The sequence below is a fragment of the Mycobacterium sp. UNC410CL29Cvi84 genome (assembly GCF_000686745.1).
GTDB lineage: Bacteria > Actinomycetota > Actinomycetes > Mycobacteriales > Mycobacteriaceae > Mycobacterium > Mycobacterium mucogenicum_B.
This window is the reverse complement of sequence record NZ_JMLM01000007.1, coordinates 169,610-224,342: the sequence shown is the minus strand read 5'-3', so window position 1 is coordinate 224,342 and position 54,733 is coordinate 169,610. Positions and strand designations below refer to the sequence as shown.

Annotated in this window: 64 protein-coding genes and 1 pseudogene (2 of these 65 cut by a window edge); 24 read left to right on the top strand and 41 right to left on the bottom strand. The window is 65.5% G+C overall.

The window, feature by feature from the left end; genetic code table 11:
• The 11 genes from BR47_RS0111720 to BR47_RS0111670 all read right to left on the bottom strand — a co-directional run.
• Window positions 1-596, bottom strand: the start of a protein-coding gene (locus tag BR47_RS0111720) for a cytochrome P450 (protein ID WP_029119634.1). The gene continues 694 nt to the left of window position 1, outside the view; only the first 596 of its 1,290 coding nucleotides appear in the window; it begins with the start codon at window positions 594-596; the stop codon falls past the left edge of the window.
• 93 nt (window positions 597-689) lie between these two features.
• Window positions 690-1,535, bottom strand: a complete 846-nt coding sequence (locus tag BR47_RS0111715; RefSeq protein WP_020102584.1) for a TauD/TfdA dioxygenase family protein — start codon at window positions 1,533-1,535, stop codon at window positions 690-692.
• Window positions 1,532-1,867: a hypothetical protein gene (locus BR47_RS0111710; protein WP_029105481.1), complete on the bottom strand. Its 336-nt coding sequence runs from the start codon at window positions 1,865-1,867 to the stop codon at window positions 1,532-1,534. The genes BR47_RS0111715 and BR47_RS0111710 overlap by 4 nt, the downstream gene beginning before the upstream one ends.
• 2 nt (window positions 1,868-1,869) lie before the next feature.
• Window positions 1,870-3,129 carry an aromatic ring-hydroxylating oxygenase subunit alpha gene (locus BR47_RS0111705; protein ID WP_020102586.1) on the bottom strand — a complete coding sequence of 420 codons (1,260 nt, stop codon included), beginning with the start codon at window positions 3,127-3,129 and terminating at the stop codon, window positions 1,870-1,872.
• 39 nt (window positions 3,130-3,168) lie between these two features.
• Entirely contained in the window at window positions 3,169-3,912 is a 744-nt protein-coding gene (locus BR47_RS0111700) for an SDR family NAD(P)-dependent oxidoreductase (RefSeq protein ID WP_029119633.1), read from the bottom strand.
• An 8-nt stretch (window positions 3,913-3,920) separates the two neighbouring features.
• Entirely contained in the window at window positions 3,921-4,937 is a 1,017-nt protein-coding gene (locus BR47_RS0111695; protein WP_029119632.1) for a ferredoxin--NADP reductase, read from the bottom strand.
• A 132-nt stretch (window positions 4,938-5,069) separates the two neighbouring features.
• Window positions 5,070-5,522: a MarR family winged helix-turn-helix transcriptional regulator gene (locus BR47_RS0111690; protein WP_029119631.1), complete on the bottom strand. Its 453-nt coding sequence runs from the start codon at window positions 5,520-5,522 to the stop codon at window positions 5,070-5,072.
• Entirely contained in the window at window positions 5,522-6,781 is a 1,260-nt protein-coding gene (locus BR47_RS0111685) for a metal-dependent hydrolase family protein (RefSeq protein WP_020102590.1), read from the bottom strand. Before BR47_RS0111685 ends, BR47_RS0111690 begins: the two co-directional genes overlap by 1 nt.
• Window positions 6,778-7,107, bottom strand: a complete 330-nt coding sequence (locus BR47_RS0111680; protein ID WP_036427166.1) for a hypothetical protein — start codon at window positions 7,105-7,107, stop codon at window positions 6,778-6,780. Before BR47_RS0111680 ends, BR47_RS0111685 begins: the two co-directional genes overlap by 4 nt.
• A 2-nt stretch (window positions 7,108-7,109) precedes the next feature.
• Window positions 7,110-8,375 (bottom strand): aromatic ring-hydroxylating oxygenase subunit alpha, encoded by a 1,266-nt coding sequence (locus BR47_RS0111675; RefSeq protein WP_029119629.1) that lies wholly within the window; start codon window positions 8,373-8,375, stop codon window positions 7,110-7,112.
• Between the two features lie 91 nt (window positions 8,376-8,466).
• Window positions 8,467-9,069 carry a TetR/AcrR family transcriptional regulator gene (locus BR47_RS0111670; RefSeq protein WP_029119628.1) on the bottom strand — a complete coding sequence of 201 codons (603 nt, stop codon included), beginning with the start codon at window positions 9,067-9,069 and terminating at the stop codon, window positions 8,467-8,469.
• 90 nt (window positions 9,070-9,159) lie between these two features.
• Between BR47_RS0111670 and BR47_RS0111665 the strand changes: the two genes are divergently transcribed.
• The 6 genes and pseudogenes from BR47_RS0111665 (at window position 9,160) to BR47_RS0111640 (ending at window position 16,070) form a co-directional block, all read left to right on the top strand.
• Window positions 9,160-10,314: a spirocyclase AveC family protein gene (locus BR47_RS0111665; RefSeq protein WP_029119627.1), complete on the top strand. Its 1,155-nt coding sequence runs from the start codon at window positions 9,160-9,162 to the stop codon at window positions 10,312-10,314.
• 6 nt (window positions 10,315-10,320) lie between these two features.
• Window positions 10,321-11,475, top strand: coding sequence for a spirocyclase AveC family protein (locus BR47_RS0111660; RefSeq protein ID WP_029119626.1), 1,155 nt, complete (start codon window positions 10,321-10,323; stop codon window positions 11,473-11,475).
• Between the two features lies 1 nt (window position 11,476).
• Window positions 11,477-12,295: a CbbQ/NirQ/NorQ/GpvN family protein gene (locus tag BR47_RS0111655; protein WP_029119625.1), complete on the top strand. Its 819-nt coding sequence runs from the start codon at window positions 11,477-11,479 to the stop codon at window positions 12,293-12,295.
• 8 nt (window positions 12,296-12,303) lie between these two features.
• Window positions 12,304-13,977 (top strand): annotated as a pseudogene (locus tag BR47_RS0111650) (nitric oxide reductase activation protein NorD); the annotation flags it as partial.
• Window positions 13,978-14,055: 78 nt separating this feature from the next.
• Window positions 14,056-15,108, top strand: coding sequence for a phosphotransferase family protein (locus BR47_RS0111645; protein ID WP_029119623.1), 1,053 nt, complete (start codon window positions 14,056-14,058; stop codon window positions 15,106-15,108).
• Window positions 15,105-16,070: an NADPH:quinone oxidoreductase family protein gene (locus tag BR47_RS0111640; RefSeq protein WP_029119622.1), complete on the top strand. Its 966-nt coding sequence runs from the start codon at window positions 15,105-15,107 to the stop codon at window positions 16,068-16,070. Before BR47_RS0111645 ends, BR47_RS0111640 begins: the two co-directional genes overlap by 4 nt.
• On the opposite strand, the gene BR47_RS0111635 is transcribed toward BR47_RS0111640, so the two are convergent.
• From BR47_RS0111635 to BR47_RS0111600, 8 genes are all read right to left on the bottom strand, one after another.
• Window positions 16,067-16,567, bottom strand: coding sequence for a hypothetical protein (locus BR47_RS0111635; protein ID WP_029119621.1), 501 nt, complete (start codon window positions 16,565-16,567; stop codon window positions 16,067-16,069). The two genes, BR47_RS0111640 and BR47_RS0111635, sit on opposite strands and share 4 nt — an antisense overlap.
• Window positions 16,564-17,166, bottom strand: a complete 603-nt coding sequence (locus tag BR47_RS0111630) for a TetR/AcrR family transcriptional regulator (protein ID WP_029119620.1) — start codon at window positions 17,164-17,166, stop codon at window positions 16,564-16,566. Before BR47_RS0111630 ends, BR47_RS0111635 begins: the two co-directional genes overlap by 4 nt.
• A 96-nt stretch (window positions 17,167-17,262) precedes the next feature.
• The gene (locus BR47_RS0111625) at window positions 17,263-18,411 is read right to left on the bottom strand and encodes an acyl-CoA dehydrogenase family protein (protein ID WP_029119619.1); all 1,149 of its coding nucleotides are present in this window, start codon (window positions 18,409-18,411) and stop codon (window positions 17,263-17,265) included.
• Window positions 18,411-19,199, bottom strand: a complete 789-nt coding sequence (locus BR47_RS0111620) for an enoyl-CoA hydratase/isomerase family protein (protein WP_029119618.1) — start codon at window positions 19,197-19,199, stop codon at window positions 18,411-18,413. Before BR47_RS0111620 ends, BR47_RS0111625 begins: the two co-directional genes overlap by 1 nt.
• A complete protein-coding gene (locus tag BR47_RS0111615; protein ID WP_029119617.1) occupies window positions 19,199-20,383 on the bottom strand; it encodes a CaiB/BaiF CoA transferase family protein in 1,185 nt (394 codons plus the stop codon). Before BR47_RS0111615 ends, BR47_RS0111620 begins: the two co-directional genes overlap by 1 nt.
• A complete protein-coding gene (locus BR47_RS0111610; RefSeq protein ID WP_029119616.1) occupies window positions 20,380-21,138 on the bottom strand; it encodes an SDR family NAD(P)-dependent oxidoreductase in 759 nt (252 codons plus the stop codon). The genes BR47_RS0111615 and BR47_RS0111610 overlap by 4 nt, the downstream gene beginning before the upstream one ends.
• 15 nt (window positions 21,139-21,153) lie before the next feature.
• On the bottom strand, window positions 21,154-22,320 hold the full coding sequence (locus BR47_RS0111605; protein WP_020102606.1) for an acyl-CoA dehydrogenase family protein: 1,167 nt from the start codon (window positions 22,318-22,320) through the stop codon (window positions 21,154-21,156).
• 11 nt (window positions 22,321-22,331) lie between these two features.
• On the bottom strand, window positions 22,332-23,609 hold the full coding sequence (locus BR47_RS0111600) for an amidohydrolase family protein (protein ID WP_029119615.1): 1,278 nt from the start codon (window positions 23,607-23,609) through the stop codon (window positions 22,332-22,334).
• Window positions 23,610-23,813: 204 nt separating this feature from the next.
• On the opposite strand from BR47_RS0111600, the gene BR47_RS0111595 reads away from it, so the two are divergent.
• From BR47_RS0111595 to BR47_RS0111565, 7 genes are read left to right on the top strand one after another with little or no spacing between them, the layout of a single operon-like run.
• Window positions 23,814-24,344, top strand: a complete 531-nt coding sequence (locus BR47_RS0111595; protein WP_020102608.1) for a carboxymuconolactone decarboxylase family protein — start codon at window positions 23,814-23,816, stop codon at window positions 24,342-24,344.
• A 4-nt stretch (window positions 24,345-24,348) separates the two neighbouring features.
• The gene (locus tag BR47_RS0111590; protein ID WP_029119614.1) at window positions 24,349-25,656 is read left to right on the top strand and encodes an aromatic ring-hydroxylating oxygenase subunit alpha; all 1,308 of its coding nucleotides are present in this window, start codon (window positions 24,349-24,351) and stop codon (window positions 25,654-25,656) included.
• On the top strand, window positions 25,649-25,987 hold the full coding sequence (locus tag BR47_RS0111585; protein ID WP_020102610.1) for a hypothetical protein: 339 nt from the start codon (window positions 25,649-25,651) through the stop codon (window positions 25,985-25,987). The genes BR47_RS0111590 and BR47_RS0111585 overlap by 8 nt, the downstream gene beginning before the upstream one ends.
• Before the next feature lie 3 nt (window positions 25,988-25,990).
• Window positions 25,991-27,202 (top strand): metal-dependent hydrolase family protein, encoded by a 1,212-nt coding sequence (locus BR47_RS0111580; protein ID WP_029119613.1) that lies wholly within the window; start codon window positions 25,991-25,993, stop codon window positions 27,200-27,202.
• Window positions 27,189-27,605, top strand: a complete 417-nt coding sequence (locus tag BR47_RS0111575; RefSeq protein WP_020102612.1) for a nuclear transport factor 2 family protein — start codon at window positions 27,189-27,191, stop codon at window positions 27,603-27,605. The genes BR47_RS0111580 and BR47_RS0111575 overlap by 14 nt, the downstream gene beginning before the upstream one ends.
• Window positions 27,602-28,717, top strand: coding sequence for an acyl-CoA dehydrogenase family protein (locus BR47_RS0111570; protein ID WP_029119612.1), 1,116 nt, complete (start codon window positions 27,602-27,604; stop codon window positions 28,715-28,717). Before BR47_RS0111575 ends, BR47_RS0111570 begins: the two co-directional genes overlap by 4 nt.
• A 1-nt stretch (window position 28,718) precedes the next feature.
• Window positions 28,719-29,528: an acyl-CoA dehydrogenase family protein gene (locus tag BR47_RS0111565; RefSeq protein ID WP_029119611.1), complete on the top strand. Its 810-nt coding sequence runs from the start codon at window positions 28,719-28,721 to the stop codon at window positions 29,526-29,528.
• Between the two features lie 148 nt (window positions 29,529-29,676).
• Here the strand turns inward: BR47_RS0111565 and BR47_RS0111560 are convergent, their stop codons facing one another.
• Window positions 29,677-30,849 carry an acyl-CoA dehydrogenase family protein gene (locus BR47_RS0111560; RefSeq protein WP_029119610.1) on the bottom strand — a complete coding sequence of 391 codons (1,173 nt, stop codon included), beginning with the start codon at window positions 30,847-30,849 and terminating at the stop codon, window positions 29,677-29,679.
• A 161-nt stretch (window positions 30,850-31,010) separates the two neighbouring features.
• Between BR47_RS0111560 and BR47_RS0111555 the strand changes: the two genes are divergently transcribed.
• The 5 genes from BR47_RS0111555 to BR47_RS33095 are packed head-to-tail and all read left to right on the top strand — an operon-like array spanning window position 31,011 to window position 33,863.
• Entirely contained in the window at window positions 31,011-31,667 is a 657-nt protein-coding gene (locus BR47_RS0111555) for a TetR/AcrR family transcriptional regulator (protein WP_029119609.1), read from the top strand.
• A gap of 43 nt (window positions 31,668-31,710) precedes the next feature.
• Window positions 31,711-32,511, top strand: coding sequence for an acyl-CoA thioesterase (locus BR47_RS0111550; protein ID WP_029119608.1), 801 nt, complete (start codon window positions 31,711-31,713; stop codon window positions 32,509-32,511).
• Window positions 32,512-32,565: 54 nt separating this feature from the next.
• The gene (locus BR47_RS0111545) at window positions 32,566-33,411 is read left to right on the top strand and encodes a mycofactocin-coupled SDR family oxidoreductase (protein ID WP_029119607.1); all 846 of its coding nucleotides are present in this window, start codon (window positions 32,566-32,568) and stop codon (window positions 33,409-33,411) included.
• 25 nt (window positions 33,412-33,436) lie between these two features.
• Window positions 33,437-33,661 carry an SDR family NAD(P)-dependent oxidoreductase gene (locus BR47_RS0111540; protein ID WP_029119606.1) on the top strand — a complete coding sequence of 75 codons (225 nt, stop codon included), beginning with the start codon at window positions 33,437-33,439 and terminating at the stop codon, window positions 33,659-33,661.
• Window positions 33,662-33,716: 55 nt separating this feature from the next.
• Window positions 33,717-33,863: a hypothetical protein gene (locus tag BR47_RS33095; RefSeq protein WP_155987069.1), complete on the top strand. Its 147-nt coding sequence runs from the start codon at window positions 33,717-33,719 to the stop codon at window positions 33,861-33,863.
• On the opposite strand, the gene BR47_RS0111530 is transcribed toward BR47_RS33095, so the two are convergent.
• From BR47_RS0111530 to BR47_RS0111510, 5 genes are read right to left on the bottom strand one after another with little or no spacing between them, the layout of a single operon-like run.
• Window positions 33,860-34,351: a nuclear transport factor 2 family protein gene (locus tag BR47_RS0111530; protein WP_029119605.1), complete on the bottom strand. Its 492-nt coding sequence runs from the start codon at window positions 34,349-34,351 to the stop codon at window positions 33,860-33,862. The genes BR47_RS33095 and BR47_RS0111530 overlap by 4 nt on opposite strands.
• A 4-nt stretch (window positions 34,352-34,355) precedes the next feature.
• Entirely contained in the window at window positions 34,356-34,625 is a 270-nt protein-coding gene (locus BR47_RS0111525; protein ID WP_029119604.1) for a cytochrome C oxidase subunit IV family protein, read from the bottom strand.
• Window position 34,626: 1 nt separating this feature from the next.
• Window positions 34,627-35,214 carry a cytochrome c oxidase subunit 3 gene (locus BR47_RS0111520; protein WP_029119603.1) on the bottom strand — a complete coding sequence of 196 codons (588 nt, stop codon included), beginning with the start codon at window positions 35,212-35,214 and terminating at the stop codon, window positions 34,627-34,629.
• A gap of 3 nt (window positions 35,215-35,217) precedes the next feature.
• On the bottom strand, window positions 35,218-35,955 hold the full coding sequence (locus BR47_RS0111515) for a hypothetical protein (RefSeq protein WP_029119602.1): 738 nt from the start codon (window positions 35,953-35,955) through the stop codon (window positions 35,218-35,220).
• The gene (locus BR47_RS0111510) at window positions 35,952-36,587 is read right to left on the bottom strand and encodes a hypothetical protein (RefSeq protein WP_231506699.1); all 636 of its coding nucleotides are present in this window, start codon (window positions 36,585-36,587) and stop codon (window positions 35,952-35,954) included. The genes BR47_RS0111515 and BR47_RS0111510 overlap by 4 nt, the downstream gene beginning before the upstream one ends.
• Before the next feature lie 157 nt (window positions 36,588-36,744).
• Between BR47_RS0111510 and BR47_RS0111505 the strand changes: the two genes are divergently transcribed.
• Complete coding sequence (locus tag BR47_RS0111505; RefSeq protein WP_029119600.1) at window positions 36,745-37,305, top strand: TetR/AcrR family transcriptional regulator; 561 nt, start codon at window positions 36,745-36,747, stop codon at window positions 37,303-37,305.
• Here the strand turns inward: BR47_RS0111505 and meaB are convergent.
• Window positions 37,302-38,171: a methylmalonyl Co-A mutase-associated GTPase MeaB gene (meaB, locus tag BR47_RS0111500; protein ID WP_029119599.1), complete on the bottom strand. Its 870-nt coding sequence runs from the start codon at window positions 38,169-38,171 to the stop codon at window positions 37,302-37,304. The two genes, BR47_RS0111505 and meaB, sit on opposite strands and share 4 nt — an antisense overlap.
• Before the next feature lie 86 nt (window positions 38,172-38,257).
• Here meaB and BR47_RS0111495 point away from each other — a divergent pair, with 86 nt between their 5' ends.
• Entirely contained in the window at window positions 38,258-39,022 is a 765-nt protein-coding gene (locus tag BR47_RS0111495; protein ID WP_020102626.1) for an SDR family NAD(P)-dependent oxidoreductase, read from the top strand.
• Window positions 39,023-39,085: 63 nt separating this feature from the next.
• On the opposite strand, the gene BR47_RS0111490 is transcribed toward BR47_RS0111495, so the two are convergent.
• Genes BR47_RS0111490 through BR47_RS0111475 form a run of 4 tightly spaced genes read right to left on the bottom strand, consistent with a single transcriptional unit; the run spans window position 39,086 to window position 43,091 of the window.
• Window positions 39,086-39,850: an enoyl-CoA hydratase/isomerase family protein gene (locus tag BR47_RS0111490; RefSeq protein ID WP_029119598.1), complete on the bottom strand. Its 765-nt coding sequence runs from the start codon at window positions 39,848-39,850 to the stop codon at window positions 39,086-39,088.
• 1 nt (window position 39,851) lies between these two features.
• A complete protein-coding gene (locus BR47_RS0111485; RefSeq protein WP_029119597.1) occupies window positions 39,852-40,940 on the bottom strand; it encodes an acyl-CoA dehydrogenase family protein in 1,089 nt (362 codons plus the stop codon).
• Window positions 40,927-41,742, bottom strand: coding sequence for an acyl-CoA dehydrogenase family protein (locus BR47_RS0111480; RefSeq protein WP_029119596.1), 816 nt, complete (start codon window positions 41,740-41,742; stop codon window positions 40,927-40,929). The genes BR47_RS0111485 and BR47_RS0111480 overlap by 14 nt, the downstream gene beginning before the upstream one ends.
• Window positions 41,727-43,091 (bottom strand): class I adenylate-forming enzyme family protein, encoded by a 1,365-nt coding sequence (locus tag BR47_RS0111475; protein ID WP_029119595.1) that lies wholly within the window; start codon window positions 43,089-43,091, stop codon window positions 41,727-41,729. Before BR47_RS0111475 ends, BR47_RS0111480 begins: the two co-directional genes overlap by 16 nt.
• A gap of 101 nt (window positions 43,092-43,192) precedes the next feature.
• Here BR47_RS0111475 and BR47_RS0111470 point away from each other — a divergent pair, with 101 nt between their 5' ends.
• Window positions 43,193-43,525 carry a 2Fe-2S iron-sulfur cluster-binding protein gene (locus tag BR47_RS0111470; RefSeq protein ID WP_029119594.1) on the top strand — a complete coding sequence of 111 codons (333 nt, stop codon included), beginning with the start codon at window positions 43,193-43,195 and terminating at the stop codon, window positions 43,523-43,525.
• Here the strand turns inward: BR47_RS0111470 and BR47_RS0111465 are convergent.
• The 4 genes from BR47_RS0111465 to BR47_RS0111450 form a co-directional block, all read right to left on the bottom strand.
• On the bottom strand, window positions 43,513-44,553 hold the full coding sequence (locus BR47_RS0111465) for a CaiB/BaiF CoA transferase family protein (RefSeq protein ID WP_029119593.1): 1,041 nt from the start codon (window positions 44,551-44,553) through the stop codon (window positions 43,513-43,515). The genes BR47_RS0111470 and BR47_RS0111465 overlap by 13 nt on opposite strands.
• A 70-nt stretch (window positions 44,554-44,623) precedes the next feature.
• Window positions 44,624-45,580 carry an LLM class F420-dependent oxidoreductase gene (locus tag BR47_RS0111460; protein WP_020102633.1) on the bottom strand — a complete coding sequence of 319 codons (957 nt, stop codon included), beginning with the start codon at window positions 45,578-45,580 and terminating at the stop codon, window positions 44,624-44,626.
• 1 nt (window position 45,581) lies between these two features.
• Window positions 45,582-45,983 (bottom strand): cobalamin B12-binding domain-containing protein, encoded by a 402-nt coding sequence (locus BR47_RS0111455; RefSeq protein ID WP_020102634.1) that lies wholly within the window; start codon window positions 45,981-45,983, stop codon window positions 45,582-45,584.
• A gap of 25 nt (window positions 45,984-46,008) precedes the next feature.
• Entirely contained in the window at window positions 46,009-47,586 is a 1,578-nt protein-coding gene (locus tag BR47_RS0111450) for a methylmalonyl-CoA mutase family protein (RefSeq protein ID WP_020102635.1), read from the bottom strand.
• A gap of 70 nt (window positions 47,587-47,656) precedes the next feature.
• On the opposite strand from BR47_RS0111450, the gene BR47_RS0111445 reads away from it, so the two are divergent.
• Window positions 47,657-48,478 carry an SDR family oxidoreductase gene (locus tag BR47_RS0111445; protein ID WP_020102636.1) on the top strand — a complete coding sequence of 274 codons (822 nt, stop codon included), beginning with the start codon at window positions 47,657-47,659 and terminating at the stop codon, window positions 48,476-48,478.
• Window positions 48,441-48,677, top strand: coding sequence for a PaaI family thioesterase (locus tag BR47_RS34010; RefSeq protein WP_141772167.1), 237 nt, complete (start codon window positions 48,441-48,443; stop codon window positions 48,675-48,677). Before BR47_RS0111445 ends, BR47_RS34010 begins: the two co-directional genes overlap by 38 nt.
• On the opposite strand, the gene BR47_RS0111435 is transcribed toward BR47_RS34010, so the two are convergent.
• The 6 genes from BR47_RS0111435 to BR47_RS33085 all read right to left on the bottom strand — a co-directional run bounded on the left by BR47_RS0111435 (window position 48,678) and on the right by BR47_RS33085 (window position 52,878).
• A complete protein-coding gene (locus tag BR47_RS0111435; protein WP_029119592.1) occupies window positions 48,678-49,586 on the bottom strand; it encodes an enoyl-CoA hydratase in 909 nt (302 codons plus the stop codon).
• Window positions 49,587-49,600: 14 nt separating this feature from the next.
• Complete coding sequence (locus BR47_RS0111430) at window positions 49,601-50,746, bottom strand: thiolase family protein (RefSeq protein ID WP_020102639.1); 1,146 nt, start codon at window positions 50,744-50,746, stop codon at window positions 49,601-49,603.
• The gene (locus tag BR47_RS0111425; protein WP_036427164.1) at window positions 50,743-51,162 is read right to left on the bottom strand and encodes a Zn-ribbon domain-containing OB-fold protein; all 420 of its coding nucleotides are present in this window, start codon (window positions 51,160-51,162) and stop codon (window positions 50,743-50,745) included. The genes BR47_RS0111430 and BR47_RS0111425 overlap by 4 nt, the downstream gene beginning before the upstream one ends.
• An 8-nt stretch (window positions 51,163-51,170) precedes the next feature.
• On the bottom strand, window positions 51,171-51,473 hold the full coding sequence (locus tag BR47_RS0111420) for a hypothetical protein (protein ID WP_020102641.1): 303 nt from the start codon (window positions 51,471-51,473) through the stop codon (window positions 51,171-51,173).
• Between the two features lie 125 nt (window positions 51,474-51,598).
• Window positions 51,599-52,735 (bottom strand): NAD-dependent epimerase/dehydratase family protein, encoded by a 1,137-nt coding sequence (locus BR47_RS0111415; RefSeq protein WP_029119590.1) that lies wholly within the window; start codon window positions 52,733-52,735, stop codon window positions 51,599-51,601.
• Window positions 52,732-52,878, bottom strand: a complete 147-nt coding sequence (locus BR47_RS33085; RefSeq protein WP_155987068.1) for a hypothetical protein — start codon at window positions 52,876-52,878, stop codon at window positions 52,732-52,734. The genes BR47_RS0111415 and BR47_RS33085 overlap by 4 nt, the downstream gene beginning before the upstream one ends.
• A 128-nt stretch (window positions 52,879-53,006) precedes the next feature.
• Between BR47_RS33085 and BR47_RS0111405 the strand changes: the two genes are divergently transcribed.
• Window positions 53,007-53,747, top strand: coding sequence for a TetR/AcrR family transcriptional regulator (locus BR47_RS0111405; RefSeq protein WP_029119589.1), 741 nt, complete (start codon window positions 53,007-53,009; stop codon window positions 53,745-53,747).
• A 6-nt stretch (window positions 53,748-53,753) separates the two neighbouring features.
• Here the strand turns inward: BR47_RS0111405 and BR47_RS0111400 are convergent, their stop codons facing one another.
• On the bottom strand, window positions 53,754-54,733 hold the 3' portion of the coding sequence (locus BR47_RS0111400; protein WP_020102645.1) for a thiolase family protein. It continues 196 nt past the right edge of the window; 980 of the gene's 1,176 nt are visible here — the last part of the coding sequence; the start codon falls outside the window, past its right edge; the stop codon is at window positions 53,754-53,756.

The following is a 54,733-nucleotide window of genomic DNA, read 5'->3' as shown; positions in this document are numbered from 1 at the left end:
TTGGAGAGCGTCTTTTCGTCGGTACTACCGAGCCCGCCCCCATGGGTGCCCTTCGCGAGGCGCTCGAGCAGTTCGGGGCAATCCTCATCGGGAACCCCGAGGAGGTCCGCGATGACGCGCAGCGTGAACGGCCCGGCGAACCCCTTGATGAACTCGCCCGCGCCGGGCGCCAGGAACTCACCCAGCATGTCGTCGGCGATCCGCCACATCGCGTCCTCGTTCTCCTTGAGGCGCTTGGGGGTGATCAGCCGCATCAGCAGGGCGCGGTGATTGGTGTGCGTCGGCGGATCGAGCGTGGGCAGCTGGTCGCTGTAGGGAATCTCGTCACGGTGCTTCTCGATGAGCTCGCTGACATCGTCACCGTCGAGCGGTACCGGGAAGCCCGGGAACGGGCCCGTCACCGAGATGCACGACGAGAACGTGTCGGCGTCGTTGTAGACATCGACCGCTTCCTGCCAGCCGGTGACCATCGTGACGCCGTAGTGCTCTTCACGGGTCACCGGGCACTTGTTGCGCAGGGCCTCGTAAAACGGGTACGGGTCGTCGGTCAGCCGATCATCCCGGAAGAAATCGACCGCGGTGAGGTCTTCCGACACGCGTCCTCCATTCGAAGCAGGCTCAGATGAGAATGTGATTCTCATCTTTGATGATTACATTTCCACAGTGATCCGCCGACGTCAATCGGCCGATCACTGGATCGGCTCGTCCCCCAGAACGGTCGTCCGCAGCATCTCCCGCGGCGAATCCGGGTCGTAGGGGGCGGCACGGTGCAGCACCCCGCGGTTGTCCCAGATGACGGTGTCCCCCACCGACCACGTGTGGCTGTACACCTTGTCCGCGGCAGTGGCCCGCTCCAGCAGTTCGGCGAGCAGCGCGCGTCCCTCGTCCGGCTCCATGCCGACGATGTAGTCCGCCGACGCACCAAGAACGAGTGACTTGCGTCCGGAACGGTGCGTCCAGACCAGCGGATGCTCGTGCGTCCGCCGCGACCGCCACACGGCGAGCTGTTCAGGCGACGGATCGGGTGTGACGCGGCGTTGCGATGCCTCGAGCGAATGCACCACCCGCAGCTGCCCGTACCGCTCCCGTTCGTCGTCGGTCAGTCCGTCATATGCGCCATAGGAATTCGCAAACTCGGTCTCGCCGCCGGACGCCGCCACCGCGACTGCCGAAAGCACGGTCGCCTGCTGCGGGCAGGTGTCCTCGATGGGTGTGCAGCCGTCGATGTGCCAATCGAACGTCGCCCGCAGATACGCCGCCGAGGCGTTCTTGGACGTGTCGAGCGTGATCGGGTAGATGCCCGCAACGGAATGGTGTCCGTCCGACGAGTGATCGACATGCCCGAGCCGGCGGCAGAACGCGACCTGCTGCTGCGGCTCGAGCCACAGTCCCGGGAAGACCAGTACGCCGTTGTCCTCCAAGGCATCCAGCACTGCCGCGGCGAGCGCATCGTCGGCGGCCAGCCGTTCGGCATCGATGCCGGACACTTCCGCCCCGACCGATGACGTGAGCTTGTTGATGGTCAGGACACTCACGGCACCGGCGCCCCGATGCGATTCATGACGGCATCGGCGGAGTCGGCGGGCTTCTGGGTGCCGAAGATCTCGACGGCCATCGACACCATGATCATCGAGTAGATGAGGTGCAGCAGGTTGAGCGCGTCATCCGGCAGGTCGTCGAGGCCGAACTTGTCGCAGTAGTCGATGGCTTCTTCGAAGCGTGGCGTGAACGCGTCGTAGAACTCCCGAATCTCGGTCATCGGCGTGTTCAGGCGCATTTCCCAGCGTTCGGGTTCGGTTGCCAGGCACCACTTCTCGGCGAACGGCTCGAACTCGGCGAAGGCGCTCGGCAGCTTGGTTTCCGCCACGATCACACCCCCACCGGGGCCCGCTGGGCCTTGTACTGCTCGACCCAGTCGACCGAAACCTTGTGCAGATGCCGGACCAGGATCTCCTGATCGGACAGCGGGTAGTCGTCGACGACGTCGTACTCCAGCGCCGCCTGGGTGCCGCCGAGCATGCCGGCGTCTTGGAGCGCAAACTCTTTGAGCACCACCGAGGCGACTTCGTGCTCGATGCGCTCGCGCACCGTGCGTGCCGGATGAAAGGCGTTGTACGCCTCGAACTTATGGGTGTTGTGCGACGTCGGCCAGTAGCGGTACAGCAGATACCAGCCGTGGTAGATCAGGATTTCCAGGTTGGGGAAGATCTGGAAGTTCGTGATGCCCCACGGTTCGATACCACCCGGGTTGAGGCCCGCCGAGAAATGGGTCTCCGGGGTACGCCACGGGCCGACCAGGCCACTGCGGGTGATCCGCTCGACGGGGTACATGTAGTCGGGATCGAGCTTCCAGCGGCGGGTACCGGCGGTCGACACCAGGCGGTGCGGCCCGTCGATCTGGAAGTGCCCGCACTCGAAGGAGGCGTTGGGTTGACGCACCGCGCTCGGCACCTGCTGGGAGTGCAGCGACGGTACGTGGTAGTACTCCTGGAACGCGTCGGCGAAGATCTTCCAGTTGCTGTTGTTCTCCGCGGCGAAGTCGTACCGCTCGGTCATCGCCCCGAACGGGTAGTCGTCGAGTGCGGTGATCATCGGGCCGAGGAACTCCCGCAGGCTCCACTGCGGCTCGGGATCGAAGTTGATGAAGATGAAGCCGTTCCACACATCGCAGTGCACGGGCTTGAGGCCATATCGCGAGCTGTCGAGCCCGAAGAACTCGCCCTCCTGCTGCACGAACGTCAGGTCGCCCTTGAGGTCGTAGCGCCAGCCGTGGTACTTGCAGGTGAACTGCCGGCACCCGCCCTTGGTCTCCTCGTTCGGAAAGTCGTTCCACACCAGCTTGTTTCCGCGGTGGCGGCAGATGTTGTAGAAGGCGCGGATCTGTTCGTCCTTGCCCTTCACCACGATCACCGAGGTCCTGGCAGCGTCGATCTCCTTGGTGAAGTAGCTGCCGACCCGGGGCACCTCCTCGATCCGTCCGACATTGAGCCACGCGCGTTTGAAGACCGCTTCGCGCTCGAGTTCGTAGAACTCCGGCGAGATCGAATCGCGGAACGAAATCGGCCCGGTGCCGAGTTCGGGATAGTGCTCGGTCCAGCTGCCTTCCGCGGGCTTGGGCCACTTAGCCATGAACTCCTCCTCGAAGTTGTTCGGTCACATCGCTTCCCGTCACATCACGGCCCCGCCGTTGACACCGAGGGTCTGCCCGGTGATGAAGCCGGCCTCCGACGAGCACAGGAACCCGACGGCCGCTGCGATGTCGTCGCCGGTGCCGAGGTGGCCAACCGGGATACTGGCCGCCATCTGCTCGTTGGGCGGTAGATTGCCCGCCGCCTGCGACTGGTGCTGCATGGGCGTCTCGATGCCCGACGGCGGTACGTTGTTCACCGTGATCCCCGCCGGACCATATTCGCGGGCAAGTGATTTCGTCAGCGAGAGCAACGCGCCTTTTGACGCGGCGTAATGCGCCATCCCCGGCGACCCGCGCTGCGCGCTGGACGACGAGATCATCACGATGCGACCCCACCCGGCCGCGAGCATGTCGGGTATCGCGACCTGACAGCAGTGGAACGTACCGGTCAGATTGACGTCGATCAGCCGCTGCCACGAATCCAGGCTGATGTCGGTGAAAGCCGCGAAGTCCACCACGCCGGCACTGGTGACCAGGATGTGCACGGGCCCGAACTCGCTGCGCACCTTGGCGAAGGCGTCTTCCACAGAGACGCGGTCGCTGACGTCGGCGGCGATCCCGACTGCCTCCACCCCGTCGGCGCGCAGATTTTCCGCAACCCGCTGTGCCGCTTCCCCGTTGAGGTCGAGGACGGCGACCTTGTGCCCCCGCCGCCCCAATTCATGGCAGGTCGCTTCCCCCATACCCGACGCACCGCCGGTCACCACAGCCACGCGTGTCATGCGCACTCCTACTCGTAAACCACTCGAACGGTCCTGCTGGTCGGCAGGGACTGGCAGGTCAGCACCCAGCCGTCGGCGACCTCGTCGTCGTCGAGGGCATCGTTGTTGAGCATGTGCGCACTGCCTTCGACGATGCGCGCCATACACGTTCCGCAGGAACCGGTTTCGCACGACGACGGCGCCCGCAGACCCGCGATGCGGGCCGTCTGCAGCAGCGTGTTGCCCGCCCGGTATTCCACCGTCGTCTTGCGGCGGTCGAGTTCGATGGTGACTTCCTCGGTTACCGACGCAGCCGTCTCCTCGGCCGATACCGTCGCAACCTCGAAGCGCTCCAGGTGAATCCGGCTCCGTGGCGTCCCGGTCTGCATGACCGCGGATTCCACTGCGTCCATGAACGGTCCGGGTCCGCAGATGTAGTACTCCGCGTCGCCCGCCTCGGCAATGAAGGACGCGATGGCCTCCGGTTGCACGATGCCGTCGACATCGTCGAAGTGGTGCCGCACTGTCAGCCGGTCGGGATGGGACTCTGCCAGTGCGGCAAGGGAATCGGCGAAGATCACCGAGTCGCTGCTGCGATTGGCATAGAACAACCGGATGCGGCGCGCGGTTCCTGCCAGCGCGGCCCCGATGAGAGAGTGGATCGGCGTGATCCCGCTGCCACCGGCGAAGGCGACGAGGTCACGCTCCCCGTCGCCCAGCACGAAGCGTCCTTCCGGCGGCGCGGCTTCGATGTGACCGCCGACCTCAGCGCTGTCGTTCAGCCAGTTTGAGACCAGCCCGCTGCCGTCACGTTTGATCGTGATCTGCAGGTCGTCGCCGTTATGGGGCGACGACGACATCGAGTAGCACCGGCGGTGCTGATCGCCGCCCAGCTGCACCCGCAGGGTCAGGAATTGCCCTGCCTGGTAACGGAATCGGGGCGCGCAGTCCTCGGGGATGTCGAGAACCAGCGACACGGCGTCGCCGGTTTCCCGCACCACCCGCTTGATGCGTAGTGACGCGAAGTCGTCCACAAGATCGGCCATCCCCTCGACAGTATCAAGTACTTGTCATTGATATCAAGTGATTGATATTGACTTGTTGACTCTGCACTTACGGCGTACCCCACTCGCACTTTTACGCCCTGCGTACAGGGTCAACGGCAGGGCCGGGGACCGTCAGTCGCCGACGTGATCGTCGATCAACTTGTGTCCGGTGCCCTGCTCGACGACGCGTGTGAGCAGCCGCTTGAGGGTCTCCTGCTCCTCGGCGGTGAGCACACCGAACACCGCTTCGTGCGCCTCGACTGCGTCGCTGACGACCGCGGCAGCGGTCTTGCGTCCCTGCTCGGTCAGGAAGGCCTGGAGGATGCGGGCATGCTGCGGATCCGGCTTGCGTTGCACCAGCCCGCGATCCTCGAGCGCCTTGAGCGCCAACTGCACACCCTGCGGGGTGATGAGCAGCCGGCGCGCCAGGTCGGCGCCGGACAGTCCCGGCTCATTGGCGAGTTGGCGCAGCACACCGATCTGCGCGGTACTGACGCCGTGACTACTGACGGCTTCGTTCACTGATGTCAGTGAGAAGTAGAACGCCTGCTTGAGATGCCAGAGGAGGTTCTCGTCCAGGTCCACTACGCACCTCCATCGACCTGCTTGTAGATCTGCCCCGCTTTCATCACGAAGCGCACGTCCAGCGTACTGGCGATATCGCTGGATACGTCCCCGGGCACGGCCACGATGTCCGCAAGGTAGCCGGGGGCGAGGCGCCCGAGTTCGTCGTCGGCGTCGATGAGTTCGGCGCTCGTGACGGTCGCGGCCCGGATGGCCTGCATCGGCGTCATGCCGCGCGAGACGAGCGCGCAGAGCTCTTTCGCGTTCTGCCCGTGCGGCACTGCCGGCGCATCGGTTCCGCAGGCGATGCGCACTCCGGCCGCGATGGCCTTGGGCAACATCGCCTGTGCCTGCGGAAACACGACCTCGGCTTTCTTGCGCAGCTCGGGCGCGATGCGGTCGATCGCCATCGCCTCGGTGAGGTAGGTCGTCGACACCAGGAATGTGCCCGTGTCGGCCATCAGCTTGATGGTGTCGTCGCTCGCCAGGAAGCCGTGTTCGATGCAGTCGATGCCGGCGCGAATGCAGGCCCGAATAGCGCTGTCCCCCACCGCGTGTGCGGCCACCCGCACGCCGGCGCGGTGCGCCTCGTCGGCGATCGCGGCGAACTCGTCGTCGGAATACTGCTGGGCACCCGGAGCCGTGCTGTGCGACATCACGCCACCGGAAGCCGACACCTTGATCAGCTTGGCGCCGTGCCGGACCTGATAGCGCACGCAGGCGCGGACCTCGTCGACGCCGTTGGCGATGCCCTCCCCGACGGACAGCGGCATGATGCCCGGCGCCAGGCGCTGGAACACCGTCGGATCGAGGTGACCTCCGTACGGCGTCACGGCGTGCCCGGCCGGGTAGATCCGGGGCCCGACGTGCCAGCCCTGCTCGATCGCCCGCATGAGAGCGACGTCCAGCAGGTAGCCGCCGGTCTTGACCATCAGCCCGAGGTTGCGCACGGTGGTGAACCCGGCGTCCAGCGTGGTGCGGGCGTTGACGGCGCCGCGCAGTGTCCGATACGCCGGATCGTCCTGCACGCCGTGCATCGGACTGGGCAGCCCTTCCGGCCCACCGGGTCCACCGATGAGCAGGTTGAGCTCCATGTCCATCAAGCCGGGCAGTAGCGTCACATCGCCGAGATCGATGACGGTGGCCGAATCCGGCACGGGTTCAACCGGATTGACGGCCTTGATGCGGTCGCCCTCGACCACGACGACTGCAGGCGACCGAACTTCGCCGGTGTCTACATCGGCCCAGCGGGCGGCTCGCAGGACAGTGAGTGCCGTCATGGCACCGGTTCGTAAACACAGTCGAGCTTTGTGGCGCCGGAGTCGGGAACCCGCGGCTGCTTCCAGCACTCGATGGGGAACGACACCATGATCATGGAGTACAGCAGGTGCATGAGGTTCAGGACATCCTCAGGCATGTCGTCGAGGCTGAACTTGTCGCAGAACGCGATCGCGTCCTCTGCCCGCGGCGTGATCGCGTCGTAGAACGCCTGCATCTGGGCCATCGAACTGTCGAGCCGCTTGGCATACCGCTGGGCTTCCGTCGGCAGGCACCACTCGGAAAACGGCTCCAGGTCGGCGAATTCGGCCGGCAATGTCACGGTCATGATCACACCTCCGCCGTCTTGCGCTGGTAGTCCTCGATCCAGGCGGCGGTCTCGTGGTGCAGGTGGCGGATCAGCACCTCCTGGTCACACAGCAGGAATTCGTTGACGGTGCGGGACTCGATCATCGACTGCGTGGCCTCCAATGTGTTGGCGTCCTGCAGGCCGTACTCCTTGAACGTCACCGCCGCGAGCTCCTGTCCGATGCGCTCGCGCGGACTGCGCGCCGGCGGGAAATACAGCGTGCATTCGAAGGTGTGGGTGTTGTACGACGTCGGCCAGTAGTGGTAGGTGAGGTACCAGCCCTGCCCCCAGAACAGCACGACGAAGTTGGGGAACAACTGGAACGAATCCAGGCCCCACGGATCGCATTTCGCCGGATTCAGGCCGACGGGCATCTCCCCCAGGTCGGGTGAATCCCACGGCCCGAACAGTCCGCTCTGGCAGATGTCCTCCATGGGCTTGCGCATCTCGGCGCCCATCTCCCACACCCGCACCCCGGAAGTGCTGACGAGCCGGTGCGGTCCGTCGATGCGGTAGTGCGGCGCCTCGAAACCGGCCTGCGCCGCGGCCTTCGAATAGTTGGTCGGCGACTGGTTCGCATGCAGCACGGGCGCGTGGTAGAACTCCTGGAACGCGTCCATGTACAGCTTCCAATTCGCTTTGACCTCAGAGCGATACGTGAACTTCGAGGTCAGCTTCTCGAACGGATAGCCCTCCAGCCCCAGGATCATCGGGCCGAGGAAGTCGCGCAGCGACTGCTCGGGCTCGAGTGCGAAGTTGACGAAGATGAACCCCTCCCAGACGTCGCAGTGCACGGGCACCAGGCCGTACCGCTCCTTGTCGAGGTCGAAGAACTCACCCTCCTGCTGCACGAACGTCAGGTTGCCGTCGAGGTCGTAACGCCAGGCGTGGTACTTGCAGGTGAACTGCTTGCAGAAGCCCTTCGTCTCCTCCAGCGGCATGTCGTTCCACACCAGCTTGTTGCCCCGGTGCCGGCAGATGTTGTGAAACGCCTTCACCTCGCCGGCATTGTTGCGCACCACGATGATCGAGGTGCCGACCACCTTGAGCTCTTTGGTGAAGTAGCTGCCCTTGCGCGGAAGTTGTTCGACGCGACCGACATTCAGCCACGCCCGCTTGAACACCGCCTTGCGTTCAATCTCGAACTGCTCGGGACTGATCGAGTCCTCGTACGACACCGGGTCGGTGCCCAGCCGCGGATAGTGTTCGGTCCAACTGCCCTCGGGCGGCTTGGGAAACCGAGCCATGACGCACTCCTCATCGACGTGCCTACACAGGCGACGGTATCCGTCGCGCGCGCCAATGACAAGTAGTTGATATTCATGTCGCCGGGGTTCTTCAGGCGAACTTGATCGCCGAGACGTACATGTCGACGACCGGCCGGAACAGGTCGACGCCGTCGAGCTCATTGCTCAAGACGATGGCATCGCTGGTGGCCAGCAGAATCTGCGCGAACGTCGACGCGGGTATCAGCAGCGTCCCGCCCAGCCGGTCGACGCCCTCGACGATGAAACCCGCCAATGCCTCGACGACCTCGGATCGCCTGGCCGCCACACGGTCTCGCACTTCAGGGTTGCGCAGCAGATAGAGCGTGAACTCGTAACCCAGCGCAGCGTGTTCGGCGCCGCGGCCACGACTCAGCTCGAGCCAGCGCTCGGCGATCTCATCCCGCTCATGCGACCCGACGCGCTCCGACCGCGACATCACTTCGGTGAATTTGTCGAAGTACTGGCGCCAGTAGCGGTCATTGACCGCGAGGAACAGGTCTTCCTTGGTGGCGAAATGCTTGTAGATGGCGCCCTTGGTGTAGCCGGCGACGGATGCGATCTCGTCGAGAGTCGCTGGCGTGAAGCCCTTTTCAGCGAAGACATCCTCAGCTGCATCCAGCAGCAGCGAACGCGTGTGTTCCAGTCGCCGCTCCCGCGTCCAACGCTCCACCATGGAAAAATTCTGCCACAGAATCCAAGATTCCCCTTGGAAACTGAGATACCGATGGGTATCTTCGAGACAACACGAACTCGAGGAGGCCTCGTGAGTGAAATGCTGAGCAAGAAATCCACTGTTACCGAGTCGCTGGGCGGAACCGCGAATCTCGGTGGCAGCCAAGCCCCGTCGACTCCCGTCAAGATCTGGGCGTTCTTCGGCGGCGCCCTGCTGCTGTTCCAGATCTACGTCTGGACCCGTTGGGTCACCGGGCCGTATTTCGTCCGGGTACCGGCCGGTCCCACCGACCCGCCCACGTTCATGAAGACCATGCTGATGGTGAACTGCGCCTTCATGGTGGTGGGCTTCCCCGCCGCCGTGTGGTGGTTCCTCATCAGGCCGTGGCTCCGCGAGCGGCGCATCACGCTCGACGGCATGCTCTTCGTGTCGTGTGCCCTCTTCTTCTTCCAGGACCCGCTGCTGAACTACTCCAACACCTGGTGCACCTACAACATGTGGCTCTGGAACCGGGGCTCCTGGACGTCGAACATCCCCAGCTGGATCTCGCCGGAATCACCAGGGCATCAAGTCGGCGAACCGCTCCCCATCAACATGCCCGGCTACGGCCTGGTGCTGGCGACGGTGATGGTCGGCTGCTGGGCAATGAAGAAGATCAAGCAGCGTCGGCCGGATATCAGCAATTTCCGATTGGTCCTGGCGACATACGTTTTCTGCTTCTTCTTCGATTTCGTCATGGAAGCGCTGATCCTGTTGCCGATCGGCCTCTTCGTATATCCCGGCGCGATTCGATCGGTGTCGTTCAACGCCGGCACCTACTACCAATGGCCCGTCTATGAAGGGCTGATGTGGGGCGCCGTCATGACCGCGCTGTGCTGTCTGCGGTTCTTCACCGACGACCGCGGCCGCACCGTCGTCGAACGTGGACTCGACCACGTCCGCGGCGGCGTCTTCCGGCAGCAACTGGTCCGGTTCCTGGCGATCTTCGCCGCCTGCAGCGGCGCGTTCTTCTTCTTCTACAACGTCCCCGCGCAGTGGTTCGGCCTCCACGCCGACCCGTGGCCCGAGGACGTCCAGAAGCGCTCGTACTTCAGCCAGAGCGTCTGCGACGAACACACGCCGTGCCCGAACCCAGTGCTGCCCATACCGACCAAGCGCTCCGGCTATATCGATGTCGACGGCAAGCTCGTGCTGCCGCCGGGCAAGGAGATGCCCAAAGACGCTCCCGTACAGGTCGGTAAGTGACGCCGCATGAGTGACCTGTCGCAGAAGAAGGCGGTTGTCACCGAACCGCTCAGCGGAGCAGCACTGGCCGCGCCGTCGCGGATCACGCCCGTACGCATCTGGGCCGCGGTCGGTGGCGCGATCCTGGTATTCCAGCTCTACGTCTGGACCCGCTGGGTGACGGGACCGAACTTCGAGCGGGTTCCCGCCGGTCCGAGCGATCCACCGACGTACATGAAGGCCATCCTGTTCACCTGGACCGGCGTGATCATCGTTGGGCTGCCAGTTGCGTTGTGGTGGTTCATCATCCGGCCCTGGCGGCGCGAGCGGCGCATCACCCTCGACGGCATGCTGTTGATCGCGTGCGGCCTGTTGTTCTTCCAGGACCCGCTGCTGAACTACGTCAACACCTGGAGCACCTACAACACCTGGATGTGGAACCGCGGCTCGTGGGTGCAGGACGTCCCCGGCTGGATGTCGTTCGGCGAGCCCGGCCGCATGATGGCCGAACCGTTCCTGATGAATGCACCCGGCTACTGCTTCGTCCTGCTGTGCACGATGCTGGGCTGCTGGGTGATGCGCAAGGCAAAGGCGAAGTGGCCCACCATCAACACCCTCGGCCTCATCGGCGTCGTCATCGTGTGGACATTCTTCTTCGACTTCGTCATCGAGGGCCTGTTCCTCATGCCGATGGGGCTGTTCACCTATCCCGGCGCCATCAGGGCCCTGTCGGTCAATCCCGGGACCTACTACCAGTGGCCGATCTATGAGGGGCTGATGTGGGGCGGCGTGCAGGCGGGCCTGTGCTGCCTGCGCTACTTCACCGACGACCGCGGCCGCACCTTCGTCGAGCGCGGGCTCGACACCGTCCGCGGTGGCTTTGTCACACAACAGATCACGCGTTTCCTGGCGATCTTCGCGGCCTGCAGCGCGTTCTTCTTCGTGCTGTACAACCTGCCCGCCCAATGGTTCGCCATGCACCAGGACCCGTGGCCCGAGGATCTGCTGAAGCGCTCGTACTTCTTGATGGGGGTGTGCGGCGACGGCACCGACCGGGCCTGTCCCGACCCCTCGATCCCGATCCCGCTGCAGAACTCGAGCTACGTCAACATCCACGGCCAGTTGGTGACGCCGGACGGCGTCACCATTCCGAAAGTCGTTCCTGTCGAGAAGGGCAAATGACGTGTTGAACCACACTTCCGCAGCTGTCAGACCGGTGCCGAGCGCACCCTTCTACCGCGCCGTCGGCGACGAGGTGGAGGTCTTCCACGCGGCAGCCCGCCGGGGTCTGCCGGTACTGCTGAAAGGCCCGACGGGGTGCGGAAAGACGCGCTTCGTCGAGGCGATGGCACACGAACTCGGGCGCGACCTCATCACCGTCGCCGGCCATGAGGACATGACGTCTGCGGACCTCGTCGGCCGATTCCTGCTGAAGGGCGGTGAAACCGTCTGGGTGGACGGACCTTTGACGCGTGCGGTGCGCGAGGGCGCCATCTGCTACCTCGACGAGATCGTGGAGGCACGTCAGGACACCACCGTCGTCATCCACCCCCTGGCCGACCACCGGCGGGAGTTGCCTGTCGACCGCCTCGGCGTCACGTTGCCCGCAGCACCGGGTTTCCAGCTCGTCATCTCCTACAACCCCGGCTATCAGAGCGTCCTGAAGAACATCAAGGAATCCACGCGGCAGCGGTTCGTCGCCATCGAACTCGACTTCCCACCGGCCGCGGCCGAGACGGAAATCGTGATGCACGAGGCCGGCATCGATACCGAAACCGCCCGCAGCTTGGTCAAATTCGGCAACGCGATCCGCAACCTCGATGGCTCACCGCTTCGTGAAGTGGCATCCACCCGCATGCTGATCCTTGCCGGCGAACTCGTCGCCGAAGGACTGAGCATCCGCAGCGCCGTGCAGTCTGCTGTCGTCAAGGTGCTCTCCGACGATCACGACATCGTCCGCGCGCTGGGCGAGCTCGCGGACGCCGTCCTCCCGCGGTCGTGACCGATTCCGCCGGGCCGGAGCGGTTTCGGCTCCTCGCGACCCATGTCGCAGGCCGGCCGGTCGACATCGCCGAGGCCCGGGCGGGCGACGCCGCGTGGACCGACGGCCATGTCATCTACGTCTCGGCCGTGCCGGTGGCACAACAGCGCAACGCGGTACTGGTGCAGAGCGCCCTGCTGGGCGCGGGCAGCCTCGATGCACCCCGGATGAAGGGCTTGCGGGGCCGCACCGCGGTGGCACGCCGCTACCTGGCATTGGAGGGCCGTCGGGTCATCGCGTACCTGGCCCGCGAGCTCCCCCTGGCCGCTGAGCTCGATGTCGGCGAGCCGAGCACCGCCGACGCCGACGAATCGCTGCGAATCGCGAAGGGCCGCAGGGCTGTCGACGATGCACCGGACTGGTTCGGCGTCATCAAGCCCTCTCGGCTGCTGGCCGCGCCGGCGAGTCCGGGCGCGCGGCCCACCGACCAGGACCTCCAACTGAAGTTCGAGGTTCCGGATGTGCACGAGGAACTCGACGACGAGGACGACGACGGGGAATCCGAGGACAGCAAGATCCTCAAGCTCTTCGAAGCGCCCGTGGTCGGTTCCCGGACGGTATCCGACTTCCTCTCCAAGCTGTTCGGCAGTTCGAAGTCGAAGGGCGAGGACGCCGCCGGGGCCGAGATGCAGATCGGGAGCGTGCGGCGCGTGGCCAAGGTTGGTCCCGACGCGCGGCCCCTGCCCACCCAAATCCGGTTCACCGACGACCGCCGTCCGGGTGCCACGCTGGGCGTCGGCGGCGCCCTGTACCCCGAGTGGGACGTCTTCGGGGGCCGATACAAGGAGGATTGGTGCCGGGTCATCGATTTTCCGCTCACCGCCGCCGCCGACGTTTCCGCGGCGGGCGTGCCGCACGACGATGTCCTGCGACGGCGCTTGTCGCGAATCGGGCTCGGTCCCAAAGTTCTTCGCGGCCGGGCCGATGGCGACGAGCTGGACATCGAAGCGCTGATCGATCTGTTCGTCGACCTGCGCTCCGGTTTCTCGCCGCCCGAGCACGTCTATCTGGAGCAGCGCAAGCTCTCTCGTAATCTGGGCGTGCTCATCCTCGTCGACGCCTCGGGCTCGGCCACCGAAACCGACGCCGACGGTCTCGCCGTCCATGAGCACCAGCGCCGCGCGGCCGCCACCATGGCCGCCGTCCTCGAAGAGCTCGGCGACCGCGTCGCCGTCTACGGCTTCCGGTCACAGGGCCGTCATGCCGTCCACCTGCCCGCCATCAAGCCGTTCGGCCAGCGGTTCGGCGCGGTGGGGCGAGCGCGACTGAATCAGCTTGAGCCATCCGGCTATACCCGGCTCGGGGCCGCCATCCGCGGTGCGGGTGAGATCCTCAAGGAGCAGGCCGGCACACCCAATCGGCTGCTCCTTGTATTGTCCGACGGCTTCCCGTACGACGACGGATATGAAGGCCGCTACGCCGAAGCCGACGCTCACAAGGCGCTGGAAGAGCTGCGCATGGACGGCGTTGCCTGCCTGTGCCTTTCGATCGGCGGTGCCAGCGAGACCGAAGCGCTCGAGCGCGTCTTCGGGTCCGCCAGTTATGCCGGCTCCGGCACGCTCGCCGAGTTGAGCCCACGCATGGACGAATTGTTCCTGTCGTCCCTGCGTGAACTGGCCGCACCGAAGCCGGCACGCGGTTGAGGCCACAGATCTCAAGTACTTAACATTTCGCCCCGGGTGCGCTATGACTGAGAGGACGCTCTCGCGTCACAAGGGCGGATGAGTGGGGTATTTGTGATCGACGTTGCGCGCCTTGCCGATTGGCTGGACCGGTCGGAACTACCCGGCGCCGGCGAACCCCTCCAAGCCGACTACCTGTCCGGCGGCACCCAGAACGTCATCTACCGGATCACCCGCGGCGACCACACGTGTGTGCTCCGCATGCCGCCATCGGAGGCGCCCGCCGACCGCGACAAGGGCATCCTGCGCGAATGGCGCATCATCGAAGCCCTCGATGGGACCGATGTGCCGCACACCGCCGCGGTCGGAGTGTGTGAGGACGCGTCGGTGCTCGGCCGGCCGTTCTACCTGATGGGGTACGTCGACGGTTGGTCACCCATGGACCGGCACGGCGTCTGGCCCGACCCGTTCGGTGAGGACATCGAAGCCCGCGCGGGTTTGTCGTATCAGCTGGCCGAGGGCATCGCGCTACTGTCGAAGGTCGACTGGAAAGCCAAGGGACTGCACGATCTCGGCCGACCCGATGGGTTCCACGAACGCCAGGTCGATCGGTGGATTTCGTTCTTCGAGCGCATCAAAGGCCGCGAGATAGACGGCCTGGACGTCACCACCGAATGGCTGCGCAACCACCGGCCGCTCGACTTCATCCCCGGGCTGATGCACGGCGACTACCAGTTCGCCAACGTGATGTACCGGCACGGCGCACCGGCGACCATGGCCGCGATCGTCGACTGGGAGATGGGCACCGTCGGCGACCCCAAGCTCGATCTGGGCTGGATGGTGCAGAGCTGGCCGGAGAACACGCGAGGAGCAGAAGTTGGAGAAGCCACGGATTCCACCGGAATGAACTACGTCGACATGCGTGGAATGCCCTCGCGTACAGCTGTCGTCGACCACTACGCCAAGGTGTCCGGGCGCCAGGTGGACGATTTGGACTACTACCTGGTGCTGGCCAAGTGGAAGCTGGCGATCGTGCTGGAGCAGGGCTTCCAGCGGGCCGGCGACAACGAAAAGCTGCTTGCCTACGGGCCCGTGATCACCGCCCTGATGCGGGAAGCGGCCGAGCTCGCCGAGTCCAGCGACTACCGGTGAAGGCCGTCGTCTGCCCCGAATACGGCCCGCCGGAAGTGGTCCGGATCGACGACGTGCCGCCGCCCACGCTGTCCGCGGGACAGGTCCGGGTCCGGGTGCACGTCGCCGCGGTGAACTTTCCCGACGTGCTGTTCATCGCCGATCGATATCAGGTGAGTGTGCCCGTGCCATTCGTGCCCGGTAGTGAGTTCGCCGGCGTCGTCACCGAAGTCGCCGATGCCGCAGCCGGTTTCGCGGTGGGTGACAGGGTGTCCGGCGCGGCGCTGTACGGCGCGTTCGCCGAGGAGGTGGTGGCGCCCATCCACGGCCTGACCCGAATCCCCGACGGCGTCGACGACCGGACGGCCGCCGCATACGGCGTCGCCCACGGCACCGCCTACCACGCGTTGCGGTCGGCGGCGCAGGTCGGCCCCGGCCAAAACCTGGTGGTGCTGGGCGCCGGCGGCGGCGTCGGGTTGGCGTCGGTGCAACTGGGTGTCCTGCTGGGTGCGACGGTCACCGCCGTGGCATCGTCGGAGGAAAAGCTCTCCACCGCAGCGTCATACGGCGCCGCCCACCTCGTGAACCACCGTTGCCCCGACCTGCGTGGCGCCCTGCGCGACGTCGTCCCCGATGGAGCGCACGCGGTCATCGACCCGGTTGGTGGCGACGCCTCCGAACCGGCGCTGCGGTCCCTGCGGCCCGGCGGGCGCTTCGTCACCGTCGGCTTCGCCTCGGGCGTCATCCCCCGCATCCCGCTGAACCTCGTCCTCATCAAGGGCGCACATGTCATCGGGTTCCAGCTCCGCGACATTCCAGCCGACGAATTCGACCGCAACCGAACGGAACTCGCCGAACTACTGCCCGGCGGCCAGGTGGTGCCCCACGTCGGCGCCGTCTACCGACTCGAGGACACTGCGCAGGCCCTCCGCCTGGTTGCCGACGGCAAGGCCGTCGGCAAGGTCCTCATCGACGTCGGTTAGCTCGCCGGGACCAGGTCGGCGGCGACCGAGGCCATCATGCCGATGCGGAAAGTCTCGACAGAGTTCACCGCCTGCGGAACGCCGCAGGCGGCCAGCGCCTGCGACTTGAATGCCCGTGCTGCAGCGCTCAATTCATGGTGGACGGCGCCGATGCCGTGCAACTCCGCCGGACAGCTCTCGCCCCACAGCGTCACCTCGGTCTGGCCGGCCGCCAGCGCCGCCAGCACGCCTCCGCGGACCCGGGCGTCAGTGTCGAACAGGTGCGCCGCGACGGCCACCGTCTGCGGGTGCGGCCGGCTCCTGGCCTCCACCAATGCCGACTCGAGGTCCTGGGCGTGGACGCCCAGGATCTGCAGCGGGCGGTCGTCCTCGTCGGCGTCAGCGATCAGCACGGTGACATCCCAGCCCGCCGTCACCCGGTCGAACAGCCAGCCGCCGGCATTCTCGACGGCCTCTGCGACCGTGGCGGCGACGACGTCGAGGCGGTAGCGCGTCAGGGGACTGTCGGGGCGAGCTCCCGGCGTAATGACTCGACGTAGTCCTTGAACACGTCCGTCACGGGCATCGAAGGATCGAGCAACCACAATGTCTCCATTCCGTTGACAAAGGCCAAAATCTGTACCGCCTTGATGGCGGGGTCCATGTCGCTGCGATATCGGCCCGCTTCCTGGGCTTCCCGGATGCCGTCGCCGAGGATTCTCAGCGCGGACTGGTAGCGCAGCAGCATGCGGTCGTGCAGCGGGGCGTCGGGCAGGATGTTTTCGATCAGCAGCACGGCGAACGTGCCCACAAGTTCGGGCGATCGCTCGAACCGCTCGGGTACCGTCATGAGCTCTTCGATCAGGTCGCCACTGCGGTCGGCATGGGCGTCGTCGTCGGCATCGCGGGCGTCGAGCACTGCATGCAGCAGTTGCTCCTTGGATTCGAAGTGATGCAGCAGGCCCGCCGGCGTTACTCCCGCCTCGCGGGCGATCTGCGCCAAAGAGGTACTGCGCCAGCCATTTCGGGCAAGCAGGCGTTGCGCGACCTCGAGGATCCGAGCCTTACGATCGTCACCCTTGGCGAAGAGTGCGGCGTAAGGCCGGGGCTCCGTCACGCCCACTCCCTTCGACCGAACCAACCTAGTGAACACACAGTAGGTTGGTTTGGCCGGTGTGACAAGGGTCTCACCGAGATTTGTTCACCGCGTTGTCTACAGACCCAGCGATTTGGCGATGATCAGCTTCATGACCTCGCTCGTACCCGCGTAGATCCGGGCCACGCGGGCGTTCATGTAGAGCCGCGTGATCGGGTACTCGAGCATGTAGCCGTAGCCGCCGAACAACTGGACACAGCGGTCGACCACGCGAGCCTGGACCTCGGTGCAGAACAGCTTCACGCGCGCCGCGTCAGCGCCGGACAACTCACCCGCGTTCAGCTCGACGACGGCCTTGTCGACCATGGTCTGGGCCGCCTCGATCTCGGCCGACATGGCGGCGAGTTCGAACTTGGTGTTCTGGAACGATGCGACCGGCGTCCCGAATGCCTTGCGCTCCTTGACGTAATCGATGGTCGTCGCCACCGCCGCGCGTGCCTGGCACACGGACCCGACCGCGACGGTCATCCGCTCCTGCGGCAGGTTGTGGCCGAGATAGCCGAACGCCTCGCCCTCCTCCCCCAGCAGATTCGCGGCGGGCACCCGCACATCGGTGAAGGCGAGTTCGACGGTGTCCTGCTCCTTGCAGCCCATCTTGTCCAGAACCCGGCCCTTCTCGAATCCCGGCATACCGTCCTCCACGACGACGAGAGACAGGCCGCGCCGGCGGTTCTCCGGATCGGTCGACGTGCGGGCCACCACGATCACCAGGTCGGCCAGCAGCCCGCCCGTGATGAAGGTCTTGGCACCGTTGAGGACATAGCTGTCGCCGTCGCGGACCGCGGTGGTGCGCACGCCGGCGAGGTCGGAGCCCGTCCCCGGCTCGGTCATCGCGATGGCCGTCAGCAGCGTGCCGGCAGCGAGCCCGGGAAACCAGCGGGCACGCTGTTCGTCGTTGGCATAGTGCAGGAAGTACGGCAGGATCACGTCGAGCTGCGTGCGGACCGTCGACAGCGTCACCAGGGCGCGCGCCGCCTCTTCTTGCAGCACCACGTTGTAGCGATAGTCCGGCAGTCCGGAACCGCCGTACTCCTCCGGAATCGCCATCCCGAGCATGCCCAACGCGCCCATCTGCTCGAAGATCGAACGCGGCATCTGGCCGGCCTTCTCCCAATCGGCGAAGTACGGCTCGACCTCCTTGGCGACGAAGTCGCGGACCAACTTCCGGAAGGCCTCGTGGTCTTCGGTGAACAGGTCGCGGCGCATCAGGACTCCAATCTGGGCACGGCCCATCGGCCGGTGAACGTCGGTTCGTGTTTCGCGGCAAAGGCCGCATATGCCGTCGCAGCATCAGTGGTGGCGAAATTGACCGCCTGCGCGCGGGATTCGTTGGCCAGCGCTTCCCGCATCGTGGCATCGGCGCCCTGGTTCAACAACGCTTTGGCCTGGCCGAGCGCGACCGGCGGGCCCGCCGCCAACCGTGCCGCGAGGTCATCGACGAATCCGTCGATCTCCGCCCCGGACACCACCCACGTCACCAGATTGAGCGCCTGGGCCTCGTCGGCGTCGATGGTCTCGGCCAGCAGCGCAAGCCTTTTCGCCTGTTGCAGCCCGACGATCTTGGGTAGCAGCCACGAGCCGCCGAGATCCAGTGACAGGCCGCGCTTCGAAAAGATCTGAGAGAAGCGCGATTCCGGGGTCGCGACAACGAAGTCGCAGCCGAGTGCCAGGTTCCACCCCGCGCCGACGGCGACGCCCGTCACCTTGGCGATGGTGGGCAACGACAGCTCGTGCAGCGCGACCGCGACATCGGTGAGCTTCTGCAGTTTGCGCAGCGGATGGATGTCCTCGGGCTCGGAGATGTCCGCCCCTGAGCAGAAGGCTCCCCCGGCACCGGCGAGTACCAGCGCCCGCAGCCCGGGATCGCGGTCCGCGGCATGTAACTCCTCGGCCAAGCGCACCCACAGTTCCGGGTTGATGGCGTTCTTGCGTTCCGGACGGTTCAGCGTCAGCGTGCGGACACCGTCACGGTCTTCGCGCAGCAGCACACTCATCAGATGACACCGCGCGCGTGCATGCCGGCGATCTCCTCGCCGGTGTAGCCGAATTCGGCCAGGATGGCCTCGGTGTGCTGCCCGAGACCGGGCACCGCACCCATCGAGAACTCGAAGCCGTCGATGATGGGCGGCGGCAAGATGGCTTCGATCGGGCCCGCCGGTGTGTCGACCCGGCGCCAGCGGTCGCGTTCCGACAGTTGCGGGTGCACCAGCACCTCGCTGGGCAGGTTGTAGCGGGAGTTGCCGATGCCGGCGTCGTCGGCGACCTTCTGGATGTCGGCCAGATCGTTGGCGGCGCACCATGATCCGATCGCTTCGTTCAGCACATCGCGGTGTTCACATCGGCCGGAGTTGGTGGCGAACCTCGTGTCGTCGGCGAGATCGGGGCGCGCGATGATGTCGCGCGCCAGGCGCTGCCACTCGCGGTCGTTGGTGGTGCCCAGCACCACGGTCTGGCCGTCGGCCGTGCCGAAGGCCCCGTACGGCGACACCGCGGGCGAGCTCATACCCAGGGGCTGCTGGTCGATGCCGGAATGCTGGGTATAGGTCAGCGGATACCCCATCAGCTCGGCCATGGTGTCGAACAGGCTCACGTTCACGGTCGCGCCGCGGCGCGACCGCCCGTCCCGCGAGAACAGCAGGGCCAGAATCGAAAGCGCCGAGTACAGCCCCGACGAGATGTCCGCGACGGGCGGGCCGGGCTTGGCCGGTGCTCCGGGCTGTCCGGTGATCGCGCAGGTCCCCGATTCGGCTTGCACCAGCAGGTCATAGGCTCGCTTGTGGGACAGCGGCCCGCCGGACCCGTAACCATCGATCTCGACGGCGATCACGTCGGGATGCGACTGCGCGAGGGCGGCGGGTGAAATACCCAGTCGGGCCGTCGCTCCCGGCGCCAGATTCGACACCAGGACGTCGGCGCGGTCCAAGAGCCGGTGCAGCACAGCCAGGCCGTCATCCGTCTTCAGATCGAGCGTCACCGATTCCTTGCCGCGATTCGCCCAGACGAAGTGCGCCGCTTGACCATTGACGACGTCGTCGTAGTCGCGGGCGAAATCCCCGCCGTTCGGGTTCTCCACCTTGATCACCCGCGCACCGAAGTCGGCAAGCGTTCGGGTGCACATCGGCGCCGACACGGCCTGTTCGAGGGCGATCACCGTCACGCCCGAAAGTGGTGCGCTCACATGACCATTCCGCCGTCCACCGGCAGCACCTGGCCGGTGATGTACGACGCGGCATCCGAGGCCATGAAGACGAACGCACCGGCGACCTCGTCGGGATCGGCCCAGCGCTTCATCGGGATGCGGTTCATCATGTTCGCCGCGAACTTCTCGTTGGTGCGGATGGTCTCGGTCATCGGCGTGGCTGCCAGCGGGGCCAGCGCGTTGACCGTGATGCTCTTCGTCGCCAGTTCGCGCGCAAGCGATTTGGTGAAACCGATGATGCCGGCCTTGGCCGCCGAATAGTTGACCTGGCCGAGGGTTCCGGTCAGCCCGGCCGCCGACGTGACGTTGACGATGCGCCCGGTACCGTCCGCCGGCAGGTAGGGCAGCGCGGCCTGCGTGACGTTGAACGCGCCCATCACGTGGATGTCGAACAGCAACCGGAACGCGTCCTGCGTCGTCTTCTCGAACATCGCGGGCTTGGTGACGCCCGCGTTGTTGATCAGGATGTGCAGCTTTCCATCACCCAGTGCCGCCGCCTGCGCGGCGGCGGTATCCGCCGAGCCACGGTCCGCCACGTCGAGTGCGGCGGACTCGGCGCGCCCACCGGCTTCCGAAATACGTTCCGCCACAGCCGCTGCCGCGTCTTTGTCCAGATCGGTGACCAGCACGGCGGCACCCGCGGCGGCCAAGGCGCCGGCCACCGCCGTGCCGATTCCCCCGGCAGCACCGGTGACCAGCGCCGAGCGGCCGGTCAGGTCGAAATACGTCCGCATCAGTAACACTCCGTCTCAATAACTGCGGGGAAGGCCGAGCACGTGTTCGCCCAGGAAGTTCAGGATCATCTCCTGGCTCACCGGCGCGATCTTCATCAGGCGCGACTCTCGGAAGTACCGCGACACGTGATACTCCTCGGAATAGCCCATACCGCCGTGCAATTGCAGGGCCCTGTCGGCCGCGGCGAATCCCGCGTCGGCACAGAGATATTTCGCGGTATTGGCCTCGCGCCCACAGGGTTTGCCGTTGTCGTAGAGCCACGTTGCCTTGCGCAGGATCAGCTCGGCCGCGTCGAGCCGGGCCAGCGAATCGGCCAGCGGGAACTGCAGGCCCTGATTCATGCCGATGGGGCGGTTGAACACGGTGCGCTCGTTGCCGTATTTGACGGCCTTTTCCAGCGCGACCCGCCCGATGCCCAAAGCCTCAGCAGCGATGAGCATCCGCTCCGGGTTGAGCCCGTCGAGGATGTACTTGAATCCTTGGCCTTCCTCACCGACCCGATGGGCCTCGGGCACCATGAGGTCGTCGATGAAGACCTCGTTGGAGCTGACGGCGTTGCGGCCCATCTTGCGGATCGGCCGGATGTCCACGTGATTGCGGTCGAGGTCGGTCAGGAACAGCGTCATGCCGTCGGTCTTCTTGGTGACCTGGTCGTACGGCGTGGTCCGGGTCAGCAGCAGGATCTTCTCCGACTCGATGGCTTTGGAGATCCACACTTTTCGGCCGTTGATGCGGTACTTGTCGCCTTCGCGCTTCGCGAACGTCGTGATGCGTGAGGTATCCAGCCCGGCACCGGGTTCGGTGACACCGAAGCAGACGTGCAGGTCGCCGTTGACGATGCGCGGCAGCGTCTCTTGCTTCATCTCCTCCGAGCCGTGCTTGACGACCGGTTGCATGCCGAAGATCGACAGGTGAATGGCGCTGGCGCCGTTCATCGCCGCCCCGGACCGGGCCACCTCCTCGAGCAACAGCGTCGCCTCGGTGATGCCCAGACCGTGGCCGCCGTACTCCTCCGGGATGGTCATACCGAGCCAGCCGCCCTTGGCGATGGCGTCGTAGAACTCCTGGGGGAATTCGTGCGCCTGGTCCTTCTCCATCCAGTAGTGGTCGTCGAACTTGGCCGCCAACTCCGCCACCGATGACCTGATGAGCTCCTGATCCTCGGACAGCGCGAAGTTCATGCCGGACGGGGTCAACTGTTGGCCTCCGCGGCAGCGTGCAGCGCTTCACCCCGAGCGCCCTGGGCGTGATGGCTCAGTGCCTGGATCGACACGTCGTGTCCCTCGGCCGCCTTGCGCAGCGCGCCCACCGTGGCCTGCTCGCGTGAAATGTGCTGAAACGGATCGAAGTTGTACCAGCGCATCGCGTTCTCGTGGGTGATCTTGTTGATCTCGTCGTCGGGAACACTGTTGGCGGACAACACATCCCACAGTTCTTCCGGCGCACCCGGCCACATCGAGTCGCTGTGCGGGTAGTCGGCTTCCCAACAGATGTTGTCGATCCCGATGTTGTTGCGCAGCGCGACGCCCACCGGGTCACTGATGAAGCAGGTCAGGAAGTGCTCACGGAACACGTCACTGGGCACCTTGCCCTTGAAGTCCTGCTTGGTCCACGTCGAGTGCATCTCGTAGGTGCGGTCCGCGCGCTCGAGGAAGTATGGAATCCACCCGGTACCACCCTCGGACAGCGCGATCTTGAGGTCCGGGTACTCCTTGATGGGCCGCGACCACAGCAGATCCGCGGCGGCCTGCACGATGTTCATGGGCTGCAGGGTGATCATGACGTCCATCGGGGCGTCCGGCGCGGTGACGACCAGCTTGCCCGACGAGCCGATGTGGACGTTCATCACGGTTCCGGTGTCGCACAGCGCTTCCCACAGCGGATTCCAGTACGGGTCGTGGAAGCTGGGATATCCCATGGCAGCCGGATTCTCGGTGAACGTCAGCGCGTGGACGCCCTTCTTGGCCACGCGCCGCACCTCCTGCGCGCACTTCTCGGCGCTCCAGATCACTGGGATGGCCATCGGGATGAAGCGGGCCGGGTAGGCGCCACACCACTCATCGATGTGCCAGTCGTTGTAGGCCTGAACCAGCGCCAGCGAGAAATCCTCGTCCTCGGTCGCGAACAACCGGCCGGCGAACCCGGGAAACGACGGGAAGCAGATGGAGCCCAGGATGCCGCCGGCATTCATGTCCTTGACGCGTTCGTCGACGTTGTAGCAGCCCGGCCGGATCTCGTCGAGCCCCTGCGGCTCGAGTCCGTACTCCTCTTTGGGCCGGCCGGCGACCGCGTTGAGCGCGACGTTCGGAATGACGACGTCGCGGAACTTCCACATGTCGCTGCCATCGGCGTTGTGCACCAGGTGGGGCGCCTCATCGAGGTACTTCGCAGGCAGGTGGTTCTTGAACATGCCCGGCGGCTCGACCAAGTGGTCGTCCACGCTGATCAGGATCATGTCTTCCTTCTTCATTACCAGCCTTCCTCCCGCTTAGTTCTCTACAAATGAAAACTAGCTTCTCGCTACACGAGAATCAACGTCTACGGCCGCAAATACCCGCCGACCAGGCAACACGCCAGCCAAAATTCGGCCCGGCGTTGACCACGGCGACGAAACATGCAAATGTATTAGTCAGAAATGAGAATCCCATTCTCATCGACGAGAGGACCTGGCCTGATGCGCCTCCCCCCGCTTCCCGCAGACCGCTGGGACGACGAGGTCGACAAAGCGTTGGCAGGCCTGGTATCGGACGAGCAGCGCGATCCTGAAAAGGTGAGCAATCTGATCGGCACGCTCGCCCGGCACCCGAAGCTCGCCAGGCCCTACCTCCGGTACAGCTTCTATCTGCTGTACTCCTCGACACTGCCGGACCGGGTCCGCGAACTCGCCATTCTGCGCGTCGCGCACCAGACCGGCAGTGAGTACGAATGGGCCCAGCACGTCAATCTCGGCCGGCAGGTCGGGCTGACCGACGACGAGATCGACGCGGTCACCCGCGGCGAGGCCGGCGACGACTTCGAGCGAGCGGTGCTGATCGCGGCCGACGAACTGCTCGAGAAATACAACCTTTCCGATGCCACTTGGTCAGCGCTGAGCGAGCGGCTCGAAGAGCGTCAGCTCATGGATTTGATGTTCACCATCGGGTCATATGCGGCACTGGCTATGGCTTTCAACACATTTGGCGTAGAGCTGGACAAGGAGACGTAAACATATGGCCCACTTCCCCAAACCCGCTGCAGGCAGCTGGACCGAGAACTGGCCCGAACTGGGCACAGCACCGGTCGACTACACCGACTCCATCGACCCGGAGCAGTGGAGGCTGGAGCAGCAGGCCATCTTCCGCAAGACCTGGCTGCACGTCGGCCGCGTCGAGCGGCTGCCCAAGGTAGGTAGTTACTTCACCCGGGAGATGCCCTCGGTCGGCGCCGGCACCTCGATCATCATCGTCAAAGACAAAGACGAGACCGTCCGCGCGTTCTACAACATGTGCCGGCACCGCGGAAACAAGCTGGTGTGGAACGACTATCCCGGCGAAGAGGTCTCGGGCTCGTGCCGCCAGTTCACCTGCAAGTACCACGCCTGGCGTTACGCGCTCAACGGCGACCTGACGTTCATCCAGCAGGAACAGGAGTTCTTCGACGTCGACAAGGCCGACTATCCGCTCAAGCCCGTGCGCTGCGAGGTGTGGGAGGGGTTCATCTTCGTCAACTTCGATGACGACGCCGCGCCGCTGAAGGAATACCTCGGCGATTTCGCAAAAGGCCTGGAGGGCTATCCCTTCCACGAGATGACCGAGGTCTACAGCTACCGCTCCGACATCAAGGCGAACTGGAAGCTGTTCATCGACGCGTTCGTCGAGTTCTACCACGCACCGATCCTGCACATGAAGCAGGCGACCAAGGAAGAGGCCGACAAGCTCGCCAAGGTCGGCTTCGAGGCACTGCACTACGACATCAAGGGCGACCATTCGATGATTTCGTCCTGGGGCGGCATGAGCCCGCCCAAGGACCTCAATATGGTCAAGCCGATCGAACGGATTCTGCACAGCGGCCTGTTCGGTCCGTGGGACCGGCCCGACATCAAGGGCATTCTGCCCGATGAACTGCCACCGGCCGTCAACCCCGCCCGGCAGAAGACCTGGGGCCAGGACTCTTTCGAGTTCTTCCCCAATTTCACTCTGCTGCTGTGGGTTCCGGGTTGGTACCTCACCTACAACTACTGGCCGACGGGCGTGGACAGCCACATCTTCGAGGCGAACCTCTACTTCGTCCCGCCGAAGAACACGCGGCAACGACTGTCGCAGGAACTGGCCGCGGTGACGTTCAAGGAGTACGCCCTGCAGGACGCCAATACCCTGGAGGCCACCCAGACGCAGATCGGCACGCGGGCGGTCACCGAATTCCCGTTGTGCGATCAGGAGATTCTGCTGCGCCACCTGCATCACACGGCGCACAAGTATGTCGACGAATACAAGTCCGAGCAGTCGGTGAAGACCAACGGGAGAGTTGCGCATGTCTGAGACCCCTTTGCTTCCAGCCGAATTTGCCGATCTCGAGCGATTCTCCGACTGGATTCTCGCGACCGAACCCGAGCGCTACGCCAAGCGGCTGGCGTCCAGCATGGCCGAGATGCAGGACCTCTACGACGTCGGCATGGCGCGGCTCGAAGAGGTCATGGTCTACCTCGATGCCCGATTCCCCTTGCACGACATGCCGGATGACGCCAAGCGGTTGATGCATCTGATGCAATCGGTCGTCATGGTGTCATTCCCGGTCGAGGTGTGGAAGCAACCGCGTGTCCTCGACAGCGGGGCCGCATGGGTCGAACTGGTGCGAGAGCCGGTGGTCTAGACGGTGCTCACGCTGAAAGCCGCTGGGCTGCTTGACGTCGACGCCGGGGAGATCGTGCGCCCCGGCATCGTCCGCGTCGACGGTGACCGGATCGTGGGAGTGGGTGGTCCGGTCGACGGCGAGGTGATCGATCTCGGCGATGCGATCCTGCTGCCCGGTTTGATGGACATGGAGGTCAACCTCCTGATGGGCGGCCGGGGCGAAAACCCCGGCCTGTCCCAGGTTCAGGACGATCCGCCGACGCGCGTGCTACGCGCTGTCGGCAATGCCCGCCGGACCTTACGCGCGGGATTCACCACGGTGCGCAATCTCGGCCTGTTCGTCAAGACCGGCGGCTACCTGCTCGACGTCGCGCTCGGCAAAGCGATCGACGCCGGCTGGATCGACGGGCCACGCATCGTGCCGGCCGGCCACGCCATCACCCCGACCGGCGGCCACCTGGACCCGACGATGTTCGCGGCGTTCGCTCCCAACACACTGGAACTGACCATCGAGGAGGGCATCGCCAACGGCGTCGACGAGATCCGTAAGGCGGTCCGCTATCAGATCAAGCACGGGGCCCAGTTGATCAAGGTCTGCTGTTCGGGCGGCGTCATGTCGATGACCGGTCCGCCTGGGGCACAGCACTATTCGGACGAAGAGTTGCGGGCGATCGTCGACGAGGCACACCGGCGAGGGCTGCGCGTCGCCGCGCACACGCACGGCGCCGAAGCGGTGATGCACGCAGTCGACGCCGGCATCGACTGCATCGAGCACGGCTTCCTGATCGACGACGAGGCCATCGCCTCGATGGTCGAGCACGGCACCTTCCTGGTCAGCACCCGGCGCCTGGCCGACGCGATGGACGTCTCGCACGCTCCGCCGGAACTGCAGGCCAAGGCGGCCGAGATGTTCCCCATCGCCCGCAAGTCGATCCTGGCCGCGTACGAAGCCGGGGTGAAGGTAGCGGTCGGCACCGATGCACCGGCCATCCCGCACGGCAAGAACGCCGACGAACTCGTCACCCTGGTCGAGTTGGGCCTGCCGCCGCTCGCGGTGTTGCGGGGTGCCACCACCACGGCGGCCGAGCTGCTCAACGTCACCGACCGCGGGCGCATCGCCGAAGGACTGCTGGCCGACATCATCGCCGTGCCCTCGGATCCGTTGGCCGACATCAGCGTTACGCAACACGTCAGCTTCGTGATGAAAGGGGGAAAGGTCTATGTCAACAACTGACGAAATCGTCGCGATACAGCAGCTCCTCGCCAAGTACGCAGTCACCATCACCCAGGGCGACATCGACGGTCTCGTGTCGGTGTTCACGCCCGACGGCACCTACAGTGCGTTCGGCGACACCTACCCGCTGGACCGGTTTCCCGAACTGGTGGACGCGGCGCCCAAGGGCCTGTTCATGACGGGCACCGCACTCGTCGACCTCGATGGCGACAGCGCGACCGGAACCCAGCCACTGTGCTTCGTCGAGCATTCCAGCCACGACATGCGGATCGGCTACTACCGCGACACCTACGTCCGTACCGACGACGGCTGGCGATTGCGCACCAGGGCAATGACTTTCATCCGGCGCAGTGGCGACCACGACTCCGGCAAGCCGCACGCAGTGGGTCGCCCCCGCCCGTGATCGCCGACGTCTCCGAATTCCGCGCTCGCCTCACGGCCTGGCTCGACGAAAACGATCTGACCCCAGGACCCGACCACTCGCTCGAGGGGCACCTACGCCAGTTCGCGCGTGTGCAGAAGGCGCTGTATGACGCCGGCTGGAGCCGCTACGGCTGGCCCGAGCACGCCGGTGGGCTCGGTGGTCCGGCGATGCTGCGGGCCGTCGTCGGCGAGGAGGTCGTCGGCCGGCGGCTGGCCGAGCCCGGGCCGTACTCGATGCTCGAAGTACTGGCGCCGACGATGATCGACTACGCGTCACCCGAGTTGGCCGCCGAGATGGTGCCCAAACTGCTCAGCGGCGAAGAACAATGGTGCCAAGGGTTTTCCGAGCCCGGCTCGGGGAGCGACCTGGCGTCGTTGACCACCCGCGCCGTCCAGCACGGCGACAAATGGATCATCAACGGGCAGAAGGTGTGGACGAGCTTCGCGCAGTATTCGCACCGCTGCATCCTGCTGACCCGCACCGGCGACGCCGACACTCCGAATCACCAAGCCATCACCGCGTTCTTCATCGACATGGACTCCCCCGGCATCACGGTGCGGCCGCTGCGCACCATGCACGACATCGACGAGTTCTGCGAGGTGTACTTCGACGACGTCGAGGTCGATGCGAGCCGGATGCTGGGCAAGCCCGGTGACGGTTGGCAGCTCGCGATGGACCTGCTCCCCTACGAACGCTCGACCTGCTTCTGGCAGCGCATCGCTTACCTGTACTCGCGATTCGACGCGTTGATCCACGAGGTCCGCAACGAGGGACAGCCCGTGGATGCGGATCTGGGCGAGGTCTTTCTGGCTCTACATACACTGCGCTGTCGCTCCCGCGCTACCCAGCTCCGACTGGCCGAGGGCCACAAGTTGGGGCCGGACACCTCGATCGACAAAGTGTTGCTGGCCAGTGCCGAACAACGGCTCTACGACGCGGCGCGTGATCTGCTACCCGGCGTCATCGAACTCGATGAAACCCCCTGGCGCACCGAATATCTGTACTCGCGCGCGGCCACGATCTACGGCGGCACCGCCGAAGTGCAGCGCAACATCATCGCCCGCCGACTGCTCGATCTCGGGAGGGAGTGACATGTCCACCCACCTTGACGCCGACTCGCTCGCGCTGCTGGAAGAAACGCTGCGCAAGACGATGTTGACCTGCTCGGGTCCGGAGTTGGACTCGGCACTCACCGAGCTCGGTTGGGCCGAGATGCTCTCCGACATGGCCGACGTAGCGGTACCGCTGATGTTTCGCCTCCTCGGCGAGACCGGCTCGCACGCATCGGTTCTCATGGATGTGGTGCTGCACGCCACCGGCAACACCATCGGTGACACGGTGGAATTGCCGCTGCCGTACACCGGCAACACGTGGGTGGTGTGGGACCGAAGCGCCAAGAGCGTCGATTCGACGCTGGGCGGACTGCCCCTGCGACGCGAGGACGAGGGCTATCCCATTCGGGTCGCCGAAGCCCGCATCGCCGTGGGTTGGTGGCTCGTCGGTTCAGCCCGGGCCATGCTGTCGCTGGCCCGTCAGCATGCATTGGACCGGGTGCAGTTCGGTCGGCCCCTCGCGGGCTTCCAGGCCGTCCGGCACCGGCTCGCCGAGACCCTCGTCGCCATCGAGGGCGCCGAAGCGACTCTGGCCCTGCCGATTTCCGACAGTCCCGACCTCGTCGCGCTACTCGCGAAGGCCGCCGCGGGCAAGGCAGCGCTGACCGCGGCCAAGAACTGTCAGCAGGTTCTTGCCAGCATCGGTTTCACCGCGGAACACGATTTTCACCACCACATGAAACGGGTGCTGGTTCTGGACGGATTACTCGGCAGCTCACGGGAACTCACCAAGAAGGCCGGCGGCGGCCTGCGGGCCCGGGGTTCGGCGCCGCGGCTGGCGCAGCTGTAGCGATCACCTCGGGTGGCCCATGCTGGGCATCTGACTAGCAATTGCCTTGTGCGCGTTGATCGTGCACTGACGCTGAATTTGTTCGAGTAGTCGTCTGCGTAGACGCACGCTCAATCGCAAGCGCCGCAGGATCAACGTCGCCCGGCGGTCACCTCGGCAGGCCGAGCACCCGCTGGGCGATGATGTTGCGCTGGATTTCCGAGGTGCCGCCGGCGATGGTGCCGGCGAAGCTGCGGACGTAGCGGTCGAACCAGCTGCCAGCATGCGGGTCGAGATTCAGTGGCACATAGGGCGACGACATGGCGGGATGGCTGAGCGCGTCGGCGCCGGCGATGTCCATCGCGAGCTCGGACGCAGTCTGCACCGCCTCGGAGCCAAGGAGTTTCAGCACTGACATCCTCGCCACGTCCTCCTCACCCCGTGCGGCGCGCGCCAGCGCGGCAGAACCGAGCAGCCGCAACGACTGGTTGTCCATGACCAATGTCGCCAACCGGGACCGGTCGCGCTCGGTCGTCGGTTCGAGATCCGCGACGAGGTCCGTCAGGCGGTCGGCGAACGACATCCACAACATCGTGCGCTCGTGGCCCAGAGAGCCGTTGGCGACCCGCCAGCCCTCGTTCAGCGGCCCGAGAAGGTTCTCGACAGGAACCCGCGCGTCGGTGAAGAACACTTCGTTGAAGTCCAGATCGTCGACGTCACATGCCGAGGCGAAGGGCCGCCGCACGACGCCCGGGGTGTCGGTCGGCACCAGCAGCACGCTGATGCCCTTGTGCTTGGGTGCGTCGGGGTCGGTGCGGACGAAGGCCAGGATGACGTCGGCGTCGTGAGCGCCGGAGGTCCAGACCTTCTGCCCGTTGAGCACGAAATGGTCCCCGTCGCGGACCGCACGCGTGGACAGGGACGCGAGATCGGATCCTGCACCGGGCTCGCTCATGCCCAGCGCTGCCGTCTTCTCGGCGCGCAGAATCGGCACGGCCCAACGGTGCTGCTGATCCGGTGTACCGAACGTCAACAGCGACGCCGCGATGATGCCGACACCCTGCGGGTTGAAGCTGTGGTGTATCCGGCGCCTGGACATCTCCTCCTGATGTACGTACTGCTGCAGCAGTGTGGCGTTGCGCCCACCGAACTCCGGCGGATTCCCCGGCAGCAGCCAGCCGTTGTCGAACAACAGGCACTGCCAGCGACGCGCCCAGTCCGGGATGTGCGCGGTCGACCGCGGCCGCTCGATCGACTCGGCTTCCGGGGGCAGATGCGTGTCGAGGAAGTCGACGAACTCCGCCCGAAATGCCTCGACTCCCGCGTCGAACGTCAGCTGCATCTCGACAAACCCTTCCGGCAATCCCCGCAGGAGAATACCATTCTCGTCATGGGACAGTTACAATCTCTGACACGGAGTATGAGAAGGCCCGTGGCGAACAACTACCAGGCCCTTCTCAGGTACAGTTCATGCATGTTCTCCGCTGATGACATGGGTGCATGATGACCAGCCCGACAGAAGATCCGGCCTGGAAACAACGCGCGGTCGAGCGCTCCATCAAGACCGCGAAACTGCGCGCCGCCCAACGCGTCCAACGATTCCTGGACGCGGCCCAGTCGATCATCATCGAAAAGGGCAGCACGGACTTCACTGTCCAGGAGGTCGTCGACCGCTCGCGCCAGTCCCTGCGGAGCTTCTACCTGCAATTCGACGGCAAGCATGAACTGCTGCTGGCGCTGTTCGAAGACGCCCTGAGCCGGTCGGCCGACCAGATCCGGGCTGCCACCGAAGGCGAGACAGATCCGCTGCAGCGTCTGAAGATCGCCATCGAACTGCTCTACGAACTGTGCCGGCCCGACCCCGCGGCCAAGCGACCATTGTTCACCGACTTCGCTCCCCGCCTCCTCGTCACCCACCCGGCCGAGGTGAAGATCGCCCACGCACCACTGTTGGCGCTCCTCACCGAACTGATGGAAAGCGCCAGCGCCGCAGGCGAATTGCGCTCGACGGTCAATCCGCGACGCATGGCCGCGATGACCATGCAGACGGTCATGTTCATCGCGCAGTCCAGTGGCGGAGCCGACGAAGCGACCGCCCATCCCATCACCACCGACGAGGTCTGGGACTTCCTTGCGAACGGTTTTGCCGCACAAAAGTGAGAATAGGGTTCTCGCTTTCAAGAATTTGACTTACACTGCGTAGGTGCCCGACCTGTGGACCGATCTTCTCGATTGCCTGAATCTGGCTCCGCGGTCGTCTGACGACGACGGCCTGTTCGAGGGGCGTAACCAGACGCTGGAGTACCACCGGGTTTTCGGCGGACAGATCCTCGGGCAGTTCGTCCGCGCGGCCTGCCTGTCCACACCCGACAAGGCGATCAAATCGATCCACGCGGTGTTCCCCCGCGAAGGCCGCGCCGACGAGCCGATCACCTACGAGGTGACGCGCCACCACGAGGGCCGCTCGTTCGCGACGCTGTCGATCGCGGCCACGCAGAGCAAGGGCGCGATCGCGACAGCGTCGATCTCGATGCACGCCGTCGAAGACGGCCACGATCAGCAGTTCATCGACACCGTGCCAACGGTTCTCGGCCCCGAGCACGAGGCTCGGATTGATTTGATCCCGTGGGAGACCCGCTCTGCCGACAGCCTCGACACGACCGCGGTCGGGCCGGCCGAGTACGCGCTCTGGATGCGTACCCCAGCCGTTGACTCGGAGCTTGCCCCGGCACTCGCCGCGTACGCCACCGACCTGACGTTGATCGGCACCGCGATCCGTCCGCTGGACGGACTGAGCCAGCGCGGCAACGGCACCGCATTCACCTCGGCGGTGACCTCACACACGCTGTGGTTCCACCGGCCGTTCCGGACTGACGACTGGCTGCTGCTGCGCCAGCACAGCCCGCTGGCAGCGCACGGCCGGTGCTTCGGCCGCGGCGACATTCTCACCGCCGAGGGCGCACTGGTCGCCTCCTATGCGCAAGAAGCCCTCCTCCGGCTCTAGCGCCGGACCCGAGATCCCTGAACATCCACTGCTAGTGAGGAATTGAGGCATCACATGACCGGAAGAGTCGAAGGCAAGGTCGCGTTCATCACCGGGGCGGCCCGCGGGCAGGGCCGGGCCCACGCGGTATTGCAGGCCACCGAAGGCGCTGACATCATCGCGGTCGACATCTGTGGACCGATCCGGCCTGGTGAAGAGTCAGCCATCCCGGCTTCAACCCCAGAGGATCTCGCCGAAACCGCGAGTCTGGTCAAGGACCTGGGTCGCCGGATTTTCACCGCACAGGTCGACGTACGCGACTTCGACGCACTGAAATCCGCCGTGGACGCCGGCGTCGAGGAACTCGGCCGCCTCGACACCATCATCGCCAACGCCGGCATCGGCAACGGCGGAAACCTGCTGCACGAGACCAGCATGCTGGACTGGGACGAGATGATCGACACCAACCTGTCCGGCGTTTGGAAGACAGTGAAAGCCGCTGTCCCCCATATCATCTCCGGCGGGCGCGGTGGGTCCATCGTGCTCACGAGTTCGGTGGGCGGATTGAAGGCCTACCCGATGTGCGGCAACTATGTCGCTGCCAAACACGGTGTGGTCGGCCTGATGCGAGGATTCGCGGTCGAACTGGGATCCCACAACATCCGCGTCAACTCTGTGCATCCCACCCATGTCGCCACCGACATGCTGCACAACGAGGGCACGTTCAAGATGTTCCGGCCTGATCTGGAAAACCCGGGCGCTGATGACATGGCGCCCATCTGTCAGATGTTCCACACCCTGCCGATTCCGTGGGTCTACGCCGAAGACATCGCGAATGCCGCGCTTTTCCTGACCTCCGATGATGCGCGCTACATCACCGGTGTCACTCTCCCGATCGACGCCGGTAGCTGCCTGAAGTAACGGGCGCGCACCCGGGTTCCGGACAATGACGTCCGACGCCGTACTGATCACCGGCGCCTTCGGCGTGGTGGGGCAACAGACCGTCCTGCGGATGGCGGCGTCGGGCCGCCCGGTGGTGGCGACCAGTCGGGATTCGAAGGCGAATCGCAAAGCAGCACGGCGATTCCCGGACAACGTCACGGTCTACTGGTCCGACCTGACCGACACCGACAGCACCCGACAGATGATCGCGGGCGCAGAAAGCCCTTGATTTCCAGCCTATTTCGTGGGATCAAATGATTGCCGACTACCGCCGGGGAGTGGGCGTGGCGCGCTATCCGATGCGGTTGGCGGCACCACTGGCCCGCGCGTTCATGAAGCGCAACGACGCGTTTCGCGGCCGGCCCGGCCGATGCACCGACCCGTGGGGAGCCATCCGGGAGAAATGGGGCGAACCGATGGCCGACGGCTAGCGCCCGCGCAATCGCCGGGCCGCGGCGTCACGCACGCGGGGCGGAATCCGCACCGAGAAAACAGCATTGAACACGTCTTCGCGCAGCCGGGTGAGGGTGGACGTCTTGATCCGCCACTGCCCGCCGGCCTTCTCGTAGGTTTCGTGGTAGTGGCCGTAGCCCCGCAGGTTCACCCCTGGGGCAAGCCGCACGACATCGTTCAGCGCCCACACCCCCATAGCGGTGGACGGCGACGTCAGTGTTATCTCCGGTGCGTGCACTTGGTGGACGGTCGGTTGCGATGGCTTACCCAACGTCCGGCGCAGGAATGCCACGAATTCATCTGCACCGCTGATGATCTCGCCGCCCGCCCGGCTGGTGTCACTGACGAAGTCGTCAGTGAAGAGGTCTCGCCAGGCCACCCAGTCCTTGGTGTCGAGCAGCCGGCAGTACCGGGCTTTGAGTTGCTTGATGGCCTCGACGTCGGCCCATGCCCCGGGGTCGGTCATGCGATCACCAGACATAGATCACCACGATCGCACCGAACAGCACCACAAGCCAGCCGTCTGTGGCCAACTGCAACCATCGTGGCGCGGTTCGCACCTCCATGAACTCCCGGATGATCAGGCGGGATTTGATCAGCGCGAGCGCGAGTACCGCGACGGTGATACCCACGCTCGCGGTCACCGGCCCGGTGTGGTGGGCGGGCGCCAGGAACCACGACACCACGGTGATCGCCGACAGTCCGGCCCAGACGGCGGTGGTACGTGCGGCAGCAGTCATGTCACCTCATCACATAGAGCAGCGCGAAGATGACGACCCAGAGCAGGTCGACCATGTGCCAGTAGGTCGCTCCCGTCTCGACATGTGCAACCCGCTTGCCGTTGCGCAGCTCGGCATAGGCGACGCCGAGAAATACCAGGCCGATGGCGACGTGGAACAGGTGCACGCCGGTGAGCATGTAGTAGTACATGAAGAAGTTGTTGCTCGGAAAGGTATGGCCCTGAGCGATTTTGGCGGCCCACTCATAAGCCTTGACGACCATGAACAGCACGCCGCACAGCCCGCCGCCGATGGTCAGCTTGCGCGCGCGGTCGAATTCGCCACCGCGAGTCAGCTGCACCGCACGGGCCACGAACCACGAACTGGCCAGCAGCACCAAGGTGTTGACCACACCGATGTTCAGGCTCAGGTGCCGCTGCGACTCGATGAACAGGTCCCGTTCCTGGTGGCGGGAGATCATGAAGATGACGAAGTAGCTGCCGAAGATCACGAAGTCGCCCAGGACGAACACCCAGAGGTCCTTGTCAGCGGGCAGCTGCGGTTTGGGCCTCGTCATCGAATCGGCCGCAGGCGTGGAAGTTTCCGTCATCGTTCAGTCCTGGACCTGCTCGCTGGGCGACTGATTCTTGATCGCCACATACAGCAGCCGGATCATGCAGAACTCCCACACCACGAAGATCACCGTGCCGAGATAGAAGCTGATGGACCCGTTCCACGCCAACGGCCCGGACCGGAAGACGAACACCGGGCCGGCGAGCAGTTCCGTCACGATCATCCAGATCGACATGTAGGCAAGCCATTTCGGCAGAATGGCGTTGCGGTCGAGGAATATCGCCAGCGCCAGCACCATATTCTGGGTGCAGAAGCACCCCAGTGAGCCGACGAACGACAGCAGGCACCAGTCGTACAGCATCACCATGATCTGTGGATCCCGGTCGGGCCGCAACGCAGCCGCCACGAATGCGAATGCCGGGAGGAGGCAGCCGGGCAGTCCGCCGACCACCAGGGCGCCGATGTAGGCGTAGGCGAAGACGGGGCTGACCGACATCCGTTTGATCTGTTGCGCGATGAGCCCGTTCGCAATGCTGGCGAAGCCGATGAAGAACATCAGCAGTGCGAAGCCGATCCGGATGGTCAGCGAGTGGTCGACGAAGAACTGCACGATCTGCGCCGGCGTGATGTCGGGCCGCGGCGGTGGCATCACCCGCGTCAGCACCACGAAGATGAGCCCGAAGATGTTGTAGAACACCGGAATCGTCCACCACGCGATCCACTGGTCGACCTTCGGCTTGTGCGTCCAGGCCGGGGCGTCTGCGAGGCCGACCGTCATGACTCCCTCGCCTGGGCACTGATCGCCGTCCGCACCACCACGAACATGACGGCGAGATACAGGCAGAAGGCGGCTAGTCGCAGCCAGAACGACACGATGCCATTCCAGGCCAGCGGCCCGTCGGTGAAGACCACCGCACACACCGCGGGCGTCATCGCCGCCGCGGTGACCACGCTGAAACCGGCGACCCACCGCGGGAAGATCGGCGCCGGCCGGCGGTCCAGATGAACCGCCAGCGCCAGACAGAGATTCATGACGACGACGGCCCCGACCGGTGCGGTGAACACGAGCCAGGCCATGTCGTTGAGCAGCAGGACCAGCTGAGGATCCCGACCCGGTCGGTAGGCCGCGATGAGCCAGAAGATGTCGGCGATGGCGAACAGCGTTGCGCCGGTGGCGGCCGCACCCAGGTAGCTGTATGCCAAGACGTGACTCGACAACGACATTCGCTTCATCTGCACGGCGATCGTCATGAAGAACGGGATCAGCATGATGGCGCACAGGTTGAACGTCACCATCGAGAACCGGATCGACGCGGTGTGCTGTGTGTAGAAGTCCGCGACCTGTACCGCGGTCATGCTGGGTGGCATCGGCGGCCAGAAACCCGGAAAGGCCACGAACGCCAGTGCCATGATCGCGCCGAAAACCGGTACCAGCCACAGGCTTATCCATTGGGGTCGCAAGTCCACAGGGGACTCCCTCCGTCCGCCGATTCGGTTGCCGATCGGCTACTTCCGCACGGTAGCCGATCGGCAACCTAGCGGTCAATGCTCAGCTAGGCTTTGGCGCGTGGGGAGATTCAGCGAGATCACGCGCAGCGCCGCGCAGACCCGGGTGCTCGATGCCGCGCTGACCCTGATTGCGGCGCACGGCGTCAGTGGCACATCGCTGCAGATGATCGCCGACGCGATGGGCGTGACGAAGGCGGCCGTCTACAAGCAGTTCAAGACCAAAGAAGAGATCGTCGTCGCGATCACCGAACGCGAACTCGGCAAGCTGGAGGATGCGCTCGACGCCGCCGAGGCCACCGGCCACGCGGCCGCAGCCCGGGAAGTATTGCTGGGCAGGGTGATCGACCTCGCCATCGATCGTCGCGGCGCGGTGAACGTGCTGCAGTTCGATCCCGTCATCATCCGACTACAGGCCGAACACGAGCCGTTTCAGCGGTTCGTCGAGCGGTTGTACGGCGCACTGCTGGGCACCGAGGACGGTGTCGCGGCCAGGCTGCACGCGGCGATGTTGTCGAGCGCGATCAGCGTGGCGGTGATGCACCCCTTGGTCGCCGATATCGACGACGACACCCTGCGTACGCAACTCCTGGAGATGACGCGGCGAATGCTCGGCCTCTAGGGTTCGCGGGCGAACAATCGCTCGGCGGCCGAGTAGGGGTCGTCGTCACCGCTCGCGACCGCTTCGGCGAGCCGATCGAGGTCGGGATGGGCCCGCAGCCGGGTGAGCGCCAGCGACAGGATCTGCGCACGGGCGCGCGCGGCGCGGTGGGCCGCATCGTCGGCCCGGTGATGCGCGTCGATCGCGTCGATCAACTCGGGCAGTCCTTCACCTTGCGCAGCAACGAGTTTGAGAATCGGCACGGCAGTCTCGCCACGTAGATCACGGACCGTCTGGTCGGCGCCGTCCCGGTCGGCCTTGTTCACGACGACGATGTCGGCGACTTCGAGCAGACCGGCCTTCGCGGCCTGCACCGCGTCACCGGCGCCGGGGTTGAGGATCACGATCGTCGGGTCGGCGATCGCGGCGACCTCGACCTCCGACTGCCCGACGCCGACCGTTTCGAGCACGATCAGGTCATACGCCAGCGCCGCCAACACTCTGATGGCGGCCGGCACCGCGGCGGCCAGGCCACCGAGGTGGCCGCGGGTGGCCACCGACCGGATCAGCACGTCGGGATCGTTGATGTGCGCGGCCATCCGGATCCGGTCGCCGAGCAGCGCGCCGCCGCTGTACGGCGACGACGGGTCGACGGCCAGCACCGCCACCCGCATCCCGCGCGCACGGTATGCCCCGACGAGCACGCCGACCGTCGTGGACTTTCCGGCACCGGGCGGCCCCGTCACCCCCAGCACCCTGGGCGGCCGCGAGCCGCCGAGGGCGTCGAGAACCTCAGTCCGGCGCGGACTCTCGACAAGGCTCAGCAGTCGACCGGTCGCGCGGAGAGAACCACTGCGGGCCGCCGCGATGAGCTCGTCGATCGTCATCATCCGCACTCTATCCGACCCACCCCCTTGATTGAGAATGTTATTCTCCAATGAAGAGAGCATTCCTTGCACGAAGGGTAGGCGGTATGGAGATCAGTGGCAGCTCGGCCATCGTCGTCGGCGGTACCGGCGGGCTCGGCGAAGCAACAGTGCGGCGCCTCGTCACCGCGGGCGCGAAAGTCGTGGTCGCCGATGTCGCCGACGACAAGGGCAAAGCCCTGCAGGACGAGCTGGGTATTCGCTACGTCCACACCGATGCCACCTCCGAGGAATCTGTGCAAGCCGCCATCGCCGAGGCCGAATCGCTTGGACCGCTGCGGATTTCGGTGGACACGCACGGCGGTCCGGCCGCCGGCGGACGGCTGATCGGCAAGGATGGCTCGCCGCTGGGACTCGACGGCTTCGAGACAACCATCAAGTTCTATCTGACGGCTGTGTTCAACGTGATGCGCCTCGCGGCAGCCGCCATCGCCAAGACCGACCCGCTCGAGGAAGGCGCCCGCGGCGTCATCATCAACACCGCGTCGATCGCCGGCATGGAAGGCCAGATCGGCCAGCTCCCCTACTCCGCGGCCAAGGGCGGCGTACTCGGGATGACGCTGGTCGCCGCCCGCGACCTGTCACCGCTGGGCATCCGGGTCGTCAGCATCGCACCGGGCACCATCAACACCCCGGCCTACGGTCAGGCGGCCGACCAACTGGAGAAGTACTGGGCCCCGCAGATCCCGTTCCCCAAGCGCATGGGCCGCTCGACGGAGTACGCGCAACTGGCCCAGAGCATCATCGAAAACGACTACCTCAACGGCGAAGTCATCCGTCTCGACGGCGCCCTGCGCTTCCCGCCGCGCTGACCGGCCACCCGGTACGAAAGTGGGGGTCACTCCGACGGCGTGACCCCAACTTTCGTATCGCGACTATCCCTTGGCGATCAGTCCGTCGACGATCTTGTTGAAGTCGGCGGTGCCGAAAGACACGTACTCCGCGAGGTTCGCGTAGTCCAGCGACGCCATCACCGAACGCTCCAGCTGGATGTTCATCAGACGCTTGGTGGCCTCGACGGCCTGCTTGGGCAACTCCGCGAGCTGTTTGGCGCACGCGATGGCTTCGGCCAACGGGTCGGCGACGACATGATTCGCCAGACCGAGCTCGAGGGCGCGGGCCGCTTTGATCCGCACACCTGTCAACGCAAACTCCTTGGCCTGCAACAGGCTTATCTGCGACCCCCAGACCAGCGGACCACCGTCGGCCGCGACCAGACCGATCTGCACGTGCGGGTCGGCGAAGAACGCATTTTCGGCCATGTAGACGATGTCCGACAGCGCGGCCAAGCTGCACCCGAGACCGACGGCCGGCCCGTTCACGGCGGCAACGACCGGGACACGGCAGCGGACCATACCGATGACGAGGTCGCGGCCGTGCTTGATGGTCTTCTGCCGCAAGGCTTCATCGTGGCGCAGCTCGTCGAGATAGTTGAAGTCGCCACCCGCGGAGAAGGCCCGGCCGGCTCCGGTGATCACCGCCGCCCGGGCGTCGGCGTCCTCGTTGAGTGACTCCCAGATGCTCGCCAGACCGACGTGCAGCGGGTCGTTGACCGCGTTGAGCTCCTCCGGGCGGTTCAGCGTGATGATCCGCAGCGGGCCGTCGGCCGTTACGTCGATTTCCGTTGGCATGCCGTACAAGTCAGACTCCTAATCCCAGAATGCGTTGCGCGATGATGTTCTTCTGAATCTGCGAGGTGCCGCCCATCACACTCTGGGCACGGCTGTACATGTAGGCGCCGAACAACTCGGGGTCACCGGTGCCGACCGTCGCCAGCGCCGCATGCCCCACCGACTGCTCGGTCCACGTCATCAGCAGCTTGTCGAGGGATCCGTTCGGCCCGTGCGTTATCCCGTCGAGCTGCTCGGACAGCCGCCTGCGCACGTGCAGGCGCAGCATCTCGGTCTGCACCCACGCCCACGACAGCGCTTCCGGCGGCGTGCCGTCGACCCGGGAGGCCAACTGCCGCACCAGTTTTCCGTAGCGCGCCGAGAAACCGAGGGTCGAAGGCTCGCGCTCGTGGCTGACTACCGTCATCGCGAGCTTCCAGCCCTCCCCCGGCGCACCGACCATGTTCTCCGCCGGCACGCGGGCCCCGTCGAACAGCACCTGGCCGAATTCCTTGGTGACACCGCTGATCATCTTCAACGGCCGCTGCTCGATGCCCGGCTGGTGCATCGAGACGACGAACGCCGAGATGCCCTTGTGCTTTGCAACGTCCTTGTCGGTGCGCGCCAGCACCAGGCACCAGTCGGCCACATCGGAATAGCTCGTCCAGACCTTGTGTCCGTGGATGACGTACTCGTCACCGTCGCGCGTGGCCGTCGTGGTCAGCGACGCGAGATCCGAGCCCGCACCCGGCTCGGAGAAGCCCTGGCACCAGCGCTCGGTGCCATTGATCATCCCGGGCAGAAACCGTTGCTGCAGTTCCTTGCTGCCGTGGTGGCCCAGTCCCACCACGAGGTAGCCGAGACTCGGCCGCGCCGGCGCTCCCGCCTTCGCGATCTCCTCGTCGACGATGACGTCGTACACCGGCGGCAGTTCCTGCCCACCGAATTGGCGCGGCCACGAGGTGCCGAAGAAGCCCGCGCCGTAGAGCGCGCGGTGCCAATCACCTTGAGCCGCCCAGTATTCGTCGCCCGAGGTCGGGAACCTGCCCTTCTGCTCGGTCAGCCAATTCCGGAGCCGGTCCCGGAAAGCGGCTTCCTCCGGTGAGTCACGAAAGTCCAATGGTCAGCTCCTCCAACTTGGCCGGCCACAGCTCGGTGGCGGTCAGAACGCGACGCAGGTACACGTGCGCAAGACATTCCCAGGTGTTGCCGATGCCGCCGTGCACCTGGATCGACGTCTCGCAGACCGTCAATGCCGCACGCGCACAGTAGATTTTGGCAACCCGTGCCGCTTCGATCGCCTCGGAGGCGGGCAGGGCATCAACAGCCCAGGCGGCGTGCCGCAGCACGCTGACCGAGCCCTCGATGAGCGCAAGGCTTTCGGCCAGCAGATGCGCGACGGCCTGATACGAGCCGATCGCCGCACCGTACTGTTCGCGCACCTTGGCGTAGTCGAGGGCCAGCGCATGCGCCCCGCGCGCGGCACCGACGAGATCGGCACACGTGACCGTGAGCGCCAGTGCATGCCAGCGGCCGGCGTCCTCCGCGGACAGCTCACTCAATTCGGGCGGCCATTCCGCCACGCCGGTCACTCCGCCCAGCAGATCGACCGAATCCGGTTGCGCACTTGCGGCTTCCGGCTCTCGGCCGAGTATCCGCCGGAGGTCATCGGCCAGCACCGGCCCCAGGAACGGCACATCGACAAGTCCGCGGGCGAACTCCTCGGCGACGATGGCCACCTCGACGCCGGAGGCCCCGTCGGAGCGCAGCGTCCGAAACCCGGTGCTGTCGACGGCCTTCTCCAGCTGAGTGCGGCGGCCGGCATCATCGAGGTCGGCGACCGAGTGCAGGCCGAAATCGGCAGCCAATTCGGCGGCCGATTCGGCGAGTTGCCGCTGTTCGGCGGTCAGACGGACGTCCACAGGCGCTCCTTGAGCACTCGGCGCAGCACCTTCCCGGAAGGCAGCCGCGGGATTTCGGGTACGAACACAACGCGGCTCGGCCGCTTGTAGGAGGCCAGTCTGGCGCCGACCAAGTCCATCAATTCGCCATCGGTGACGGCCGAGTTCGTGGCCACCGCAGCCACCACCGTCTCACCGTCTCGTGCGTCGGGCAGCCCGAACACCGCGCAGTCGGCGACGGCGGGATGCGAATGCAGGACCGCTTCGATCTCGGCCGGGGCCACCTGGAAGCCCCGCACCTTGATCATCTCCTTGCGCCGGTCGGTGATCCGTAGCCGCCCGGACTCATCGAAATGTCCGATGTCACCGGTGTGGAACCAGCCGTCGACGATGACCGTCGAGGTTTCCTCCGCGGGAAGATAGCCGGCCATCACCGCTTCCGAGCGCACCTCGATCTCTCCGGACTCCGCGATGCGCACATCGACGCCGGGCACCGGCCTGCCGACGGTGTCCAACCGCCCACCAGTGAGGTCATCGCACGCGATGACGACCAATTCGGTTGTCCCGTAAGCGGTTACCCAGCCCACGCCGGTACGGCGCGTGATTTCTTCGGCCACCGTCGCGGTCACCGGCGTCGCGCACCACATGAGGTACCGCAGCGACGAGAGGTCGTAGGTCTCCAGCCGTGGGTGGGCGGCAAGAGCCAATGCGATTGGCGCCACCGTCATTTCGATGGTGATGCGGTCGGTTTCGATGTGGCGCAGCATGGCTTCGACGTCGAATCGCGGATGCAACCGGATCCAGGCACCCGCGTCCAGCACCGTCATGATGTTCAGCAGGCCGAGAATGTGCGACGGTGGGGTCATCACCTGCAGGCGGTCCGCGGCGGACAGACCGAGCGCGGCGCGCCACTGGCGCACGGCAGCAGCCAGCCCACGGTGGCTATGGCGGACTGCCTTGGGCATCCCGGTGGTACCGGAGCTGAAGGCCAGCACGGCATCCGAATCCGGCGCCGGAGTGCCGGCGGGTGAGTCCTTCGCGGCGATGGGCTCGTCGAGATGCAGCATCGGCATCAGATCAGCGAGAACAGCGCTGTCGCCGACTGCGCATGACGGCGCCGTCACCGCCAGCGCGTGCTGCACCTCGGCGCGCCGCCATGCCGGACTGAGCAGCACGGCGGCGGCGCCCAGACGCCAGATGGCGTGCAGCGCAATCACGAATTCCGGGCGGGTCGACGACATCAGGGCGACGCGGTCAGCCACACCGACGCCCCGGTCGGCCAACACGGCGGCCATCCCGCCGGCGAGGGCGTCGAGCTCCGGCCGGCTGTACTCCCGCTGATCGAAGGCGAGCACCGCACCGTCAGCCACGTCGCGCCCGCTCCTTCCAGCAGAGTGAGAAGATTTCCGGTTGATACCGAGAATCATATTCTCCTATAGTTAGAACGACAATACGCGACGATGGGACGACGATGGGGCCAGCCACGACGACGGCGACGACCGGCACGGACGCGGGCGCAGGCACGGGCACGGGCACGATCACCATTCACCTCGACCGGCAGAAGGTGTCGGTCCCCCGCGTCGGCGATGAGACGCTACTGGACAGCGCCCGGCGGGCCGGGCTGGCGCCACCGTTCTCCTGCGAGGCAGGCAACTGTGGCACCTGCATCGCCATGTTGACCGAAGGCAGCGCCACGATGCGCAACAACGAGGCCCTGGACGACGACGAAGTCGCCGAGGGTTATGTGCTGACCTGCCAAGCAGTTCCGGACACCGCGTCGGTGACCGTGCGTTACGACGACTGAGCCGGCGCCGGCCGGTACTCCGCGTGGTGGCCGGCGATTCGGATCGGACTGCCGATCAACCGGAAATCGCCTGCGGTGACGATCATTTCCGGCGTCGCATCCAAGGCTTCCGGCAGTGTGCGAACGGCTGCCGCCGGAATGCCGAGCGCACGCAGCCGCTTTTCCCAGCCGGTGGCGGTGTCGGTGGACAGCACCTTCTCGACCACCGCGAGCACCTCGTCCCGGCTCGCGGCTCGTTCCGCCATGGTGGCGAACGGAATCTCACCGTTGCGGTCGATGCCCGCCTCCCCCACAAACGATCTCCAGAAGCCGTCGTGGGTGATGAACAACGCCAGATACCCGTCCGCCGTCTCGAAGAGCTGCGCCGGTACGTAATACGAGTGCGCACCGTTCGGGTGCCGGCTCGGGTGCGTGCCATCGTTCAGATACGCCGCCGCACGGTAGTTCAGTTGCGACAGCATCACGTCGCGCAGACACACCTCGACCTGACCACCACGCCCCGACACGATCTGGGCGAGCAGGCCCAGCGCCGCCGCCATGCCGGTGGAATTGTCCGCGGATGAGTAACCGGGCAGCGTCGGCGGCCCGTCCGGGTCGCCGGTCATCGCGGCCACTCCCGTCGCCGCCTGGATGACGTAGTCGAAAGCGGGGTCGTCGCCGCCGTCCAGCCCGAAGCCTGTCATCGCCACACAGACGATCTTCTCGTTGAACTGGCGCAGCGACTGATACGTCAGGCCCAGCCGGCTAATCACCGAAGGCTTCATGTTCACCAGCAGCGCATGGGATTCGGCGACCAGCTCGCCGAGCCGCGCCTTGCCCGCTTCCGACGCGAGGTCCAGGCAGATGCTGGTCTTGTTGCGGTTGAGGCTCGCGAAGTAGCTGTCGCTGACCTGCCGGGAAATCTCCCCGCCGGGCGGCTCGATCTTGATCACCTCGGCACCCAGATCCGCGAGCAGCATCGTCGCGTACGGGCCGGCCAGCATGACGCCGACCTCGAGAATCCGGATACCGGCGAGAGGAGCATTCATTTCGGCGCCGAGACTACGGTTTGTGATGCGGTTTCGCCGAAAAGTCGCGAAAACGCGCCGCCTCGACGTCTCACGAGACTGCCTTGGCGAGCTCGGCGATCACCTCGCGCGTGCGGTGCTTCGAGGCGATCAACTCGTCGCGGTTGTCCCCGATGGGCAGCAGGCGTACCGACAGATCCGTCACGCCCGCGTCGGCGAACTGCCTGAACCGCTTGAGAATCGACTCTTCGTCGCCGGCCGCGCACAGGTCGCCGACGCTCCGGGCGTCCCCGCGGTCCAGCAGCTTCTGGTAATTCGGCGATGTCTCGGCCTCGGCCAGGATGCGGTTCGCCCGGTCCTTGGCGGCGTCGATCTCGGAGTTGGCGCACAGCGTGACCGGGATGCCGGCGACGATGCGTGGCGCAGGCCGACCCGCTTCGGCGGCGGCCTTGTTGATCTTGGGCGCGATGTGCTCGCCGATCGCCTTCTCGTCGGCCATCCACAGCGACGTGCCATCAGCGTGCCCACCGGCGATCTGCAGCATCACCGGCCCCAGCGCCGACACCAGCACCGGCATCGGGGTATCCGCGCCGAGGACCGTCGGATTGTGCACGGTGAACGAATCATTCTCCACGTCAACGGCTCCCGGACCACTGATCGCGGTGTTCAGCACCTGCAGGTAGTCACGGGTATACGCGGCGGGCTTGTCATAGGGCAGGCCCAGCATGTCGCGCACGATCCAATGATGCGACGGCCCGACACCCAGAGCCAGGCGACCGCCCGACATGGCGTGCACCGAAAGTGCCTGACGGGCAAGAGCGACCGGATGCTGCGCCTGCAGCGGAACCACCGCCGTACCGAGTTCGATGCGCGATGTGTTCGCCGCCATCAACGCCACCATCGTCAGGCAGTCGAAATCGTTGGGAACCTGCGGCATCCAGGCGCTGTCGAGCCCCGCGCTCTCGGCCCACTGGATGTCGGCGACCAGTTTGGCGACCTTGCGCGCCATGTCGCCGCGCTCGGCCCCAATCATCACACCGAGGCGCATGTCAGCCCACCGCGCTTTCCGACGTCAGCTTGCGCACTTCCGCCACCAGGGTGTCGAGCCCCGTACCGGTGGGAAACACCGCCGCCGCACCGACTTCCAGCAGTTTCGGCACATCGCCCAACGGAATCGTGCCGCCCACGACGACCGCGATGTCTCCGGCGTCGGCGGCCCGCAGCGCTTCGACGGTGCGCGCCGTCAGCGCCAGGTGCGCACCGGACAGGATCGACAGGCCGACGAGGGCGACGTCCTCCTGCAGAGCGATCGACACGATGTCCTCGATCCGCTGCCGGATACCGGTGTAGATCACCTCGAAGCCCGCGTCCCGCAGGGTCCGGGCGACGATCTTGGCGCCCCGGTCGTGACCGTCCAGCCCGGGCTTGGCCACCAATACGCGGACTGCCATCAGATCGCTCCTCGCGTGCGCAGCATCAGAACACCACCGGCTGCTGGAACTCGCCCCACACCGATTTCAACGTCGACACCATCTCTCCCACCGTGCAGTAAGCATTCGCGCAATCGATGAGCCGGTGCATCAAGTTGTCGTCGCCATCGGCCGAACGAGCCAGGGCGGCAAGGGCTTCCTTCACCGCGACATCGTCGCGTTCAGCCTTCACCTTGGCCAGCCGTTTGAGCTGCTTGTCGCGGCCTTCGGCATCCAGTTCATACGTGGCGAGGTCGGGCGCGGGTTCGTCGACGACGAACTTGTTGACCCCGACCACCGGGCGCTCGCCCGACTCGGTCTCCTGGTGGATCTTGAACGCCTCGTCGGCGATCAGCCCCTGCAGGTAACCGTCCTCGATGCAGCGCACCATGCCGCCGTGCGACTCGAGATCGCGCATGATCTCGATGATCTTCTCCTCGGTCGCGTCGGTGAGTGCCTCGACGAAATATGAGCCGCCCAACGGGTCGGCCACCTTGGCGACGCCGGTTTCGTAGGCCAGGATCTGCTGGGTCCGCAGGGCCAGCGTCGCGGACTCCTCGCTGGGCAGGGCGAATGGCTCATCCCACGCCGCGGTGAACATGGACTGTACGCCGCCGAGCACCGAGGCCAGCGCTTCGTAGGCGACCCGCACCAGATTGTTCTGCGCCTGCGGCGCATACAGGGACGCCCCGCCCGAGACGCACCCGAACCGGAACATCGACGCCTTGTCGGTGGTGGCGCCATAACGCTCGCGCACGATGGTGGCCCAACGGCGGCGTCCCGCACGGTATTTGGCGATCTCCTCGAAGAAATCGCCGTGCGTGTAGAAGAAGAAGGAAATCTGCGGCGCAAACTTTTCGATGGTCATCCGGCCCCGCTCGACGACCGTGTCGCAATACGTGACACCGTCCGCCAGCGTGAACGCCATCTCCTGCACGGCGTTTGCGCCGGCATCACGGAAGTGGGCTCCCGCCACCGAAATCGCGTTGAATCTCGGCACCTCGGCAGCACAGAACTCGATGGTGTCGGCGATGAGGCGCAGCGACGGCTCGGGCGGCCAGATCCAGGTTCCGCGCGAGGCGTACTCCTTGAGGATGTCGTTCTGGATTGTGCCGGTGAGCTTTTCGCGCGGCACACCCTTCTTCTCCGCGGCCGCGACGTAGAACGCCAACAGGATGGCGGCCGTCCCGTTGATCGTGAAGCTGGTGCTGATCTTGTCCAGCGGAATGCCATCGAACAGCACTTCTGCGTCGGCCAGGGTGTCGACGGCGACGCCGACGCGGCCGACCTCCTCGCCGTACTCCTCGTCGTCGGAGTCGTAGCCGCACTGCGTCGGCAGATCAAGGGCGACCGAGAGTCCCGTCCCGCCTTGATCCAGTAGATAGCGGTAGCGCTGATTCGACTCCTCGGCAGTGCCGAAACCCGAGTACTGACGGAAAGTCCACAACTTTCCGCGGTACCCGGACGCGAAATTTCCCCGGGTGAAGGGGAATTCACCCGGCTGCGGCGGATCGCCCTGGCGATCCGCGGGTCCGTAGACCGGCTTCAGCGGTATTCCGGACGGAGTCTGGCCATCGTTATCCATCAATGGATAACGTACTTGCAAAAAAAGAGAATGCCAATACCATTTTCGGTAACAGCTCCTGAGGAGGACGATGACGGACCACGCACTCGCCGACAAGACAATGGTGATCTCCGGAGCGAGCAGGGGTATCGGACTGGCGATAGCCGTGGCCGCCGCACAGCAGGGCGCCAATGTCGTACTGCTCGCGAAGACCGCCGAGCCCCATCCCCGACTGCCCGGTACGGTCTACACCGCCGCGGCCGAGATCGAGGCTGCCGGCGGAAAGGCCGCCGCCGTGGTCGGTGACATCCGCTCCGAGGACGACGTCAACCGCGTCGTCGACGTGGCGGTCGAGCGCTTCGGTGGTGTCGACATCTGCGTCAACAACGCGAGCGCGATCGGCGTCGAGCCGACAGAGCTGTTGTCCGCCAAGAAGTTCGATCTGATGCAGCAGGTCAATATCCGGGGCACCTTCCTGTTGACGAAGGCCTCGCTGCCGCACCTGCGCCAGTCGGACAACGCCCACGTGCTGACCATCGCGCCACCCCTGAATCTGACGCCACGCTGGCTGGGTGCGCACCCGGCGTACACGCTGTCGAAGTACGGGATGACCCTGCTGTCGCTCGGCTGGGCGGCCGAATACGCCGATGCCGGCATCGCGTTCAACTGCCTTTGGCCCGAGACCTATATCGCCACCTCGGCGGTCGCCAACATGGCCGACGGCGCAGCGCTGCTGGACTCGTCGCGCAGCCCGGCGATCATGGGTGACGCGGCGGTCCAGATTCTGCTGCGCCGGGCCACCGACTGCACTGCAGGCTGTTTCATCGACGCCGACGTCCTCACCGCGGCCGGCAAGGACCTGACCCGGTACGGCGGTGGATCCGACCCGATCCCGGATCTGTTCCTCGGCTAGCAGGCCCGCGAGCGATCGGTCATTTGATGGTGAACAAGATGACAGCGACGAACTCGACACCGGTCCGGCCCGCGCGGAGGCACGGATCGTGCACCGAGGTCGGCGCTCAGCGGTCGTTCAGATCGAAATCCGGCGCGGCAACGGCGATCTCGCCGCGACAGCGACGGTCAACTTCGCCGCGCTCGAGGGTCGGCCCTGATCACTCCCCGCCGCGCACCTGATCTTTGACCGCCGACACCACGGGCGGCGCGGTGCGCCAGTTCGGCAGGCCGTCCTCCTCAAGCCCGACCGGAAACCCGTTGTCGTGCACCTGCGCCCAGTGACTGTGATTCAGTTCGTGCAGGGTGAAGCAGGCGTTGAGGGAGTTGTAGAAGCCCATGTTGTCCTGCGTCTGGTTGACGGACTCTTTGATCAGCAGGGCAGCCATCGTCGGTACCGCGGCGATCCGTCGGGCGAATTCCAGTGTGCGGTCAGCAAGTTCGTCAGCCGGAAACACCTTGCTCACCATACCCATGCGGTGTGCTTCGTCCACTGACAGGCTGTCTCCGGTGAGCATCAGCTCTTTCGTCTTGCGGGGCCCGAATTCCCATGGGTGCGCGAAGTATTCGACACCGCACATACCCAACCGGGTGCCCACCACGTCCGCGAACGTGGTGTTGTCGGCCGCGACGATCAGGTCGCACGCCCACATCAGCATGAGTGCGGCGGCGTACACGTCGCCGTGCACCTGGGCGACGGTGATCTTGCGCAGGTTGCGCCACCGGCGGGTGTTCTCGAAGTAGTAGTGCCACTCCTGCAGCATCAGCATCTCGGCGCCCTGACGGGTGGCGCCGTTGATCCGGAAGCTCGGGTGCTGGTCGGGTCCGGGCGCGCGTTCTGCGCGCGACTGCGACGAGCCGAGGTCATGGCCCGAGGAGAACATGGGCCCCAGCCCGCCGAGGATGACGACGCGGACGGTGTCGTCGGCCTCGGCCTGCAGGAACGCCTCGTGCAGTTCGGTGAGCATGCCGCGGCTCTGTGCGTTGCGAGTATCCGGGCGGTTCAACATGATTCGGGCGATGGTGCCCTCGTCGAGGGTTTCGTACGCGACGTACTTGTAGTCGGCCATGTCGCAGTCTCCCCCTACAGGCTCAAGATGGTCGCCGACGCGGTGCCCGGCGCGCCGTAGACCTGGGCCAGACCGACGCGCGGATTGCCCGGCACCTGCCGCTCCCCCGCTTCACCGCGCAGCTGGCGCACCAGCTCGTGCATCTGACGCAGCCCCGACGCGCCGATCGGCTCGCCATTGGCGATGAGTCCGCCATCGGTGTTGATCGGCAGCGACCCATGGATCTCGGTGGCACCATCGGCCAGCAGCTTCTCCTGCTCACCGTCGGCACACAGCCCGGTTTCGGCCATGTGGATGACTTCGGCACCCGCGTCGGTGTCCTGCAGCTGCGCGACGTCGACGTCCTCCGGCCCGATGCCGGCGGCCTCGTAGGCGGCTTTGGCGGCGTAGACGGTGGGCGACACGTCCTCGTCGAGCGGCGCGGAGGTGGCGTGCACCTCGTAGGCGCCGTAGGTACGGGTGCGGATCTCGCTGGCGCGCACGTAGACCGGCTTGTCGGTATAGCGGTGGGCGATGTCGGCTCGGCACATGATGACCGCGGCAGCGCCTTCGTCGGGTGCGCAGAACATGTATTGGCGCAACGGATAGTTGAGCACCGGCGAGGCCATGATCTCGTCCACGGTGATCTCCTTGCGCCGGAACGCGTTCGGGTTCAAGATGCCGTTGCGGAAGTTCTTGTTGGCCACCCGCGCCAGGGTCTCCTCGGAGATGCCGTGCTTGTTGATGTAGTGGTTGGCCTTCATCCCGAAGAACTTCGTCGTGACGAACTGCCCGTTGTTGGCGTACCACTGCGGCAGCGCGAGCTTGGCCGGATCATCGGTGAAGGCACCACGCGGATGCTTGTCGAGACCGATCGCGATCCCGATGTCGTACTTACCGAGCCGGATGGTGTCGGCGGTCTGCTGGATGGCGCTCGCCGCGGTGGCGCAGGCATTGAACACGTTGGTGAACGTGATGCCCGTCAGCCCCACCAGGCGGGTCACCGCGTCGGGGTTGGACACCTCATAGCTGCCGCCGAAGCCGAACTGGATGTCCTTCCACTCCAGGTTGGCATCGGTCAGCGCACCTTGGATCGCTTCGGCGCCCATCTCCATGGCGGTCTTGTCGAACCGGCCGAACGGATGGATACCGACGCCGATGATCGCTACGTCGTTGCTCATGCCGCCACCGGCTTGAACCAGAAGGTGATCAGCTCATCGCCGTCGGCGTCGGTGGCGAAAGGCGCCATGGTGAGCTCGACCTCCATGCCGAATTTCAGCTTTGCCGGATCATTCTCGGTCAGTCGGCCCTCGACCCGGATGACGTCACCGAGCTGCACCAGCCCGACGCCGAACGGCACAAAGTCCTTGCCGGTCGGGCCGGCGTACGGTGCTCCGGGCGGGAAACCCTGTGTGGTCCAGGCGATCACCGTGCCGCGCCGCGGCAGCAGCACGTCGGACATCCCGGCCTTGCTGCACTTCGGACAACGGTCCTGGCGCGGGAACGTCGTCGCCGCGCAGGCACCGCACTGACTGCCGATCAGCTGCGGGTCGGCGTCCGGCCACGTCGAGATTTCCGGGGCAAGCGCTTTCTGCATGGTCACTCCTAATCGCTCGCGGGGAGGGGTTTGGCTTCCTTGAGGACGAGCGGTGTCGACCCGACGCTCAATGTGCCGGCGCCGGCCCGGGTGACCAAGACCTCCGCCGCGGCGTCGTCGACGTATCGCTTGCCCATCACGGAACCGTGGCACAACTTCGGGTCCGCGACCGCCGCACCGTCGACCTCGGCATCGAGCGCCACCATGGGGGCACCACCGCACCGCAGATCGTCGAGGCTGTCCCCCGTCCGGACGACGATCACTTGGGTGTCACAGACCTGACTGCGCAGCCGGCTACCTGTCTTGACCATGAGAATCAGGTTATCAGAAAGGAGAACGCTACTTCCATAAAGTCGCTCAGTACGCGAAACACATCGTCAGCGTCGACACCTGGGCAGGTCCGCACTGTTACACCCCTGCGCCGGCGGCGCGGTGACTAGAGGCGTTCGTCCACTACCGCTCGGGCCTGCCCGCCAGCCAAAGCGCCTGGCCCATAACTTTTTTCGATCAGTGCCCACGGATCGGCATACGGACCGCGCCGCTCGACCTTCCGCTGGACCGCGAGCAACGTCCGCAGTACCGGACGGATCGCCGGCCCCAACACCTTCAGTAGCGTGCGGGCGCGCCCCAGGGATTCCGCAACCCAGGCCACCGTCTCAGTCCAGGGATGCTCCTGGAATTGCAGCAGCTCCTGCGCTTCGGTGGTGTCGAAGTAGCCGGTGAAGCCCCAGCCCCGCTCATCGTCCGGATCCCCGGGCAGGCTCGCCGACGGCCCGAGCCGCCCGATGCCGAACGCCTGCATCATGTCGTCCTCGACATCCCGGAAAGCATGCAAATGCGTATCGTCGCCACCGATCAACAGAGTCTTGCCGTTCACCGCTTCACGGCGGTCAACGGCGTTCGCGAATGCGAGTGCAACGTCGCGGGCATCGACCGTGTGCAACTGATTGTCCCGCGGCGTCGCGCGCATCAGCACCAGGTAGTCGGCGTTGAAGTTGGCCGAGACGTCGGTCGAGATGACTCCCCCGAGGCGCAGCACCGCATACGGCAGCCCGCTGGCGCGTACCACTTCTTCGGCGAGCACCTTGTCCTCGCCGTATTGGTCGATCGGGTTCACCGGGGTCTGGGCGGTGATGCGCTGCGGATGGGTGTACCGATTACGTGATCCATAGACCGATGCGCTCGACGCATCGACGAACAGCGGCGGTTCGGCAAGTGCGCGCGCGGCCGCCACGAGATTGCGTGTCCCGTCGACGTTGATCTTGCGTGCCAGTAACGGGTTTCGATAGGACACCGGGGCCAGCATCGCCGCCAGGTGCACGATGGCCGCCGGCTTGTTTCGGGTCACGCACTCGGCGATGGTGTCCGCGTCGAGCAGATTCGCATAAGCGATGACGAGTGTTCCGTCGCGCGACTGGGTGGCGAGCTCCGCGGCGACCGCGGTGGTCTTGTCGTTCTGCAGGTCCATGGCGATGACGGTTCGCCCCCGGCTGAGCAGGATCTCCGCACACCGCTTCCCGACCTGCCCGAACGCACCGGTGATCAGGACGACGTCGGCAATCTGGTCGCTCACGTGACCCTCTCTGTCAGATTGAAATGCACTCCAGCACAGTTGTTTCCGCCAGCACCGCTGATCACGGCATTGCGCGAATCCGGATCGTTGATCATGACGACGACAGCGCGGTCCTGCCGCTCGATGAGGACTTCATCTGCCATCGTCCGCCCTCCACGCTACACAGAACTACTTACCATAACTCTTACAGTAGATAGGCGTGCCAGTCGAGAGGACCGCACACGGTAGATTCAACAGTTGCGCAGCATCGATCGTGATGGAGGTGCCGACAGTGGCAAAGGTGGCAACCGCCGAGAAGCGCCAACGGCGTGAGCGAGGTTCGATCAACCCAGACGACATCATCAACGGCGCATTCGAACTCGCCGAACAGGTTTCGATCGACAACCTCAGCATGCCGCTGTTGGGCAAACACCTCGGCGTGGGCGTCACGAGCATCTACTGGTACTTCCGCAAGAAGGACGACCTGCTCAACGCGATGACGGACCGCGCCCTGCGCGAGTACGTGTTCGCCACGCCGTATGTCGAAGCCAAGGACTGGCGTTCGACGCTGCGCAACCATGCCCGCACCATGCGTGAGGCATTTGTGGCCAACCCGATTCTGTGCGACCTGATCCTCATCCGCTCCGCGCTCAGCCCGCGGGCCGCCCGTGTCGGCGTGCAGGCTGTCGAAAAGGCCATTGCGAGCCTGGTGGAGGCCGGATTGCCGCCGCAGAGCGCTTTCGACATCTATTCGGCGGTATCGGTGCACGTCCGCGGATCAGCTGTGCTGCAACGCCTTCGCGACAAGAATCAGGCCGACGGCAAGGTGCTGGGCGACCTCCAGGACGCCATGACCATCGATGCCGAGACCACCCCGTTGCTCGCCCGCGCCGTTCGCGAGGGCCATCATCTGGGCACCGTCGACGAGAGCAATTTCGATTTCGGACTCGAGTGCATCCTCGATCAGGCCGAACGCCTGATCGAGGCCAACAAGAAGCCGGCGCCCCGCAGCCGCAAGGCGCCGCGCTCCTAGTCGGGCTCAGACCTCGATGACGACGGCGCCGCCCTGGCCCCCGCCGGCGCACATCGCGGCGACACCGATGCCGCCACCGCGCCGCTGCAGCTCATAGATCAGGGTCGTCACCATCCGAGCGCCCGACGCGGCGATGGGATGGCCGAGGCTGCAACCACTTCCGGAGAAGTTGACCTTCTCCTCGTCGAGACCGAATTCCTTACAGGCCGCGATCGACACCGACGCGAACGCTTCGTTGACCTCCCACAACGCAACATCAGCCGGTTGCAGGCCCGCACGCTGCAGCACCTTGTCGATGGCCCGTAGCGCACCCAGGCCGGTGTCCCGCGGCGCGACACCGGCGGCAGCCCACGCGCGCACGGTGGCCATCTTCGTCAGGTTCTCCGCCTCGGCGTAGGCGGCGTCGACGATCGCTACCGCGGCCGCGGCGTCGTTGGTGCCGCTGCTGTTGCCGGCAGTGATGGAGAAGCCCTCGATCTCAGGGTGCAGGGGCTTCAGGGCGGCGAGCTTGTCGGCGGTGGTTTCCCGCCGCGGATGCTCATCGACACTGAAGTCCACCACCGAGCCGTCGGGCAATTGCACCTTCAGCGGCACGATCTCGTCGAGGAACTTGCCGGCATCGATCGCGGCGATGGCCCGCTGGTGCGACCGCGCGGCCCAGGCGTCCATCTCTTCACGGGTGATGCCCATGGCCTGCGCGGTGTTCCAGCCGACGGTGATCGACATGTCCTTAGCCGGCGCATCCGGCGTCTCGACGTGCGTCGGCGGCATCCATCGCTCTTCGAATTTCAGCTCCGGCCCCGGGATGCGCCAACTCACCAGCGGATTCATCGACAGCGACTGCACGCCGCCGGCGATCAGTACCCGCTCCATGCCCGAACCGATCTGGGCCGACGCATTGCCGATCGCGGTGAGGCTACCCGCGCAATGCCGGTTCACAGACTGCCCGGGCACATGCTGCATACCGGTGGCATCGGCCGCATAAC

What these genes read in the sequence shown, in the direction of transcription:
- BR47_RS0111705 (WP_020102586.1), bottom strand. Translation starts at nt 3,129, where the DNA reads ATGGCTAAGTGGCCCAAGCCCGCGGAAGGCAGCTGGACCGAGCACTAT.
- BR47_RS0111700 (WP_029119633.1), bottom strand. Translation starts at nt 3,912, where the DNA reads ATGACACGCGTGGCTGTGGTGACCGGCGGTGCGTCGGGTATGGGGGAA.
- BR47_RS0111695 (WP_029119632.1), bottom strand. Translation starts at nt 4,937, where the DNA reads ATGGCCGATCTTGTGGACGACTTCGCGTCACTACGCATCAAGCGGGTG.
- BR47_RS0111685 (WP_020102590.1), bottom strand. Translation starts at nt 6,781, where the DNA reads ATGACGGCACTCACTGTCCTGCGAGCCGCCCGCTGGGCCGATGTAGAC.
- BR47_RS0111680 (WP_036427166.1), bottom strand. Translation starts at nt 7,107, where the DNA reads ATGACCGTGACATTGCCGGCCGAATTCGCCGACCTGGAGCCGTTTTCC.
- BR47_RS0111675 (WP_029119629.1), bottom strand. Translation starts at nt 8,375, where the DNA reads ATGGCTCGGTTTCCCAAGCCGCCCGAGGGCAGTTGGACCGAACACTAT.
- BR47_RS0111670 (WP_029119628.1), bottom strand. Translation starts at nt 9,069, where the DNA reads ATGGTGGAGCGTTGGACGCGGGAGCGGCGACTGGAACACACGCGTTCG.
- BR47_RS0111660 (WP_029119626.1), top strand. Translation starts at nt 10,321, where the DNA reads ATGAGTGACCTGTCGCAGAAGAAGGCGGTTGTCACCGAACCGCTCAGC.
- BR47_RS0111645 (WP_029119623.1), top strand. Translation starts at nt 14,056, where the DNA reads ATGAGTGGGGTATTTGTGATCGACGTTGCGCGCCTTGCCGATTGGCTG.
- BR47_RS0111625 (WP_029119619.1), bottom strand. Translation starts at nt 18,411, where the DNA reads ATGCGCCGCGACCTGTTCACCGAAGACCACGAGGCCTTCCGGAAGTTG.
- BR47_RS0111620 (WP_029119618.1), bottom strand. Translation starts at nt 19,199, where the DNA reads ATGAGTGTGCTGCTGCGCGAAGACCGTGACGGTGTCCGCACGCTGACG.
- BR47_RS0111610 (WP_029119616.1), bottom strand. Translation starts at nt 21,138, where the DNA reads ATGCGGACGTATTTCGACCTGACCGGCCGCTCGGCGCTGGTCACCGGT.
- BR47_RS0111605 (WP_020102606.1), bottom strand. Translation starts at nt 22,320, where the DNA reads ATGAACTTCGCGCTGTCCGAGGATCAGGAGCTCATCAGGTCATCGGTG.
- BR47_RS0111600 (WP_029119615.1), bottom strand. Translation starts at nt 23,609, where the DNA reads ATGAAGAAGGAAGACATGATCCTGATCAGCGTGGACGACCACTTGGTC.
- BR47_RS0111595 (WP_020102608.1), top strand. Translation starts at nt 23,814, where the DNA reads ATGCGCCTCCCCCCGCTTCCCGCAGACCGCTGGGACGACGAGGTCGAC.
- BR47_RS0111590 (WP_029119614.1), top strand. Translation starts at nt 24,349, where the DNA reads ATGGCCCACTTCCCCAAACCCGCTGCAGGCAGCTGGACCGAGAACTGG.
- BR47_RS0111585 (WP_020102610.1), top strand. Translation starts at nt 25,649, where the DNA reads ATGTCTGAGACCCCTTTGCTTCCAGCCGAATTTGCCGATCTCGAGCGA.
- BR47_RS0111575 (WP_020102612.1), top strand. Translation starts at nt 27,189, where the DNA reads ATGTCAACAACTGACGAAATCGTCGCGATACAGCAGCTCCTCGCCAAG.
- BR47_RS0111565 (WP_029119611.1), top strand. Translation starts at nt 28,719, where the DNA reads ATGTCCACCCACCTTGACGCCGACTCGCTCGCGCTGCTGGAAGAAACG.
- BR47_RS0111560 (WP_029119610.1), bottom strand. Translation starts at nt 30,849, where the DNA reads ATGCAGCTGACGTTCGACGCGGGAGTCGAGGCATTTCGGGCGGAGTTC.
- BR47_RS0111555 (WP_029119609.1), top strand. Translation starts at nt 31,011, where the DNA reads ATGACCAGCCCGACAGAAGATCCGGCCTGGAAACAACGCGCGGTCGAG.
- BR47_RS0111545 (WP_029119607.1), top strand. Translation starts at nt 32,566, where the DNA reads ATGACCGGAAGAGTCGAAGGCAAGGTCGCGTTCATCACCGGGGCGGCC.
- BR47_RS0111540 (WP_029119606.1), top strand. Translation starts at nt 33,437, where the DNA reads ATGACGTCCGACGCCGTACTGATCACCGGCGCCTTCGGCGTGGTGGGG.
- BR47_RS0111530 (WP_029119605.1), bottom strand. Translation starts at nt 34,351, where the DNA reads ATGACCGACCCCGGGGCATGGGCCGACGTCGAGGCCATCAAGCAACTC.
- BR47_RS0111525 (WP_029119604.1), bottom strand. Translation starts at nt 34,625, where the DNA reads ATGACTGCTGCCGCACGTACCACCGCCGTCTGGGCCGGACTGTCGGCG.
- BR47_RS0111520 (WP_029119603.1), bottom strand. Translation starts at nt 35,214, where the DNA reads ATGACGGAAACTTCCACGCCTGCGGCCGATTCGATGACGAGGCCCAAA.
- BR47_RS0111515 (WP_029119602.1), bottom strand. Translation starts at nt 35,955, where the DNA reads ATGACGGTCGGCCTCGCAGACGCCCCGGCCTGGACGCACAAGCCGAAG.
- BR47_RS0111510 (WP_231506699.1), bottom strand. Translation starts at nt 36,587, where the DNA reads ATGGCACTGGCGTTCGTGGCCTTTCCGGGTTTCTGGCCGCCGATGCCA.
- meaB (WP_029119599.1), bottom strand. Translation starts at nt 38,171, where the DNA reads ATGACGATCGACGAGCTCATCGCGGCGGCCCGCAGTGGTTCTCTCCGC.
- BR47_RS0111495 (WP_020102626.1), top strand. Translation starts at nt 38,258, where the DNA reads ATGGAGATCAGTGGCAGCTCGGCCATCGTCGTCGGCGGTACCGGCGGG.
- BR47_RS0111470 (WP_029119594.1), top strand. Translation starts at nt 43,193, where the DNA reads ATGGGGCCAGCCACGACGACGGCGACGACCGGCACGGACGCGGGCGCA.
- BR47_RS0111465 (WP_029119593.1), bottom strand. Translation starts at nt 44,553, where the DNA reads ATGAATGCTCCTCTCGCCGGTATCCGGATTCTCGAGGTCGGCGTCATG.
- BR47_RS0111460 (WP_020102633.1), bottom strand. Translation starts at nt 45,580, where the DNA reads ATGCGCCTCGGTGTGATGATTGGGGCCGAGCGCGGCGACATGGCGCGC.
- BR47_RS0111455 (WP_020102634.1), bottom strand. Translation starts at nt 45,983, where the DNA reads ATGGCAGTCCGCGTATTGGTGGCCAAGCCCGGGCTGGACGGTCACGAC.
- BR47_RS0111450 (WP_020102635.1), bottom strand. Translation starts at nt 47,586, where the DNA reads ATGGATAACGATGGCCAGACTCCGTCCGGAATACCGCTGAAGCCGGTC.
- BR47_RS0111445 (WP_020102636.1), top strand. Translation starts at nt 47,657, where the DNA reads ATGACGGACCACGCACTCGCCGACAAGACAATGGTGATCTCCGGAGCG.
- BR47_RS0111435 (WP_029119592.1), bottom strand. Translation starts at nt 49,586, where the DNA reads ATGGCCGACTACAAGTACGTCGCGTACGAAACCCTCGACGAGGGCACC.
- BR47_RS0111430 (WP_020102639.1), bottom strand. Translation starts at nt 50,746, where the DNA reads ATGAGCAACGACGTAGCGATCATCGGCGTCGGTATCCATCCGTTCGGC.
- BR47_RS0111425 (WP_036427164.1), bottom strand. Translation starts at nt 51,162, where the DNA reads ATGCAGAAAGCGCTTGCCCCGGAAATCTCGACGTGGCCGGACGCCGAC.
- BR47_RS0111420 (WP_020102641.1), bottom strand. Translation starts at nt 51,473, where the DNA reads ATGGTCAAGACAGGTAGCCGGCTGCGCAGTCAGGTCTGTGACACCCAA.
- BR47_RS33085 (WP_155987068.1), bottom strand. Translation starts at nt 52,878, where the DNA reads ATGGCAGATGAAGTCCTCATCGAGCGGCAGGACCGCGCTGTCGTCGTC.